Origin of the sequence: Clostridium senegalense (assembly GCF_018916625.1) — a bacterium.
Classification (GTDB): Bacteria; Bacillota; Clostridia; order Clostridiales; family Clostridiaceae; genus Clostridium_J; species Clostridium_J senegalense.
In genome coordinates, this window is record NZ_JAHLNC010000015.1 from 1 (window position 1) to 42,453 (window position 42,453).

Sequence of the window (42,453 nt, forward strand, 5' to 3'; positions counted from 1 at the left end):
TTGGAGTTTAGATGATATTCGCAATAATATAAATGATTTTGTTTATAGATATAACAATGAGAGAATACACTCTTCAATTGGATATGTTACACCACACGAATATTATCTTAAGAATTTAACGTGTGTTTAAAAATTTAAGCATATATTAGTATAAGTTAAGTTTGTCCAATTAGAGGGGAGCCGTCCGATAGTTCTTAACTAAATATATTTACACTTATTTTTCTCAACTGATAACAAAAATTTGATGAATAAATTTAAATTTCACATTAGTTTTCTATAAATTGTTATAATCTGTTACAAATTCCTTTCCTAAAGTCATGTTTTTTACCTTTACTTCATTTTTTATTTTCTCTTCTTCACCAATTAAAATTACATTTTCTATACCTAATTTATTGGCATAATTCATTTTCTTTTTTAAAGAATCTTCTTCAAAATATATAGTAACTCCATAACCCTTTTTCTCTAGGCTTTTCATAACAGTTCCACAATATTCTAATGTATCACCTATTGGTATTATTAAATAATTCAACTTTCCTTTCACATTATAATTTTCTATAAATCCTATTTCTTTTAAAACAAAGAATAATCTTGTCATACCTATAGAAATTCCTACCCCTGGTAATATCTTATCTGTATAATTTTCTGCCAAATTATCATATCTTCCCCCTGAACATATTGAACCATAAGTTTCATTTCCTATTAGCAAAGTTTCAAAAACTGTTCCTGTATAATAATCTAACCCCCTAATAATTTTTAAATTAATTTCAAATTCATTCTCCTCAACACCTAAAACTTTTAGAATTTCATTTACTTTCTTAATCTCACTTACGCCTTCTATAAAATAATCTTCTTTAATATTTAGTCTTTCAAGAGACTCTAATATCTCTTTATTACTTCCCTTAATATCTAAAATATCGCTTAAATATAAAGTTTTTTCATTTCCTATTAAAAATGTAAGTTCTTCAATAAACTTTCCTTTGCCAATTTTGTCGTATTTATCTATCAACATCATAACTTCATTTGAGTTTTCTATGTTTAGACTCTTTAAGATTCCTTTTAATATTTTTCTATTACTAATTTGAAATTTGTAATTCTTAAGTTTTATTTCCTTAAATGCTTTTGACGCTAAACTTATAACCCAAGCATCATTTTCTATAGCTAATTTATCTTTGCCTATAACATCTATATCACATTGATAAAACTCTCTATATCTCCCCTTTTGATTTCTCTCACCTCTATACACTTTTCCTAGTTGATATCTTCTAAATGGGAAAGTTAATTCATTATAGTGTTGAGCTACGTATCTAGCAAAAGGTACTGTTAAATCAAATCTTAGTGTTAAATCATTCTTTCCTTTTGTAAAACTATAAACTTGCTTTTCCGTTTCACCACCAGTCTTTGCAAGAAGCACATTAGCTTTTTCTATTATAGGAGTGTCTATAGCTAAACAACCGTTCTTTTCATATACATTTAAAATTTTATTTACTATGTCATTAAATTTTTCTTGCTCATTTGGTAATAGTTCCATAAATCCTGGTAATATACTTGGTTTGATTATTTCTTTTTTCATTTTTACTCTCTCCTTAAATTAAACTTATTTCTTTTCATATGCCTTATACGACAAAAAACCGTGTAGGCATATACCTACACGGTTTAAATAAATTATGTTTACACTTAATTTATCATCACCTAGAGATACAAGCCTACGGCAATAGACTTGTATCTACAATTAAGCAGACCAAGTCTCTAGTGATGATGATGCATAAAATATACTTTGTTTCTATTAAGTGTACTCATAATTTTCCTCCTAAAATTTTATATAATATAAATTATTATTCTAAATATTTTACTTTTTATGTTACTTTTTTTATTTATATTTCAATTTTATTTTAACTTATAAATAATTAAATCCTATTATACATCCATAAATTTCTTCTGTAAAGTCTAAATTTATTTCTTTACTATATTTTAACTCAACGTTCAAATTTGATACATTTTTTTAATAAGCCAGAGGTTCATATTCTAGCAATACAACCTATAATTATATAAAGTAACTTATTTCAAAGAAGAAAATTTATATTCATTTTATTGTATATATTGGTATAAATGTTATAATTATCATAGTTCTATTTTATTATTTTCCAAATAACTATAACTTGTAAAAAATAGATATAAGTCGAACCTCTAATTTAAATTGATTTTATAATTAGATAACATATATAAAATATTACGTGAATTCTTTGTACTTTGAGGAGGATTAAATATGAACAGAATTGAAATTTTAAGAAAATATATTGATGAAATAATCTTAAATATGACAGATGTTGAAGAACGAAGATGTGCTTATATGCATTTATATGGAGTTGCTCAATCTTGTACATTAATTGCATTAAAGCGTAAAGAAAATGCTGAACTTGCAACTATGGCAGGCATGCTTCATGATATTTACTCCTATGCTAAAATGGACACAAAAGAACATGCACATAAAGGTTCTATTTTAGCAAGAGAAATATTGCAAAAATTACGTATCACAAATGATAATGAAACTAAAATTATTTGTGATGCTATTTATAATCATAGTGAAAAAGAACTAATACATTCTCAATTTGATGAAATCTTAAAAGATGCAGATGTTTTTCAACATTGTTTATACAATCCTATGTTTGAAATCAAACCACATGAAAAAAACAGGTATGAAAAACTTAAACTTGAATTTGGTATTGCATAGAATTAAAAGTTATAATTATTAATTTTATAATTTAAAATATATTATTTCTAAACTTTTTTATATGATTTTCCTCAAAGAGCAGTTAACCGTTCTTTGAGGTTTTTATCTTTTCTTCAAGTTCTTTAATTTTTTATACTTAATTATAATAATGATATCTTTTGATTTTTATGTTTTATTATATTAAATTTATTTTATACAACATAACATTAATTACAATTTGACATTATATATTCTAAAAACCCTGAATCTTCATTTGTTTGCTCTTTTATAATTTTAAAATTTTTACTTATATAAAAATTCACTGCACCTTCGTTTTCTTTATAAACTGCTAAGCTTAAAAGTTCATATCTTTCAACTGCAAAATCTATCAATTTACTTCCTATTCCTAGGTTCTGAAAATTAGTGTCAACAAACAATGCACCTATAAAATTATTGTCTATTACACTAATAAATCCTCTTATATCTATACCATCATCATATACAAACGTTTCTGCCATAGGAATATATATATCTTTAACTTTATTATAATTTTCTTTCCAATAACTCTCTTCTATAAAGTTATGGGCTTTAATAGTACTTTCCTCCCATATTTTCATAACTTTATCTATCTCATTATCATTTATCTCTCTTATCATAAATAAAACTCCCTTCATAAATTCAAATGTCAGCTTGTTTTTCTATATTAACCATAATTGTTTAATTTATTTTACATGATTTTAATATGTTTGTAAAAGTAAATAAAGCAACCTAATAATAGGTTACTTTATTTGTTTAACAGTTTTTTTCAAGTATTGAGTTTTTATATTTTGTATTTACTATGATGTAACCTATAATTTCAATTACTAAGAAAATTATAGAACATCCAACTCCAGCTTTAATATATGATCCACTAAAGTTAGCAGATAAAATTAACATTACAATAAAAGTTATAATTGTTGAAATTATAAACGGTACAAACATTAGTATAAAATTTTGTGTAGATATTATTTTAGAAAGTTCCTTTTTAGAAAGGCCAAGCTTAATTATACCTTTAAACTTAATTCGCTCTCTTTCAATATCTGTAATAAGTCTAAAATAAACTATACTTAATGCTGCAATAATAAAAATTATGCTTATAAAAAATCCTATATATAGTGTAAGATTTTTAACCATCTTTTCTGTATTTAAAATATCATTAGCACTAAAGAATCCAAATTTATAAACATCTCCCCTTACTAGTTTGCTTTTAAGATCCTTTGAAACTACTGAGTCATTCTGCCAATTATCAATATTATAAGAATAATCTTTTATAATATTAAAATTTTCTCTTTCATTAAGAGTATTTAATGTTTTATCATTTACAACTACAACTGTATTAAAATAACTGTCTGGAAATATGTTCTTTTCTCCCAAACCTACTATAGTATAATTATTTCCTCCTAAAAGAGATGTATTTTGTTTAGACGATTCCTCTTTTATACTTAAACTTGAATTTACTTTTACCAAATAAACTTCATTATCTTTAAGTGAAACTTTCTCTCCACCAACACCTTCTATAAGATTATTATAATCACTTTCACTTATTAATCCATTTCTGAAATCTTCATCTTTATATAATATTTCAGCCTTAAATTTTTTATATCCAACTTTATCTTTTAAAGAATTCCCTATTAATTCTATATGTTCTTGCTCATTGTCATTATTTCCAAGAGACATATATGTATAACTATAAGGTTGTACATTTTTTGTATTCTTTTCTACATCTGCACTTGAAGCATATAAAATATCAATAGCTAAAAATGCTCCTATAAATAAAACTGTAACAAGATACATCATCTTTATATTAGAATTAAGTTTTGATTTTATATCTGATATTGTTAGCATATTTGTCTTTTTTAAATAAAGTTTTTTACTCTTTAATTTTGAAACTAGTAAAATAGAACCTTGAGAATATATAACATATAATACAACTAAAGCCCCTACAAACATTGCTGTAGTTCCTAGTTGACTATTTACAAATTCTCTTATTCCTTCATATTTTTTATAAAATGCAATTAAGAGAATTAAAATAGAGGCTATAAATACACCTATAGTCATTAATAATGGTGATATTTTACTTTCTTTTTCAGAAATTTTATCTGATTTTAATAATTTTATAACTTTATCTTTACGAATAAATTTTGGTGTTATAAATGCTATTATTAGAAATAGAATAAAAAACATAACAAATGTTAACCCTATTGCTTTAATAGGAAAATATATTTTAAATCCATTAACACCCATTATATTTCGAGAAATCATTAAGAAAAATGGTGAACATATTAGTCCAAGTATAATAGCTGTTATTATTGAAGCAATTCCTATAAACATATTTTCTTTAAATATGATGTTATTAAGTTGCTTTTTTGATGCCCCCATAATTATAAAAGTTCCTAAAGTTTTCTTTCTAGAATGCATAAATGATTTAATAGAATATGCAATAAAAATAAATGAGAAAATATATACTATAATATTTCCTGCTTCCATTACAAGTGAAAGTGTAGCTCCATCTCCAATAACACCTAAATCAGGGTGAAACATAGAAATTGAGAAAGAAAAAAATATAAAAACTGAAAATACACTGCTTAAAAAATAAGCCAAATATGTTAGCTTATCTCTTAATACATTGTTAATTGCTAATTTATTTAAATTCATTTCTTCCACCTCCTAAGAAACTTAAAGTGTCCATGATTTTTCCATAAAACTCATTTTGATTATTTTGTGAATGGATTTCATTGTATAAATTACCGTCTTTAATAAAAATTACTCTACTACAAAAGCTAGCTACATATGGATCATGAGTAACCATTAAAATAGTTGTATTTAAATTTTTATTTATGGAAACAAAAAGCTCCATTACATCTTTTACGGCTTTTGAATCTAAGTTACCAGTAGGCTCATCTGCTAAAAGTAATGCTGGTTCATTAATTATTGCTCTAGCAATAGCTACCCTTTGAGCTTGTCCTCCTGAAATTTCAAAAGTACGCTTCTTTAATAATGCTTCTATACCTAATAATTTTGTTGCACGACTTAATCTTTCTGCCATAATTGATTCTTTAACATTGTCCAATGTAAGAGGAAGAATTATATTTTCTTCTACAGTTAAAGTATTTACTAAATTAAAATCCTGAAAAACAAAACCTAGTTCTTGTCTTCTAAATTTTGAAAGATTATCATCATCTAATTCATGAGGTTTTTTATCATTTATTATAATCTCTCCACCAGTAAAATTATCAATTGTAGAGATACAATTAAGTAAAGTAGTTTTTCCACTTCCTGAAGGTCCCATTATTGCAACGAACTCTCCTTTATTTAAATCAAAACTTACACCATTTAAAGCTCTATATTTTATTTTTCCATCATAAATTTTTTCAATTTCTTTTACTTTTAATATACTCATATAAATCATTTCTCCTTACGTATAAAATATTTTTGATACTCTAATTTTACTTAAAGAAATGAATATAAACCATTTGTTAAGCTTTCAACTTTATTACACTTTTGTAATAAAAAAAGCCCTGAACTCTCAAGACTTAAAAATATTAGAAACTTTTAAAATTTATTATTTATTTTAATAACTCTACAAATATTTTCTGTTGTTCTTTCTACATTTTCTTTTCCATTTTTTAAAGCTTCATCCAATGTTTCAACTCCTGGTAAGATTCCAAATACAGCATTTATCCCTAACTCATATAGTTTTTCTATATTAGAATCAACTCTGCCACCTAATGCTATTACAGGTATATTATATCTCTTTGCTAAACTAGAAACCCCAATAGGTGTTTTACCAAAAGTTGTCTGAATATCTATACTCCCTTCACCTGTAAATATGAAATCAGCATCTTGCAATTTATCCTCTAATCTTGAATAATTTATTACAAGTTCTATCCCAATTACTAATTTTCCATTGCAAAATCCAATTAGTGCTGCACCTAATCCTCCTGCTGCACCTGCACCTTCTAATTTATCAATTTCTTTATTAAACTGATGCTTTACAATATTAGAAAAATGCTTTAAACCTTCATCTAATACTATAACCATATTTTTAGTTGCACCTTTTTGTGGTCCAAAAACAAAACTTGCTCCTTTATTACCAGTTAAAGGATTCTTTACATCACAGGCAACTTCTATATTTATATTTGCGATTCTCTTGTCAAATCCTGATAAATCTATTCTAGATAATTTTTTTAAATTTCCACCGCCAAAACCTATGTCATCGTTATTTATATCTAAAAACTTTGCACCTAAAGCTTGAAGCATACCTACTCCGCCATCATTAGTAGCACTTCCTCCTAGCCCTATAAGAATTTTGTTGCATCCTTTATCCAACACTTCTTTTATAAGTTCTCCTATACCAAAGGTTGTTGTGATTAATGGATTTCTCTTTTCTCTTGGAACCAAAGTTAATCCACTAGCCTCTGCAATCTCTATGATTGCTGTTTTGCCATCATTTAAAACACCAAACTTTGCATTAACATTGTTTCCAAGAGGGCCTGTTACTTCTTTTACATATACTTGTCCTTTAGTTGAATCTACTAAAGATTGTACTGTACCTTCTCCACCATCTGCCATAGGAACATGAATACACTCTGCATCTTTAAATACTTTTTTTATTCCTTTTTCCATAGCTATGCATACTTCTTTTGATGTCATACTTTCCTTAAAAGAATCTGGAGCTAATACAAATTTCATACTATCACCTCTATGTTTTATCTTAGAAAAGTAAACTTTACATTTTAACAATCCTATAAGCCATTATTAATTTCATTTTCAGTGATTTTTTCAAGTACAAGAGTACCAATATTTTCACCATTAAGTATATCTTCTAATTCATATACCTCTTTAAATTTCAAATATATCTCATCTTCAATTTGAATAGTATGTCCAGCTATTATCTTTGCTCCACTTTCATATTGGTAATTAAATATGTTTTCAAACATTTCATATACTTCTTCTGTTTCTTCAAATGTTCCATAATATGCATATTCACAAATACCATATAAGTTATTTCCTTTTGTAACAAACCAAACCCCATCATTATGAGGAATCTTTACAAAATTTCTCCATACCATCATTGCTGGAGTGTTTGCTAAACTTCTTCCACCATTTTCTTCTCCCATAGCTTGTATTAAAGACGGAATCAATCCATTCCAACTATATCCGTTTATTAGTCCTAATAGATTATGTTCTAAAAAACCATAGGCTAACTTAAAATATGTATTAAAAATATGGTTCATATCAATACTTTTACCTTCATAAAAAGCAATGATATGATAATTATGTTTTTTCATATTATCTAATTCATCCTTATTTCCATATGAACAATTGATTGTATAATCACATATATCCTTTGGAAGCTTAGAATCTATTCCAACTACTCTAAACTTATCTTCATTAATTGTTATATTAAAATATAAACCATTTTTCCCATCTAAATCATACATCATATCAAAGTTAACCACAGAGTTATCTATGCTATTTATCCTTTTAGTTATTTTTTCCTTGTCTAGTACAAAAGAGCTAGGGAATATCATATATAAAGCAAAACTTTCTTTTTCCTTTTTATCACCTCCTAGAATTTCTTTTTCTTTACTTTTCTTCTTTAAAAAATTAAACATATAAACCTCCATTATGTATATATTTCCAAGTTAAAATTTAAATTTATTTCAGTTTCATCATAACTTTTTAACTAACTATAATTGTAATTATTTTTTAGTTTAAAACACTAATGATTTCTGAAATACAAATAATCATATATATAATAAATGCTATTATTTCTACTGAAATTGTACCTATATAATTGTTTTTACTTATTTCTCCATTATTAAAACGTTTTCTTGATGTGTATATTAAACTTAACATTAAAATACTTATTAAAAAAGGAATTAAACCTGGTATTATAACTTTCTTTAAAAAATAAGCTACAACTGTAAATATTGTAACAATATAAATAATCCATTTTATTACACTAATAACTTTACTTTTCATTTTAATTATCCCCTGTCTAAGTTTATGGTTTTTTAGGGACTGGCTAACCTTTTCTTACTTATGACAACTAAATTTTAAGAGCTTCTTTTTATTTTATGGAGCTACATTGGTCGTGCCTGTCCCATTTGTTACGGTGCTACATTTAGATACTAATATTATCTTACTTTATAAAATTAATAATTTGTTCAATACATACTACAATATTAAATATAGCTGCTAATAAGCATGTGCAAAGTATTAATATCCAGTATTTTTTATTTATTTTTCCACTATTTAATTGTTGTTTTGATGTATATATTAAACTTAACATCAAGACACTCATTAATCCTGGTATTAGACCTGGTACTTTAATATCTCTTGTAAAATATATAATTCCTACTAATATTGAAAAAATAGAAATAATACATTGTATTATAACCGCTGTTTTATATTTCATCTTATGCCTCCTAAGTAAAATATTTCCTGATTAAATAATATCATTTTTCAAGTATGTTATCCATAATTATAAGGAAACAAGCTCAAATTTAAATTTATTCAATAACTTTAAAATATTTTTATATAAGATATAGCGTTAAATTCTAAGTGATTCAGAGCATGTCTCACTATTTGAGGTATGCAGGTTTTGGAATGAATAATTTTAAAAGTCAACTTGGAACCCTATAGTTAATTTTTAATTACTCTATTATTTCCAAAACAAAAAGCCATAAATAAATTATGACTTTTAAAATTAATATAAATTTATATGTTTTAAATATTCCCCTGTTGTTTTGCTAGTAAATTATGTATATAAAATCCAACCATATCCGAAACATACCCTAGTACTGCTCCACATAATAAAGCTGGTATTACAGCCTTCCAATTTCCCGATGTAGCAAAAGTACAACAACATCCACAAAAGGCTCCTGGTATAAACTCTAATTTTTTAGATTTTGCTTGTATACACATTACAAAAGAAAAGAATCCAGTAAAGAAATATCCCCAATATGAACTAACAAAATAAGATGAACATATCATAATTGCCATTGCCCAAAGTACTCCACTAAGATTTGCAAAAATAGATTTTTTAAATCCATTAAAATTTCCACCAGATGCAAAATAGCTTGTACATCCTATAAACCCAATCCAACCTATTAGCCCCATAGAATCGCTTATCCATGCCCATAAGCCTGAAAATATCCCTACACTAATAGCTGTAATAGTTGATCTGCTCATTAACTATCTTTCTCCTCTCAGATAATAGAAATTAATTTCTAAATTATCTTTTTATCTTATGTATAATATAATTATAAAAAAACAAAGCTCCTTTTACATAAAAAGGAGTAATAAAAATAAAATTATATCATTAAACATATAGGTAAACAAGCCTACCTTTAAAAATTATTCAATAACCTTTTAAAAATATTTTTATATACTTTAAAGCCATAAAAACACTAAAAATACCGTTAAATAATTAGAAGTTATAACGGTATTTTTACTAACTTAGCTTTATTTTTAATTAATTTTTCCACTCTCTTTTTAAAATCGAATAAACAGCTAAACTAGAATATCTATTATTTCTAATTTGAACTTCTCTTAATGTTCCCTCATAAGTCATTCCACATTTTTGCATTACTTTTCCTGATGCCACATTATCTATATCATGTTTGGCACAAATTCTATTCATTCCAACTTCTTCAAATAGATATTTTATTATTGCTTTAAAGGCTTCTGTTGTAATACCCCTATTCCAATATTGACTTGAAATGCAATAACCAATTTCACACGCCTCGTTCGTATCTTCTAATTTAACAATTGATATATTTCCAATTGCCTCATTAATGTCCTTTAGTTCTATTACCCAATTATAATCACTTATATCTTCATATTTAGATATCCATAAATTAACAATTTCTTCTGAATCTTTAATATCCCTATGGGTTTGCCAAGATAAATACTTTGTTACCTTATCATCACTTCCCCAATTTTTGAACATATCAATTGAATCCCTATATTCAAATTTTCTTAAAATAAGTCTATCAGTTTCTAGTAAAACAGTACCTTTATGTTTCATCGCCATTCCCCCTTTATTATTTTCATATCCACCATGTTTTTTGAATATTTCTATTTATTATACATAAATATTGTCAAATAGCAATAAATTTTTTAAATAATAATTATATAAATAGATTTAAAATTGAATAATTATAACCAAAAATAAGGTTGCAGTTTTATTCTGCAACCCTATCTTAATATTTTAAAGTTAAAGTAAATATATCTGTAGCAATTTTTTACTATAACCTTATATTTTTTTAGCTACAAGAAGAAATCTATGTTCTGTTCCTTCTATATATCCAACTTCCTTTATTTCTTTATCTATCTTACATAAGTTTTCAAAGCAATTATCAACAGAAAAATTTGGGAACTCCCATTCTATTATCTTTGCAAAATATACTAATGCACCTGTATCGTAAAAACGTATTGGTGTAAATGATTCTTCTGATTGAATAATCTCAAATCCTTTATTTTCAAAAGCTTTAATATTATTTTTCAAATTATTATTAGGATATAATGGTTTAAAATTATTAATCACTTTTTCTGATAAATCAACATCATTTTTTGCCCCCACTTGTTGAGTAATAAAATATCCACCTACCTTTAATATTCGTTTAATTTCACCAACATCAAAGGATTCATGTCTGTTAATTATTATATCGAAAGAAGAATCCTCAAATGGCAATTTACAATCATCAACCACCTGTTTAACTGTTATTCCAAGTGGTTGTAATTTTTCCTTACAAATTGCAACATTAGGTGGGTATGACTCCGTTATAGCTGTATTACTAAATGGATGATTTAAAGTAAGTAGGAATTCTCCGCCACCTGTTCCCATATCTAAAAGTTTATATTCTTCTTTTAAATAGGATAATAAAATTTTTTCATAATCCCATGGTATACACTCTCCATCCCATCTACCATTGATATATGAAAAATCCCATCCTTGAAATACTTGATTTTCCTCATTTTTTAAATAGTTTTTTAATTGTTCTCTATTCATTTAACTACTCCTTTTCATATATAATAATTTAATTAGAAAAGCAGTGCAGTTAACTGATAACAAATATATTATTCTCTCGGCACAATCTGCTATCAGATTATATTAACTGCACCGAGTATTTACTTAATTTGTGTATCATAATAAAATTCACCTCTTTCAAAGATTTTAAAAAATCTCTTCCTTACTATGATTTAAACCCTATAAATTAATTTTAATATTTCATCAGTTACATCATCTAATTCATATTCTTTTGGTATAAGATTTAATGTATCTTTAATTAAATTAAAACAATTTTCCAAACTAGTTTTACTTTCATTTATACATATAATTGAATCTATTCTTTTCTCTAAATTTTCCGGTTTAATTTTTAAGTCTTCCACTATATGTTTTATCCACTTCCAATCTGGTTCCCACTGATTGTTTACTGCATACAGCACCCTTAGAATTCTTTGAATGTCTGGTATCATCCTTTGCAAAAATGGTATTTTATCATCTCGCTTTGCTAGCATTTTTCTAGATTCTATAGCTAATCCTACTGTCCATGGTTTTATAGTTTCTAATATAATGTCTTTTGCAAGTTTAATTGGATAATTTTCTAATTTTTCTTGTAAAAATTTCAGATTATTATTATCTCTTATAAAAATTGCATTTTTAAATGTTGATGCTAGTAATAATTTTTCATGACTATTTACTTTTTCATCAAGTATCAGTTCTAAATTTGTTTTCATATTTTCTATCTTCTGCCATCCAGCCTCAATCCAATATCCATTATATTTAAATATTATCCATATAGAACCATCCCAAAGTGGCATTCCATAGGGATATAAATCTGTTCCTCCAAGTTCTTTAATCCAATTTATTATAGTTTCTTCTTCTATCTTTTCATCAGTTAAAAATTCTATCTCAACATCAGAATCCTCATCAGCAAGGTTTCTAGACACAGACCCTATAATAACTATTTCTTTTCCATATTTTATTGGACACTTGCTTGCTACTTCTTTTGCCAACTTAATTCTTTTCTCACAATTATCATTAAACAATTTTTTACTCATAACTCCCCCTATATTCCTATAAAATTTTATACCTTAAATACTTTTAAACTATGAAAATATATTTCTTAACATTATATTTTCACATATTCATACCTTTATATTAATCCTAAATTTTATAAATTTAAAGTAATTTTTTTAAAAATTCAATATTTTCTGCATAATATCCATTTGCTTTAACAAATGACCAACTGCAATGATCGATAGCCATAGCTATTAAGAAATATTTTATATTCTTATAAAAATCTTCTTTTATATTCATATATGATTTATACCCATCAATAAAACATTTTTCATATTCCTTATTTTTAATAAAATACTTAAAATAAAGATTAGCTAAATCATTTTCGTAGTTATCAGGATAGCTATGTTCAAAATCTATTAAAGCATTAATTTTATACTCACCATCTATATTTTCAACTAATATATTTCTTCCTTCAAAATCATTATGAGTAAATCTAAATTCATTTTTATTAATTATTTTATTATAATTGCCTTTAAGGATTTTTATAGCTTTATATAAAACATCTTTATCAGGTAAATTCTGACTTTCTATTTCTATTATATTTTTGTTTAACTTTTTAAATTTATAATCTTCAAATTCTTGGGATGTTATTGTTTTATCCCATGTGACAGCATAATCAAAAATTTTAAATGAATGTATTTTCCCTAATGTTTCACCCATCTCTTTAAATATAAGTTTTTTATTTTCATCACTAATTTTCATAATGACATTATCTAAAGTTTCTCCACTTATATACTCCATGATAACCCAATCATAACCATGATAATTTCCTGTTTTTATTAATTTAGGTACTTTAACATTACTATCTTTTAGTATTTGTAATGAGTTTATTTCTCTTATACTTTTTCCATGATTAAAATACATTTTAAATACATATTTCTTATCATTTTCATGAATTATATAAACTAAGTTTCTTTTTATTTCATGATTTCCAATGGGATTAATTTTAATATTTTTATTTTCAACAATATTACTTATTAAACTTTTCATTTCATTCTCATCATAAATCATAACACCCTCACATAACCACTTTATAATATTTTTATTATTTCATTAACTTTTCTTTTTCCTTATCTATTATCTTTTTATCAAGTCTTTCAAATAATATGTGAAAATCTTTAATTTCTTTACCTGATATAAGTTCAATACTTTGCCACTTATCTCCTTCAACATCTAACCATTTTTTAATCTTTTGCGATGATTCAGGTAAAAATGGATTTAGTAAGTTAGCTATGTTTATTATTGAATATAAGCAATTATATATTGTTGTTTTACATTCTTCTAAATTAGAATTAATAGTAATCCATGGTGTTTTCTCATCAAAATATTTGTTGATACTTCTTATAAAACTAAAAATTTCTTCAACTACTATTTTAAAATTTCCATTTTCTATATGGTTTCCAACTGAATGGTATAAATATTTAATTTTTTTATTTATATTGTAATCCACATTTCCCTTAGGAATAGTATTATTAAAATATTTTTTTACGAAAACTAAAGTTCTATTTACTAAGTTACCATATGCACCTAATAATTCACCATTGTTACTATTTACAAATTCTTGCCACGAAAAATCAGTGTCTCTTTTTTCTGGTGAATTTATTAAGAAAAAGTACCTTAATGCATCTGAATTATAATTTTCTACTAAATCAGGTACCCACACAGCCCAGTTATTGCTTGTAGATATTTTTTTACCTTCTAGTGTTAAATATTCACTTGATACTATTTTATCTGGTAATTTATCATAACCTAAGCCCTTTATTAAAGCTGGTAATATTATAGAATGAAATGGTATATTATCTTTTCCATGTACATAATAAGAAATAGCATCTTCATTCCAAAAATCCTCATAAGATTTGTTCTTCTCTATTGCCCACTTTTTACTTAAAGTGAAATATCCAAGTACTGCATCAATCCAAACATAAACCTTTTTATCTTCAAACCCTTTTATAGGAATATCAATACCTAAAGATAAATCTCTTGATATTGCCCTATCACACAGTCCCTCTTTTAAATATCTTTCTGTATTATTTACAGCATTTAATCTCCAATCATTTCTTACTTTTTCTAAGTGAGTTTCAATTTCACTTTGAAATGTTGATAATGAAAAATATAATTGTTTATTTTCCTTAACTTTAGGTTCACTTCCGCACAATTTGCACTTTCTATCTAATAATTCAAGTGGTTCTAATAAACTTCCACAATTATCACATTGATCCCCTCTTGCTATAGAATTACATTTTGGACAAACTCCTTCCACATACCTATCTGGTAAAAATTGATTACAGTTTTCACAATAAATCTGCTCAACTTCCTTCTCATAAATTAATCCCTTTTCATGCAATAAACTTATTATATCTTGAACTTGTTTTTTATGAAATTCATCATCAGTTCTAGAATAATAATCATAAGAAAAATTAAGTTTTTTAAAACAGTTTTTAAATTCCTCATGATATTTATTAGCTATAAATGATGGAGAAACACCTTCACTTTTAGCTCTAATTGATATTGGTGTTCCGTGACAGTCACTTCCTGATATATATAAAACATTTTCTCCCTTCGCTCTAAAATATCTTGCTAATACATCTCCTGGTAATAATGATGAAATATGTCCTATGTGTAGTGACCCATTAGCATAAGGCCAAGCTCCTCCTATTAATATGTTCATTTTATCTCCTCCTATTAATTTAAATTTAAAATAAAAAAACTCTCGTTTCTAAGAAATTAATCTTAGGAACGAGAGTAATACTTCGTGTTACCATCCTAATTCACATATATCTCACAATATATGCCTTTTCAAGTACGTCATACAATGATTATACTCTATCACTATAACGGGTGAACCCGTTGCAGCCTTAACTTAAAAATTAAATCTCGGTGCACTACTCCAAGGCCATTTTCACTTTAATATCCTTTGCTTTTTCTCACCAACTTAAAGCTCTCTGTATAAGTATTCTTAAAGGTACTTTCCTTTTCATCGCATTTATTTTTCGATATATTGTTTTTTATTATACCTTTTTTAATAATATTGTCAATATTAATATTAAAATAAAAAGCAAATAAAGATTTTTTAAGATTTCAACTTAAAAAAGAAAAAATATCTTTTTTTTACATCAATTATTACTTTTTATTTCCATATACCCCTAAATATATCATCAGCATTCTCTGGCATTACTGATGAACCACCTATTAATGTTGTGCTCCTCATTGTGTGAAGAATTTTTGTTGTTACTTTATTGCAAAATATTTTTCCGTCTTCTGGTGTTATCGGATAATCTATTTTTATAGTTTCTAATTCTGCATCATTTTTAAATTCGTCCCATTTACTCCATCCTTTATGTACAGTTGTACCAAAAACTATTGGTGAGCTCATTTTAGCTGCTAATGGTGCAACGGTTAAACTATCAGCAAAATCATCTCCACGAGTTAAAAATACATTTTCTCCAACACTATATGGAAGAATTCTCTGATATTGATGATTAAGTATAGCAAAAGAATTAACATATTTATTTTCACCAGTTGCTTCTGAATTCTTATATCCTCCATCACTTCCAATTGGTTGTGGTATAATTTTTCTAAGTATTTCAGGAGTTGTTTCTTTTTTATATTCACCATATGAATAAACACGGTCAAGATTTAAATTATTTCTTTCTAATAAAGCTTTATATTTAGGAAGTATTGGATTATCTGATATTGGAACTAAAAGCATTGGTATATCCTTTATAGCCGCTGTTGGTGAAGCTATCATAGCATCATGCCAATCCATTCCACTTACAATTGTTGCACCTTTTAGTTTCTTTCCTTCTGCAACCTTTTCTGCTATTACATATGAAGTTTCATATCTATCTATTCCGCCAAGCCTAATAACATTTATTCCCATAGACTTTAATTGGTTAGTAACACTTTCACTTACAGCAGTTTCTCCACCAACTATTGTTACATTTTTAATTTTCATTTTTTCTATTTGCTTTTTTGTTGAATCTGTTAAATTATCTTGATGCGTTAATAATATTGGTGCATTTAATGTCCTACTTAACGGAGTTGCACATAAAGCATCAGGGTAATTAAATCCATTAGCTAGAATTACTGTATCTACTGATGTAGTTGCACAATCAGGATAAAAATATTCTCCATATTCTAAAGTTAATCCTAACTCCTCATTAGTTTTACAAAATTCATCTGCTATTTTATTAGCAGTTTCAAATCTATCTGAACCGCATAATCTATACTTAGTCCAGTTTCCATTTTCATCTGCATATACATTTTTAATTGACATACTTGATAATATAGTAAATGCACACGCTATTGCCATAGTTTTTAATATTTTTTTACTTCTCATAAATAATTCCCCTCAAATCCATTTCACTTTTTTCTATTTATATAACTACCAATATATTATTATCTTCTATTCCCATATACCTCTAAATATATCATCAGCATTTTCAGGCATAACAGATTGACCACCTATTAATGTTGTACTTCTCATTGTATGAAGAATTTTTGTTGTTGCTTTATTACAGAAGTTTCTCGCATCTTCTGGTGTCTTATTATAATCTATTTTTATCGTTTCTAATTCTGCATTATTTTTAAATTCATCCCATTTACTCCATCCTTTATGCACAGTTGTTCCAAAAACTATTGGTGAACTCATTTTAGCTGCTAATGGCGCAACAGTTAAACTATCAGCAAAATCATCTCCACGAGTTAAAAATACATTTTCACCAACACTATATGGAAGAATTCTCTGATATTGATGATTAAGTATAGCAAAACAATTAACATATTTATTTTCAAATGTTCCAGTTGTATTTCTAAATCCTCCATCATCTACAATAGGCTGTGGTATAATCTTTCTAAGTATTTCTGGTTTAGTTTCTTTATTATACTCTCCATAAGAATACACATCATAAAGACTTAAGCCATTTCTTTCTAATAAATCTTTATATTTAGGAAGTATTGGATTATCTGATATTGGAACTAAAAACATTGGTATATCCTTTATAGCTGCTGTTGGTGAGGCTATCATTGCATCATGCCAATCCATTCCACTTACAATTGTTGCACCTTTTATTTTTCTTCCTTCTGAAACCTTTTCTGCTATTATATATGATGTATCATATCTATCTATTCCACCAAGTCTACTAACGTTTATTTTCATAGATTTTAATTGATTTTCTACATTTTCACTTATAGCTGATGTTCCACCAACCAGTGTTATATTTTTAATTTTTATTTTTTCTATTTGTTTCTTAGTTGAATCTGTTAAATTATCTTGATGAGTTAATAATATTGGTGCATTTAGTGTTCTACTTAACGGAGTTGCACATAAAGCATCAGGATAATTAAATCCATTTGCTAGAATTACTGTATCTACTGATGTAGTTGCACAATCAGGATAAAAATATTCTCCATATTCTAAAGTTAATCCTAACTCCTCATTAGTTTTACAGAATTCATCTGCTATCTTATTCGCAGTTTCAAACCTATCTGAACCCCATAATCTATTTTTAGTCCAATTTCCGTTTTCATCTGCATATACATTTTTAATTATTGACCCACTTGACAATATTGCAAATGTACAAACTATTACTATAGTTTTTAATAATTTCTTACTTCTCATAAATAATTCCCCTCAAATCCATTTCACTTTTTTCTATTTATATAACTACCAATATATTATTATCTTCTATTCCCATATACCTCTAAATATATCATCAGCATTCTCTGGCATCACTGATGAACCACCTATTAATGTTGTGCTCCTCATTGTATTAAGAATTTTTGTTGTTACTTTATTACAAAATATCTCTCCATCTTCAGGTTTCATCTGATAATTTAATCTTATAGTTTCTAATTTTGCATCTTCAACAAATTCATCCCATTTACTCCATCCTTTATGAACTGGTGTTCCAAAAGCTATTGGTGAAGCTTTTTTAGCTGCTAAAGGTGCAACTGCTAAGCTATCTGCAAAATCATCACCTCGTGTTAAAAATACATTTTCGCCAACTTCATATGGTAAATCACGTGTATATGCTTGATTTAATATTGCAAAACAATTAACATACTTATTTTCTGCTGGTGCTTCAGTATTTTTATATAAAAATCCACTATTTTCTTTATCTATATATAAATTATTTGGTATCATCTTGCTCAAAATTTCTGTCTTTAATTCTTTTTCACTACCATAATCATTAACATTTACTATATTTATATTATTTTTTTCTAATAAAGATTTATATTTAGGTAATACTTCGTTGTCAGAAGTTGGTACTAATAATAGTGGAGCGTCTTTTATAGCCGCCGCTGATGAAGCTATCATTGCATCATGCCAATCCATTCCACTTACAGCTGTAGCCTGTTTTATTTTTTTATCTTCTGTAACCTTTTCAGCTATTAGATATGATGTATCATATCTATCTATTCCACCAAGTCTACTAACGTTTATTTTCATAGATTTTAATTGATTTTCTACATTTTCACTTATAGCTGATGTTCCACCAACCAGTGTTATATTTTTAATTTTTATTTTTTCTATTTGTTTCTTAGTTGAATCTGTTAAATTATCTTGATGAGTTAATAATATTGGTGCATTTAGTGTTCTACTTAACGGAGTTGCACATAAAGCATCAGGATAATTAAATCCATTTGCTAGAATTACTGTATCTACTGATGTAGTTGCACAATCAGGATAAAAATATTCTCCATATTCTAAAGTTAATCCTAGCTCCTCATTAGTTTTACAGAATTCATCTGCTATTTTATTAGCAGTTTCAAACCTATCTGAACCCCATATTCTATCTTTAGTCCAATTTCCGTTTTCATCTGCATATGTATTTTTAATCATTGACCCACTTGACAATATTGCAAATATACAAACCATTGCTATAGTTTTTAATAATTTCTTACTTCTCATAAATAATTCCCCTCAAATCCATTTCACTTTTTTCTATTTGTATAACTACCAATGTATTTTTTATTTCTATTCCCATATACCTTCAAATATATCATCAGCATTCTCTGGCATAACAGATGACCCACCTATTAATGTTGTACTTCTCATTGTATTAAGTATTTTTATCGTTACTCTATTACAAAATTTTTTTGCATCTTCTGGTGTTTTTTTATAGTTTAGTTTTATAGTTTCTAATTCTGCATTATTCTTAAATTCATCCCATTTAGTATGGCCCTTATGAACAGTTGTTCCAAAAACTATTGGAGAACTCATTTTAGCTGCTAACGGTGCAACCGTTAAACTATCAGCAAAATCATCTCCACGGGTTATAAATACATTTTCACCAACACTATATGGAAGAATATTTGAATATTGATGTTCTAATATATCAAAACAATTAACATACTTATTCATAGATACACCAACAAAATTTTTATATCCTCCATCATCTCCAATAGGCTGTGGTATAATCTTTCTAAGTATTTCAGGAGTTGTTTCTTTTGTATAATCTCCATAGGAATAGACACGGTCTAGATTTAAATTATTTCTTTCTAATAATTCCTTATATTTTGGCAAAATTGGGTTGTCTGATATTGGAACTAAAAGCATTGGTATATCCTTTATAGCCGCTGTTGGTGAAGCTATCATAGCATCATGCCAATCCATTCCACTTACAATTGTTGCGCCTTTTAGTTTCTTTCCTTCTGCAACTTTTTCTGCTATTACATATGAAGTTTCATATCTATCTATTCCACTAAGTCTGTTAACGTTCATTCTCATAGATTTTAATTGATTCTCTACACTTTCACTTATAGCAGCTTGTCCACCTACTATTGTTACATTTTTAATTTTCATTTTTTCTATTTGTTTTTTTGTTGAATCTGTTAAATTATTTTGATGAGTTAATAATATTGGTGCATTTAATGTTCTACTTAATGGAGTTGCACATAAAGCATCAGGATAATTAAACCCATTAGCTAGAATTATTGTATCTACTGATGTGGTTGCACAATCAGGATAAAAATATTCTCCATATTCTAAAGTTAATCCAAGTTCCTCATTAGTTTTACAAAATTCATCTGCTATCTTATTCGCAGTTTCAAACCTATCTGAACCCCATAATCTATTTTTAGTCCAGTTCCCATTCTCATCTGCATATGTATTTTTAATCATTGACCCACTTGACAATATTGCAAATGTACAAACTATTGCTATAGTTTTTAATAATTTCTTACTTCTCATAAATAATTCCCCTTAAATTCATCTCATTTTTTTATAGTTATATAACTACCAATATATACTTTATACAATTTTAGTTATTTTTTCAAACTTTTCAAATTCATACCTTATTATATTCGTACTCAATTTTATTTTTTGTACTATACATTTCTAGTAATGAATTAAATACTTCTCTTATAAATAAATAAATTTTTCCAAAACTAAAGAAACCCCTAAAAGGAGTTTCTTTAATTCATACTTTAAAATATTCTATAGTTTTTGTATAAACATTTTATAAATCAAAACTAATTTTTAACAAATTCCCTTAATCTAAAACTACCTGCTGTAAAAAATACTATTGCCATTAAAATTATAATAAAGCTTGGCATTATAATTTCACCTGTATCTAATATTTTAATTAACCATGTAAATGGAGAAAATGCACTTATTCTTGTTAACATTATAGGAACATTTTCTAAAGATTCCATATGTGAACTAACGATTCCTATTCCAAATGATATTAGTCCGAAAATAACTAAAAATAAGCTTGCTAAAGTTTTATTTTTAATCCACCTTGTTACAGCTAATATTATAGATGTTGTAATTAAACTGCCTAAGAATATAACAAAAATTCCTTGAATTACATTATAGTTTGAAATTCTTAATAAAAATATTAATATTGAAAATGCTATACTACTTAACAGACCTTGAATTATAAATGTTGATAAAAATAAACTTCCAAGTATTATTCTATCTGAGTTACCTGTTGATACCGCTCTTTTTAATACATTTTGATCTTTAAGGTTAATAATTTCTTCTGTAATAATAGAACCACCAATCATCATAAAATAACATAGCATTGATATAATCATCCTATATTCTGATTTATCCGTTATATCATTTTCTTTAATAATGGTTTCAATGGCATTGGTACTTAATCCTTTACTAATATCTTCTTGTAAAATACTGTTTATATAATCAGTTATAATATTTTCTGACATTATTGTTCCATTAGTTTTTTCTTTAACATAAAACTTAATTTTGGGAACGCTACCACCTTCTAATATCTCTTTAAAATCTTTTTCTATAACATAAATTCCACCTAATTTATTATCACGAATTAAATTAATATTATCTGACACTTCTCCATTTAATATATCAACACTATATTTTTCATTTAATTTTTCAATAATATTACTAGAATACTCTGAATTACTTTTATCTATAACTCCTATATTTCCTCTAACTTCATTATCATCTGTATTTGTAAAAACCATTCCATATATAGACATAATTATAAAAATAGGAGCTATTGCCGTCATTACTACCATAAAAGGATTTTTAAGTTGTCTTTTAATATTAATTAATACTAATCTTATTAACTGCATCTCTTTTTCCTCCCATGAAAAATTATCTTTACTATAGCAATTAAAATCATAATAATTGAGCCTATCAATATAACTGCTAACCATTTACCACATCCTTGCAAATTTCCATTAAAATTATATAAAGAAAATGCATTGTTTAAATAGTGTGTTGGTGCAACAATCCCAGCTTTATTTGCTTTTATTCCAAATAATTCTCCTCCAATTATCGGTAACATAAATATCACTGTTCCTACTATTTTTCCATATTTGGCACCAAATAAAGTTGATATACATTTAGATATTGATGCTGATAATATAGTTCCAACTAGTATTAATATAATAAGATGTGCAAAATTCCCTAAAAAACTTATACGTAATATTCTAAAGAACATAACATATATGATAAGTATAATAAATACATATACTAATGACGCTACATATTCAATAAAAAAATATTCTATTTCAGTTATTGGTGTTGCACCTATTCTTTTTCCTAAATTAATACTTACATCTGCATACCCACTTTGGATTAATGTATATGTCTGCATAATTATTACAAATCCAATCATAGATGCTGCCATTTTTTTATAGGAATTGTTTTCATTAGGTGTATCTATTATTATGCTTTCTATTATTGATTCATCTATTATCTTATTTAAACTTTCCTTGTCTTTACCTGATAATTCTACATATAAATTTTGATGATATTTATCTAGGATAGACTTTAACGTATTTGTAACTAAACCTTTTTCTTCTACTTTTTTATTTATAGTTATACTTCCTTTATTTAAAGATAAAATATTATTTTCATAACCTTTATCTATTATTATTTCAACCTCTGGTTTTGTTTCTACAATACTTACAATATCTTTCATTTCCTTGCTATTTAATAATTCTATAAGCCCTTTTGACATATCACTATTATCTTTATCAATTATTTGGGCATCTACAGGTTTTAACTTTAACGGATTATCATTGTCAGTATTTTGTACAAACCCCATAAAAGTTGCAAGAATAATAGGAAACAATATAAAATATAATATTGTTACACTTCCATTTGCAATCATACTTTTTAGTGTAGTTTTTATATAATAAAATAGCTTCATCTAATTAACACCTCTAATCCCTTAATGTTTTACCTGTTAATGATAAAAATACATCTTCAAGCTTTACTTCTTCATAACTAATTTTCTTTATATTTATATTTTGTTTTTCTAATAATGCAAGTACATTTGCAAGTTTAAAATCTAAATTAATAACTAAAGTAATAATTCCATCTTTATCAGATACCTTTATAACTCCATCTACTTTGTTTAATTTCATAATTATTTCGCCACTTACATTTTCTGCATCAATCATAACTTTGTTATTAGAAAATACAGCTGCTTTAATCTCATTCTTACATCCATACGCTATTTCTTTTCCTAAATCAATTATGAATACATTCTTGCAAAGTTCCTCAATCTCTTCCATATAGTGTGAAGTATATATTACAGTTGTTCCCCATTCCTTACATATATTTTTTATAAAAGAAAATATATGATTTCTCGATTGTGGATCTACTCCAACTGTAGGTTCATCTAAAATTAAAACCTTAGGATGGTGTAAAATAGACACTGCTAGATTTAATCTCCTTTTCATACCACCTGAATATTTTTTTACTTTTTGTTTTTTCTTTTCTTCTAAACCTGTTATTTTAAGAACTTCTTCTATTCTTTCTTTTAAAAGTTTGCCTTTAAGACCATATAATGCTCCAAAAAACTCTAAATTGGTTAAAGCATTAAGCTCCTCCATCAAAGCTAATTCTTGCGGAACATACCCTATACACTTTTTAGCCTTAATTGGCTCCTTTAAAATATCATATCCACACACTTCAATAGTTCCACTATCTGGAGTTAATAGTCCAGTCATTATATTTATTAATGTTGACTTTCCTGCACCATTTGGACCGATAAAACCAAATATCTCTCCTTCTTTTACTTCATAATTGATATTATCTAAAACTAATTTATCATTAAATCTTTTTGTTACGTTTTTTACTTTTATAATGCTCATAAAAAAACCCCCTTAAGTAATTCCTTAATCCTATAATAAGGCATTACTAAGGGGACAACTATAACTTAAAGTCACTAAAACACATGACTTAAGTCACTATTCCATTTTTAAAAGCGAAAATAGCAATTTGAGTTCTATCTCTAAGATCTAATTTAGAAAGTATGTTTGTAATATTATTTTTTATTGTTCCTTCTGATAAAAATAATTCTTCTGCAATTTCTTTATTACTTAATCCACCAGCAATTGCTTTAATTATTTTTATCTCTTTTTCTATAAGATTATATTTATGTATATCTTTTTTAATTACTGTATTAATTCCTATCATTTCTATTGCTACGTCAGGATGAACTACCATATTACCCTTATATGCTGTCTTTATTCCATTATAAATAACATCATGTGAACTATCCTTAAGCATATATCCAAAAGCACCATATTTTAATGCTTCTTGAATATACTCTTTATCTTTAAATGTTGTCAGAATTATTATCTTTATTTTTGCAAACTGCTCTTTAATAAGCCTTGTTCCCATAACGCCATCGCACTCTTTCATCCTTATATCCATAAGGACAACGTCTACATCTGTGTTTTTACAAATTTCTAAAGCTTTATAACCGTTTTCAGCCATACCAACAACTTCAATATCATCAAATGTAGAAAGCATTACTTTTAAACCTTCTCTTATTAATTTTTCATCATCCACAATTAAAAGTTTAATTTTGTCCATTTTTACCTCTCCTCTTCTCTTGGAACTGTAATTTTAACAAAAAAACCATTTCCATAACTTGATTTTATATCTACAACTCCTTCTATTTCTTCAGCTCTTTCTCTAATACTTTTAAGACCAACTCCACTTTCTTCAATATTTGATGTTCCTATTCCATTGTCCTTAAATGATATTATAAATTCATCTTTAGTAAAATTCATAATAACTTTCACCATTTTTGCCTTACCATGTCTTAATGAATTTGATAATACCTCTTGAGTTACCCTATATAAATGATTAGCTTGTTTTGTAGACAGATTCCAGTCCCCTTTTGATATAAATGTTTTAACTTGAATACCTGACATTTTCTCAAAGTTATTGCATACCTCTTTAATTCTTAAAATACCTTGATAATCATCATATTCATCTGGCTTAAGCTCATTTACTGCCCTTTTAACATCTTTAAAACTTTCGTTAATAAATAATCTTAAATTCTTTGCCATATCTTTCACTTTACTATTTTCTTTTTGAGATACAGCTTCCATTGCAGATAATTGAATCATAGCTGTAGATAATGCATGTCCAACACTATCATGAATTTCTCTTGATATTCTGTTTCTTTCTTTTAATAAAGTAAGTTCTTCAATAGAATATACACACGCTTCTAATTCATTATTAGCTTTTATAAGCTTTTCTTCTGAAATTCTAAGCTTATCATAAAGATGTTGAGCTTCTATTTTTGTGCTATAAATTTTTGATATATAATTTAAAAGTATCAAAAATGTACTAAATAAAATAAAATATATGATAATCTGTTCAATATTTTTATTATCATTTATCAAAATTTCCATTAATAAAACTATTGTACCTAAAATGTATTTAAACACTTTATTTTTTAAAGTAAATAAATCTATAGATACTCCAACCAAATAAAAAGCAATAATTCCTCCAAATTTCATTTGAGCAATAGGTATAACTAATAATTCTACTATTATTGAAATAATAACACTATACTCTTTTTCTAAATAAAACATCCTTAAATGATTGTTTATAATAAACATTAAAATAAAAACTAGGCATATAATACTTCTATTTTCTCCCTTTATAAATAACTGAAACATTAATATAAAAATCGTTATATACCTTATTAACAATAAATCTCTACTTTTTTTCATACTATTCTCCAACTTTAATTTTTCTTGTATCATTTACCATATTTATATTAACATAAGTGTCATAATAAATTAAATTATTTTAAAATTAATTTATAAATTTTAAAGAAACTAGATTTTATCCAGTTTCCTCCTGAAATTTTAACTATTAACTATCTAAAACTCCTAAATGATCAATATCCTATAGTTCTTCCTCCATTACAAAAGGGACAGACACGTAATTGGCTACTTTACTATACTTTGGGCTAGATGCTTTTGTTTATTTTAGTTTTTCTCCAATATTACTCAAAGTCGGTCCCGAACATCTACGCAGCAAAGCTACTATTTTAGGACCGGCTTTGATTTCTTTAGATTTTATTGATAATCTTTCGATTTCACTGAAAAAATAACTTACGGAAAATATCCTTCAGTACGCCTGTCCTTCTTGTTACGGCTGTAGACTTTGAACATTGCTTTTGTTTGGTTTTATATCTTAAACTGAAATTTACTCCCTTAAATTTAAAGAAACTGGTAGCCCAGTTTCCTCCTTAATTCATAATTATTAATTCCTAATTCTTAATTTTTTAAATTATCTTTTGTCCATTGGTAATTTCTAAGGAGCTATCTAAAACTCCTAAATAATCAATATTCTATAGTTTTTCTAAAAAAATCCAAGCGAGCAATTGCTCAAAGTTCTACTTCCATAACAAGAGGGACAGGTTCATTTTAGGCTAGTTTCTTTGTTTAAATTGCAGATTCCACAAATACTATATTCCCATAACTTAATAATCAAAGAACCAGTACCTAATATCTAATGCTCTCCTAATTTTATATTTTTTAACTAATAAATCAAAGCCATTCCCTAACAACTACGCTACTTTGTAGATCAAGTACTGGTTCTTTGCTTGCTATTTTATTTTATCTAGCCTATTTTATTGAGTATTAAAATTTTTTATGGTGGTAAAACCTAAGTGAACCTGTCCTTCTTGTTACGGTGCTACATTTAAATAATAATCTTAGCTTAATTTTATATCCTAAATTTAGATTTTACTCTATTAAATTAAAAAGAAACTGGATTTAATCCAGTTTTTACCTCAACTTTTAACTATTACTTATTAACTCTTAACTGCTTTAGGGACTGGCTAACTTTTTTTATTTATGGTAACTAAATTTAAAGAGCTGATTTTTATTTTATGGAGCTACCTTTGTCGTGCCTGTCCCATTTGTTACGGTGCCACACTTTATTACTAACTTCTGCTTAGATTTTCTCTCAAACCGAAGTTTACTCCACTTTAATTTAAAAGAAACTGGACTGACCCAATTTTTCCCCTTATTATGATGTCTAACTTATTTTCTATAACTTATTCAAATACACTTTAATTACAATGCATGAACATTTTGTATTTATATTCCATAAACTTAAAATATATGTACTTTTAATTTAAAGGAGGTGGTGTTATGGGTTATCACTTTAAAAACCTTGTTTTTGAGGGTGGTGGTATTAAAGGCATTGCATATGTAGGTGCCTTAGAAGTATTAGAAAGTGAAGGGATACTTAAAAATATTAAGCGAGTTGGTGGAACATCTGCTGGAGCTATTATTGCCCTTTTAGTGGGTTTAGGATACACAGTTACTGAAATTAGAGATGAATTAGCTAACTTGGATTTTAAAGATTTTTTAGATAATGATATTGGAATAATTAGAAATCTTTATAGATTATTTTTCAACGGTTATGGATGGTTTAAAGGTAATGCTTTTCTTAAATGGATAGAATCAATAATTTATAAAAAAACTAACAATAAAAATTCTACCTTTAAAGATATTAAAAGTAATCCTGAATTTAAAGACATGTTTTTTCAAGGAACAAATTTATCAACCCATTTAGTAGCAACATTCTCTACGGAAGATAAGTTCTGTGAAAATATGCCTATTAAAGATGCTATTCGTATTTCCATGTCAATCCCTCTAATTTTTAAATCTATAAAAAAAGACCATTATTATTATGTAGATGGAGGCGTTCTGTCTAATTATCCAATAAGGTTATTTGATAGCATAAAATATGTACATGATGCTCAACATTATTTAATTCCAAGTTATTATAAAAAATTTAAAAAACAAAAAGAAAATATTATATACGTGTATAACAAGGAAACTTTAGGATTCAGACTAGTTAATAAAGAAAAGCTAGATATATTTACAGATACAGCTATACCAAAAAATCATAAAATTAGTTCATTTTTTAATTTTTCTTGGAACCTTATTGCAACTCTTATGGAAAATCAAGAAAATACCTATCTAACTCAACAAGACAAAGATAGGACAATTTTTATAGATTCATTTAATGTATCAACTGTAGATTTTTATATAGACTCAGATACTAAACAAAATTTAATTAGCTCTGGAAAAATAAGCACAGAAATGTATATTAAAAATTACAACAATGATAAAAATACTCTACTCAGATATAATAAAGAAACTTTAAGAAGTAACATTATAATCAACTAATAAACACTCAAAATTTGAAAGGTTTTGACATTTAATATTTTAATGTTGAAACCTTTTTTTATAAAAATTTTGTGTAATATTTGAATTTTTATTTTATATTATTATAAAATAATATTTAATTTTTTTTATATTAATTTCATTTTAATTTAATTTATTACATTTTTAACCATAATGGATACATATGAATATTATTTAAACAAACTTAGTTTATTAGGGGTTTTTCATCAAAAAATATTGATTTATTGAAATTTTCAGTCTTTTAATTTCCTATTTTTTAAAAAACTTTAAACAGAAAAAATTGAATTTAACTACAAAAGACGGAAAGTATATATTTTTTTATTTCTTATATAATTATATTTTTTTAATATATTTTCCTATTATTTAATGGAAAAACTGTTATTAAAAGTGATTCTACACCATGACACAGCTACAATTGAATGAATAATTGCATTATTTTAAGAAAATGAAATATATATGTTAAAACAATGCTTATTTATGTATTTTCATGTATAAGTTTACACGTTTAAAATTTAAAAAATAATGTATATGTTCATAAAAATGCAATTTTTTACTTGTAAAATATCAAAATTGCTGATAAAATTACAATAACAGAAAATAAACTGTACAAAAAATAAATGAAAGAAGTGGTTAATTATGGAACTTAGACAATCAAACGAAGACATGATCAACGAAGTTTCAAATAACAAAACTGGCAAGATGAAACACCCACCAGGATTATATTTGTTATTTTTTACTGAGATGTGGGAAAGATTTAGTTACTATGGTATGAGAGCTTTACTTGTAATGTATCTAACTACTGAATTTATAAGAGGCGGTCTTGGCGTTGATAAAGCATCAGCATTAAATATGTATGGTACTTTTACAGCACTTGTATACCTTACTCCAATAATCGGTGGATATATTTCAGATAGATATATTGGTCAAAGAAAAGCTATTACCATTGGTGGAATTATAATAGCTATTGGTCAATTAACTTTATTTTCACATCAAAGTATGATGGCATTATATACAGGATTATTTTTACTTATAGTTGGTAATGGTTTCTTTAAACCAAATATTTCAACATTAGTTGGACAATTGTATCCAGAAGGAGATAAAAGAAAAGATGCAGCGTTTACTATTTTCTACATGGGAATAAACGTAGGATCATTTTTAGCTCCTCTTATATGCGGTACTTTAGCTGAGAATTTAATGGCAACAAAACAAGCAGGTGAAATTATACATTATGGATTTAGATATGGTTTCTTAGCTGCTGGTCTTGGTATGATTTTAGGACAAATCATATTCACATTATTATCACAAAAATACCTTGGAGATATTGGTAAAAAATCAGTAAATAAGGCTAAAAACAATACAGATAAAAAAGAAGCAAACAAGCCTTTAACTAAACAAGAAAAGAATAGAACTATTGTTATATGTATATTAACAGCTTTCGTTGTTGTTTTCTGGACAGGCTTTGAGCAAGCAGGAAGTTCACTTACTATTTATACTCAAGATTATGTAAATAGAAGAATTGGTGGATGGGAAATGCCAGTTTCATGGTTCCAATCACTAAACCCACTATTTATAGTATTATTTGGAATACCTGTATCAAAATTATGGCTTAAGCTAGCTAGTAGAGAAAAAGGTGATTTAAGTATCCCTACAAAGATGGCTATTGGTATGATAATGTTAGGTATTGGTTTCTTATTAATGGTAGGAGCTGTTATGCAAAGAGGCGGAAACGTAGAAGATACTGCAATAAAAGCTAACATGTTATGGTTAGTAGGAGCTTACTATCTTCATACTATGGGAGAACTTTGTTTATCACCAGTAGGACTTTCAATGGTAAGTTCATTAGCACCAGCTAAACTTGCATCATTCTTAATGGGTGTATGGTTATTAAGTAGTTTCGTTGCTAATAAACTAGCAGGCGTTATCGCAGCATATACTGAAACTTTAGGCCACTTAGAAATATTCGGTGGAATAGCTGTAGTTTCAATTGTAATAGGATTAATCCTATTAGCTTTAAACAAAAAACTAGTTGCTATGATGGAATAATATTAGTTAAACAATACAGAGCTGAATAAAATAATTATTCAGCTCTTTTTATTTGTCTATTCTAATTTTCTTTTTTAATCATTATATATTAAAAAAATAATGACTAAAAGTGACCCTTGATTAATACAAAAGTCACTTTTAAAATATTCTTAATAATACTTCCTTATATTAAAGACTCTATACCCTATCATACATAAATTTTTCCTTTGTATAATTTAATAAGATTTTTTAGCAAACTTACTTAATCGGGTATTATTTTCTTTGTTAAAAAGGTCTTGTGGACTCCCCTCTTCAACAATATTTCCATTTTCCATAAATATTATTTTATCTGAAACTTCTCTAGCAAAATTCATTTCATGTGTGACTATAATCATAGTTACATGTTCTTTTGCTAAGGATTTTATAACTTCTAAAACCTCATATACAAGTTCTGGATCAAGAGCTGATGTAGGCTCATCCATAAGTATTATCTCTGGCTGAACAGCAAGTGCTCTACCGATAGCTATTCTTTGTTGTTGACCACCAGACAATTTAGATGGGTAAGCATCTTTTTTATCATAAAGGCCCACCTTCTTTAAAGTATTAATTGCAATTTCTTTTGCTTCTACCTTACTTATTTTCCTTACTGTTGTAAGTGGTTCCATAATGTTTTCTATAGCTGTTTTATTCTTAAACAAATTATAACTTTGAAAAACCATAGCAGTTCTTTTTCTTATATCTAATATCTGACTTTTATTTGGTGATTCAAAATCTATCTTTGAATCTTTAAAGGTCATTTTTCCACTTTCTGCTCTTTCCAAAAAATTTATACATCTAAGAAGCGTTGACTTTCCTGTGCCTGAAGGGCCAACAATTGTTACTACTTCACCCTTTTTTATATTCAAATTTACGTTTTTTAATACTTTATTTTCTCCAAAACTTTTATTTAAATTATTTATCTGTAACATAAAAAACTCCTCATTAAGCTTTACTGAATACCTTTTCAAGTTTACTTTGTATAATAGAAATAATTCCACTTAATGCCCAGTAAACTAATATTACACAAGTAAACGCCTCCAAAAATTTATATTGAGCTGCAGCCTCTGATTGAGCCGTTGCCATAATTTCCGTGACGCCTATAGTAAATGCTAATGATGAACCTTTTACTATATCTGCAAATACATTTACTAAGGTAGGTATTGCAACCTTTATAGCTTGTGGTAATACAATTCTTATCATACCTTGATAATACGTCATACCAAAGGCATAAGCTGCCTCCATCTGTCCCTTGTCTATAGAACTTATTGCGCCTCGTAGGCTTTCTGAGCAATAGGCTGCTGCATTTAAACTAAGAGCAATTACCGCTGATGTAAAAGCTGATAATCCTTTTAACATAGGTATAATCTGTATCAATCCAAAGTATATAAAAAATAACTGAGCAACTAGCGGAGTTCCTCTAAAAAAGGAAACATACACTTTCGCTATAAATGAAAGCATTGGAACCTTTGCATCTACGATTATTGCTAATATAACCCCTAAAATCAAAGCAAATATTAAAGATAAAAAAGATAATTTTAAAGTTACCATTAAGTATTTCAACATTAATGGTATTAGGTTTAATGCAAAGTCTAAATCAAATATAACCATATTTTCACCTTAGTTGCTTTCTTTAGTAGTGTCTAACCTAAACCATTTCTCAGATATTTCTGTAAGTTTTCCATCTTCATGCATCTTATTTATCGCTTCATTAACTTTTTCTATAATTTCTTTATTTTTTTCTTCTTTTCTAAAGGGATATTGATTTATTTCATAAACTCCAGTATCTATATCTGATATTTTTAAATTTAAATTACCTTGTTCTATAGTTGTTTTTGCTTTAACTTCTGATAACCATGCTGCATCAAGTCTTCCATTCTCTACGTCTTTTTCCATTGGCACTCCATCAAAAGTTATAATCTCTAATTGTAGATTTTCCTTTTCGTTTATTTCATTTAATGTTTTTTCTCCATTTCCCCCTAATACACAGCCTACTTTTTTACCCTTTAACTGCTCCATCTTAGTTATGCTACCGTCTTTTGGAACTATAAATTTATACTTACTATATGCATATGTATCTGAAAAATCATACTTTGCTTTTCTCTCCTCTGTAGTAGACATTTGATGTGCAACAGTATCAACTTTTCCAGCGTCTAACATACCCATAAGTCCGCTAAACTTAGCAGTCTGAAATTCTATTTCATACCCAGTTCTTTTACCTATTTCATTCCAAACATCAACTTCAAATCCCTTCGATGTATCATTTTCTTTAAAGCACCATGGAAAATATTCTGTAGATACTCCAACTACAAGTTTTTCTTTACTTTCAACATTAGTAGTTGTAGCTTCCTTTGTCTTATTGGAACATCCCATTAAAACACTTGTCCCTACAATAACTGTAGCTAAAATTGCTATCAACTTTCTTTTTCTTAAATTCATAATAAATTCCCCCTTGATTATTATATATTTATAACAATTCTACGAAGAGTATAGCAATTTTTTCCTACTTATTCACCAACTATTACTTATTCAGATTGTTAGTCATCTAACTATTAATTTATCCTATAATACAAGTGTCTTTTAATTGTAATTTTGCGATTTAATATTATAATCATAGAATAATACTACCAACCTAAATAATCTCTGTAAACAAATAGACTTTCTACTTTTATTATAAAATAAGAGTTATTTCACAAAATTCTTATTTTATAACACTAAAAGGCCATAAAATTAATTATGACCTTTATATATTATAGGGTTTCAAATCAAATCTTAAATTTATTTATCAAATGAGAAAACCTAAATTAATATTTTATCAATAACTAACAGACTTTTTTAGTTAAGAGTGAATAGTTTAAGTTTAAAATATTTTCATATAAAATGTAGTGTTAAATTCTAAATGATTCAAAGCATGTCTCACTATTTTAGGTGTCCAAGTTTTGGAATGAATAAATTTAAGAGTCAACTTGGAACCCTATATAACTCCCAATGCTTTAAATATAGCATCTTCTGCTGTGCTATAAAACATTATTTGAAATTTAGCAAACAATTCTGGTGGGACTGTTCCTATGTCTGCTGCATTTACCATTGGTAGTAAAATTTTCTTTGCCCCTGCATCAAAACAAACTTGTAATGTATTTGCAAAATCTTCTACCTTATTTACTGTTCCACCTATACTTACAGAACCTAATACTACTAATTGGCTTTGCACTGGTTTCATAAGTGCCCCTGAACACATTGCTATTATCGTTGCTAATGACAAACTTGAAGTCATTCCAACTCCATTTACATCTTGTACATGCATTAAATAATCTTTTTGAGTAGTTGATATAGATGCACTTATATTTTTGCTATTGGCTTTAAAATATCTAAATGCTGTTTCAATGCTTTCCTTTGCCTCTCTATAAGAACCTACTCCTGTTTTTTCAAACTTACCATTCCCTGATACTACTTCCGTTTCAAGTTTATAAACACCTATCATTCCAGAATCACCTATACCAATAGTATAGACATGACCTGCCTTTGATGCTCCTTCTGGTATTAATGAACCTGATCCTTGTTCTGGAACTGAGGTAAAATTTTCTTCCATGGTTTCATTATCTATGTAAGAAAAATGAACATCATAAAATTCCATTCCACCAATTTTCTTTAATTGCTCTTTTACTCTTCTTCTTCCAACTAAAGCATATTTTAATACTTCTTCTACATCTTCTTTTTCATATTCTCCGTGAGGATATAAAAGTTTAACAAGACCTGATACTGTTTTTCTAACTGCTATAACATCCCTTTGATTTAAATTGTTGCCTAATTTAAAGTATTTATCAATAGTGTCTCCATAAGTTCTTTTTCGCATATCTCTTAAGTATTCTGAAAGATAATCCGTTATAAATCCAAAACTATTTGTTATAAGCTCTGGTCTCATTTTTGGTATTTCCCATCCTGGTAAGTAAAAATGCATTCTATCAAAGAAAGCTGAATCATAAGCCATAGCCTCTGGGAATGGTTCAAATAAATGAGATGTTTTCAAAAGCACATCTACACTTTGATTTATATTTCCCACAAACACCACAAATGCAGAGGCTGCCTTCTCTTCTTTACCTCTCGCAAATGAACCAGAAGCCATATAATCTTTCATTATTTGAATACCATCTTTATCTTTAAATGTTATTCTTGCCACTTCATTAAAAGCTACAGTATCCCACATGCCTACAAGTCCAATTTTTCTTTGAGACATATTATAAAAAAAGATTTGCAACAGTTGTTTGACCAACTGATACTAATATTGAGTTAGGAGATATTTCTTTTACATATTTTCTTCTCTTATCTGGTAATCTACTTAAAAAACAGAAAATATATTATAACTTTTATATACTTTAATCCCTACTTTACTTATCATAGATTTTTATAAATTTCTATTCCATCTCTCTCTATTTGTAATTTTATTTCTTCATTCATACTATCTAAAAAAACAATATCTAGAGAATATACTCCTACAATTTCATCTAAATCCTGTGCTATAGTACCTTTATACTTTTTATCACATAAAATTCCAAGGTCTATATCAGAGTTATAATTATATGTGCCCTTTGCTCTTGACCCAAATAACACAATTTTTTTTATATACTTATTGTTCTCAAAATATGAAGTTAACTTTTTATATACTTTTTCTTCTATACCATACATATTATAACTTCTCCATTAATATTTTATTTAAAAGGTTTTCTATAGCTCCTATATATTTCTCTATTATGTCATTTTTTATTGCTTCATAATCACTTTCATCATATATATGGGCAGTTGAATTTCTTGCAAGTAATATATCATTCCAAACAATCATATCTTCTATTAATCCCTCTTTGAAAGCATGTTTATAGCAACCTCTTGGACTATTTATTTCAAGCCCATCAGCCTTAAAAATTTTAGATAACAACTTCCATGTTAAATCCTCTAAAGTTTCATATTTTTTTATTATAGAATCCCTATACACTTCTAATGTTATCTCATCTGCATTTTTCAAATCTCTATAGTTATCTCTTATATTTTTTAAATGTGTAAGCATCCTATATGTGTAATTATAAGTTAAATTAATTGATTCATCATATTTATCTAATATTCCATTCATCTTAATCGCTCCTAGAATTTTTTATTTAAAATCAAACTTATGATAGTATCTTTCTCTAATTCTTCCTTTAACTTTCTTCTTAAACTTTCCACAACAGCATCTATATCCTCATTATTCTTTATAGTTTTTTGTCCTTTTACAAACTCTCTCATACTTAACATTTTAGTTTTAATGACAACCTCTGGTACAGGATCTACCTTTTCTGAAAGGTCTGACATTGAGGAAAGTATAGCAAAACTGTTTGCACTTTCAACTCTATTATAAAGGTTATCAAACTCTTCAATTATATTTTTCTTAATTTTTTCTTTAAAATCATATACATCTAAAGTTTCAAAAACTTCTAGATAAAATAATATTTTTAAAAGGTGTGATTTGCCACTACCAAAAAACCTTGAAGCCAAACACCCATATTATTTATATTACTTATTACCCCTTTTTTATATGCTTCAAAAAATTCATCTATATGTCCTCTTAGTTCATTAGTAACCACATACTCCTCTAGTTCTTGTTTTATATTTTCATCATCAACTTGTCCTATTTTAATAACACCGTTAATATCTATATCAATATTCTTTTCAAATAAATCCTTTTACTTTATTTTCATCCTAAATTTCTCCTACTGTTAATACATGTCTATTAACTGAAATACTCTATAATAATTATCATTTTTTATAATAATCATCGCCTTTAAATTTGAACTATTCCTATTTTTTATTATTATAACACAATTTCAATTTTGAATACTATTTTACATAATATTATTAAATCCATTTTAACAATGGTTTTGATTTGATAAGTTTTAAGAGTATAAGCTTAATGGTAGTTTATTTATATTAGTATTTCGTTCTAATAAAAACTCTTTAACCGTTCCATTGTAATTAGATATTTCTTTTATATACTTCATTAATTTTCGACCAAACAAATTCAATCCAATGATTATTAATAAATTCCATTCCAATTGAAAATGGAATATTTTCTTAATATCTTCAACTTCATATTCTGACAAAGTTAAGTTAGCCTCTTCCCTGACAAATTCAATATCTGATTGTGTTGAAAGTGTAAATATAAACAGAAAAGTTATAGTAGGTGACATCCAATCTTCTTTTTCATTAACCCCTAAGTCCCATAGTGCTTTATATTTGTCTTTTTTGAAATGTGTATACCATTTTTCTTGTTTTTTCTGATTTTCTTATGATAATTTTTTTGACAACTACCTCATAATCTAACTATAAATCCTGTGTTACTAAAAACACTATTAATTCTCTTTTATCAATAAAATTATTTTTCAAATTGCTACTACCTTTTTACTAATTGTAAGTTTAACAATTTTTTCAATTATTTTTAATTGTAATTACATCTAATAATAATAATTTTTTAAACAATATAATTATATTTTAACTTATGGTAATATAAATTCAAAATTTAACCTATATATTTTTCCTACCGAACTTATAAAAGCAATATCTAATATTAAATTCATAATCAATTTATCATATTTTTTCATTATTTTATTGTCATAAAAAGGCCATAAATTTAATTATGACCTTTTTTATGATGATATAGAACTTTTTTTATTCTTAATCTAATAATCTGTATTATAGTTTATTGATTAAATATAAAAATACTCTTCCCTACTTAGATATTATACTTAAATGTACTTATTTCAACGATTCCACAAATTTATTTAAAAGTTTAAAATCTATATAATCAAGCATAATATATCTTTTTCTTTTTATTATTGAATCCTCTATATTTAAATATACATAACTTTCACTAAAATACATGGAACCTACAATTCCATCATTAATTCTAAAATTAATGTTATAAGTTTCTACTTTATCTAATTTTTTAGTAAGAACTACATCTCGAACACATTTATAATTAGATATTAAATCTATAAATTTATTAATGTCACTTTGATTAGATATAATCGTTACATCTCCACCTTCTAATATATTATTTCTATGAATAAATTCTAGCTTAAAATTATCTGTCTGAGATAATTTTTCTAAATCAATTTTAGATGATAGAGTATCTGGATAGAATAAATAAATCAAAATTATTGCTACTGAAATTATTATAAATACTTTTTTCTTCATAATTGCTACCTCATTTTATAAAACTAATTTAATTCTCCTTTTAAGTTAATATTTACTTTTGCTAATTTTAATTTCATAAATAACTTCAATTTTTCTATATATTTATAAATTATTTAAGAGGATTCTTCAAATGTTCTTTTTCCCAATAAGTATAATAATCATTACTCCACTTACTTCCATCATAATATTCAACAGTTTTTACACATGCAATTATCTGCTTTACAGTACCATAATCTGTATATATATTCCATGCTCTATCATATCCAAATGTTTGTCCAGCTTGTATATTTGCCGAATCCGACTTACCATTAAATAAGTGACTTCCACCAGCAAGTACACCTGATTTAATAGGATATCCATTTTCATCATACATAAGAATACCTATGGTAAATTTTTTGACAACCTTATCAGTATTGTTTTTAACAATAACTCTAGCCTCATCATTAACTTCAAAGTAATCTGGTATAACCATGCAATCAATTATACTTAACTCTTGATTACTTTGTAATTCCGTTATCAGTTTCTCTTCTTTTATTTTCTTATAATCTTCACTTTTAGCGATTAATTCTGAATTCTCTGGAATTATTTCTATAGCCTCAGCTAAAACCTATATTGCTTCATCATATTTTTGATTTTCTTCACATTCTTGAGATTTTTTCAAAACCTCTTTCCTATATTGTTCTGTATTTTTTTTTATTTCGTCTTGAGCTTTTGAGTAATTTTTATCATCTTTTAAAACCTTATTATATTCTTTTATACTACTAACTATGTCACCTTGTTTTACAAATTCTTCAGCTTTTTTAAAAGCTTCTCTTGAATTATGAATATTAGTTATATCTATTACTGAAATATTAATTTTATCAGATAGGTTATCTATACTTTTTATTATATCTACTTTTTTTTGTGCATCTTCATAACTTATTTTTTCTGCTTTAAATAATTCTTTATTTTTAGTAGCTTCATCTTGTAAAATAATCTTAGCTTTATTTTCTTTATCTGGATGACCTTTTATCTTATTGCTAAATACTTTTATTGCTTCAGATTTGTTATTATTTTTGATTTGGCTCTTAAATTTAAGAATTGCTCCATTTTTATAAGTTATTCCACCTATTATACCTAAAGCACTTATTATAATTAAACTTATTATAACTACCGCTACTGCTTTTTTTGATACTATTTTTTTAGGACTTTTGTTTAAATTTTTTTCAATCACGTCTTCTTTTTCTAAAATTTCTTCTTTTTCTTCTAACAAAAATTTATTTCCGCATTGATTACAAAATAAACTCCCATTTTCATTTTCTTTTCCACAATTAGGACAATTCACCTTTATATCCTCCTTTAACACATATAAATTTATTATTTCCGTATATAATTTTAACAACTATTATTCTTATTGTAAATGTTTTCTTTATATGTAAATAATTTTACTATAATATCAATATATGTAAAACCAAACTAATAAAATAGATAAATTACTGTTCCTTTATATCAATGCTCTGAACCACCCTCACCACCACTACCTTTAGCAGCTTTGTTACTACCTATACAGGTACATCCGGTGCTTTTGGTGGATTTATTTACCCATAGAAAAAGGAACTCTTTCAAGAGCTCCTACCTTACATATCTAAAGCCATTGATTTTACTGAATTTAGACTAAAAAAAACTTATACCTAGATTATTCTCTAAGCACAAGGCTAATTTTTTCATGCACTACTTGACCATAAATGGTTTTGTATTTGATTTCTATTCAGAACTTTGTTATTTCATTCAAAAGTTATTTTTGATGAACATATATGATATATACAATTATATATATCACATAATTTACGTTATTTATCTATTAGTCAAATCTTTTATTATTTCATTATAAATCCTCTGTAAATATATTTTTTCATCAATATCAATAGTTATTTTATCTACTTTATCAAAAACTTGTAATAATGTCATTGAATTATTAATTAAATTCTTATCATATATGTTTTTAAAATTTTCTTTTGTTTCTGAAATAAGTATTCTAGATTGAGTTATTTTTAACATTAAGTTATATAATACATTTTCAGATAATACTTTTATATCTTTTATAGCTTTTATATATTTTAGCATACTATTTTCAATATTTATTAATTCATCAATTTTTTGAACTTTAGTAATTAACCAATCTACTCTTAATGTATGATTTATACTAAATATTGAATCTTTTAATTCTGGAATTGCCGTAAATGATAAATTTTCATCTTCTATTCTGTAATATACTTCAAGAGAAAATTGGCTGTTTCTAATTTCTCCATTTGTTAATAATACACCAAAATATACATTACCAACGCCATCAACTTTCTTATAGTTATCTTGCTCAAAGAACACCTTAATATCTGAATCACTTATATATGCAGATTTTACACTTATCCCTATATTCCTATCTATAGATAATTTACTTAAAAGCAACATTGTAATATATATGGCAATATTATTATCATAATTATTATATTTGATAGATGTTATTCCTCTTAAATACCATTTTTCATTTTGTTCTATTAATCTATATTGCTTTTTTGTTTCTTTGAATTTTTCAAACAATTTAACTATATTTTCATTAATTACATCTTGTAAATTATTTTCGAAACAAAACTTTTCATATTTTCCCATATCAAATAGCTCTTCAAAAAATTGATATGTAAAATTATAAACCCCACTAGCTACCAAGTCGTCATTAACAAAGTTTAATATAATTTCATTCTCCTCTGTAACTCCATTAAAATTTATATTCTCAATCACTTCAGGTATGTCTATTTTTTTAGCATCTATTTTTTCAAATAAATCTATCAACTCCTTCGAACCATTTATTGGTAAATCATTATCTATTTTGCCTAATAATTCTAAAGGTAATTTTTTAAATATAGTTTCATCTAATTCATAATCTCTTATAAAGTACTTTAAATCCTTTATTTTTGCCTTTGAAAAGTTTCCATCACTATTTACTATTTTACCATTCATTATAAAATTTGACATTATACCCCTCCTTACTATAATTATATTATATACTTATATTTATTTATATACTATATTAAACTCAAGTATCCTTTTTTCTAAACACTCTATTAACACTTCTAATTTTTCATAACTTCTTTTACATTCTCTCATCCTTTTGTATTTACATCAAAATATTTATCTATTTCATTTATCATATTATTTGATAAATGAAATTTTGTTTTATAATACATAGTAAAAATTTCTTTTTCATCAATAACAAACTGATTTCTACTCATATTTTTATAGCTCTATATTTTTCTATCTTGCTATAAATTTCATTAAATATTTAATAATTTCTATCTATTCTTGTATGGTTTTCATTAGATATATTTAAGTCATAGAAATCATACTATTCTTCTATTTCCCTATCTTCTATTCTGAATATTCTTATCTTAATATTTGTTCATATTTTAATAATATCCTATGTTTAATATCAGTATAATTATCTGGATACCATGTATGTTTAACTGTGAGTTTTTCTTTACTCCCACATTGTTCACATGAATCTTTTAATACCTATCTCTTAACTCCTTCCACTCTTTTGTATGCCAAGACCTTATTTCTTTATATTCCAATATTTAAAATTTTACTTCTTCTAAATCTACTTCATCGTTATCAATCCACATTTTTAACTCTTGTAACTTATTAATATTAATCCCCCTATAATTAACTCTTTACCTGTATTTTAACATAATTATACTTTTGTTTTTTGGTACTATACTTATCAACCCCTTACTACTACTGCCTTTAACAACTTTGCCACTACCTATACATGCACCTGCGGTGCTTTGGTTGGATTTATTTACTTATAGAAAAAGGGCTCTTTCGAGAGCTCCTACCTTACATACTCCAAACGATTGATTTTACTGGATTTAGACTAGATAAAAAAAACTTATACCTAGATTACTCTCTAAGTACAAGGCTAATTCATTCATATCAATACTTGACCATAAATGGTTTTATATTTGGTTTCTATTCAGAAGTTTATTAGTTTATTTTTGATGAACACTTACTGTTTATTTTTCTTTATTTACAATTAAATTTAAAAGTAATATAAAACTGAATAAACTTGCTAATTTCTTTTAAAAAACATAAAAAAGAGTCGGAACTCTCTCCTCTTAATGCATATATGAATAGTGAGAGCTTAATTTTAGGAGGGTTTATTTATGTTATATGAATTAAATTTTAATGAAGTTGAGGCTATTAAAGCAAAGGTTAGTTTTGATGATATTTTAATTTTAGATTATATATTTAAAAATCATAATAAATTTATATCTAAAGTTTTTAATGGAGAAAAATACTACTGGCTAGATTATGATGAAATGTTAGAAAA

General features: G+C 26.3%; 38 protein-coding genes, 2 pseudogenes and 1 other annotated feature. Of the genes and pseudogenes, 4 read left to right on the top strand and 36 right to left on the bottom strand.

Annotated elements, in window-relative coordinates; translation table 11 throughout:
- Positions 1-16: 16 nt before the first annotated feature.
- The gene (locus KQI36_RS17970; RefSeq protein WP_425321733.1) at positions 17-130 is read left to right on the top strand and encodes an integrase core domain-containing protein; all 114 of its coding nucleotides are present in this window, start codon (positions 17-19) and stop codon (positions 128-130) included.
- A gap of 144 nt (positions 131-274) precedes the next feature.
- Here KQI36_RS17970 and hisS read toward each other — a convergent pair whose 3' ends face one another.
- A complete protein-coding gene (hisS, locus tag KQI36_RS16485; protein ID WP_216451856.1) occupies positions 275-1,570 on the bottom strand; it encodes a histidine--tRNA ligase in 1,296 nt (431 codons plus the stop codon).
- Positions 1,571-2,263: 693 nt separating this feature from the next.
- Here hisS and KQI36_RS16490 point away from each other — a divergent pair.
- A complete protein-coding gene (locus tag KQI36_RS16490; RefSeq protein WP_216451857.1) occupies positions 2,264-2,728 on the top strand; it encodes an HD domain-containing protein in 465 nt (154 codons plus the stop codon).
- A gap of 206 nt (positions 2,729-2,934) precedes the next feature.
- On the opposite strand, the gene KQI36_RS16495 is transcribed toward KQI36_RS16490, so the two are convergent.
- The 22 genes from KQI36_RS16495 to KQI36_RS16600 form a co-directional block, all read right to left on the bottom strand.
- Positions 2,935-3,363: an N-acetyltransferase gene (locus tag KQI36_RS16495; RefSeq protein ID WP_216451858.1), complete on the bottom strand. Its 429-nt coding sequence runs from the start codon at positions 3,361-3,363 to the stop codon at positions 2,935-2,937.
- A 136-nt stretch (positions 3,364-3,499) separates the two neighbouring features.
- The gene (locus KQI36_RS16500) at positions 3,500-5,401 is read right to left on the bottom strand and encodes an ABC transporter permease (protein ID WP_216451859.1); all 1,902 of its coding nucleotides are present in this window, start codon (positions 5,399-5,401) and stop codon (positions 3,500-3,502) included.
- A complete protein-coding gene (locus KQI36_RS16505) occupies positions 5,388-6,146 on the bottom strand; it encodes an ABC transporter ATP-binding protein (protein ID WP_216451860.1) in 759 nt (252 codons plus the stop codon). Before KQI36_RS16505 ends, KQI36_RS16500 begins: the two co-directional genes overlap by 14 nt.
- Positions 6,147-6,298: 152 nt before the next feature.
- On the bottom strand, positions 6,299-7,438 hold the full coding sequence (locus tag KQI36_RS16510) for a glycerate kinase (protein WP_216451861.1): 1,140 nt from the start codon (positions 7,436-7,438) through the stop codon (positions 6,299-6,301).
- A 53-nt stretch (positions 7,439-7,491) separates the two neighbouring features.
- Positions 7,492-8,364, bottom strand: a complete 873-nt coding sequence (locus KQI36_RS16515; protein WP_244991635.1) for a DUF4261 domain-containing protein — start codon at positions 8,362-8,364, stop codon at positions 7,492-7,494.
- A 94-nt stretch (positions 8,365-8,458) separates the two neighbouring features.
- Entirely contained in the window at positions 8,459-8,734 is a 276-nt protein-coding gene (locus tag KQI36_RS16520; RefSeq protein ID WP_216451862.1) for a hypothetical protein, read from the bottom strand.
- 160 nt (positions 8,735-8,894) lie between these two features.
- Positions 8,895-9,170 (bottom strand): hypothetical protein, encoded by a 276-nt coding sequence (locus KQI36_RS16525; RefSeq protein WP_216451863.1) that lies wholly within the window; start codon positions 9,168-9,170, stop codon positions 8,895-8,897.
- Between the two features lie 311 nt (positions 9,171-9,481).
- On the bottom strand, positions 9,482-9,946 hold the full coding sequence (locus KQI36_RS16530) for a DUF1097 domain-containing protein (protein WP_061994574.1): 465 nt from the start codon (positions 9,944-9,946) through the stop codon (positions 9,482-9,484).
- A 283-nt stretch (positions 9,947-10,229) separates the two neighbouring features.
- Entirely contained in the window at positions 10,230-10,784 is a 555-nt protein-coding gene (locus KQI36_RS16535) for a GNAT family N-acetyltransferase (protein WP_216451864.1), read from the bottom strand.
- A 228-nt stretch (positions 10,785-11,012) separates the two neighbouring features.
- Positions 11,013-11,768: a class I SAM-dependent methyltransferase gene (locus tag KQI36_RS16540; protein ID WP_216451865.1), complete on the bottom strand. Its 756-nt coding sequence runs from the start codon at positions 11,766-11,768 to the stop codon at positions 11,013-11,015.
- Positions 11,769-11,959: 191 nt separating this feature from the next.
- Complete coding sequence (locus KQI36_RS16545) at positions 11,960-12,820, bottom strand: DUF4037 domain-containing protein (RefSeq protein ID WP_216451866.1); 861 nt, start codon at positions 12,818-12,820, stop codon at positions 11,960-11,962.
- Between the two features lie 121 nt (positions 12,821-12,941).
- Positions 12,942-13,853: a phosphotransferase gene (locus KQI36_RS16550; RefSeq protein WP_216451867.1), complete on the bottom strand. Its 912-nt coding sequence runs from the start codon at positions 13,851-13,853 to the stop codon at positions 12,942-12,944.
- 34 nt (positions 13,854-13,887) lie between these two features.
- Positions 13,888-15,510, bottom strand: a complete 1,623-nt coding sequence (metG, locus tag KQI36_RS16555) for a methionine--tRNA ligase (protein WP_216451868.1) — start codon at positions 15,508-15,510, stop codon at positions 13,888-13,890.
- Between the two features lie 61 nt (positions 15,511-15,571).
- Positions 15,572-15,829, bottom strand: a binding site (T-box leader).
- A 140-nt stretch (positions 15,830-15,969) separates the two neighbouring features.
- On the bottom strand, positions 15,970-17,181 hold the full coding sequence (locus KQI36_RS16560; protein WP_216451869.1) for a cell wall-binding repeat-containing protein: 1,212 nt from the start codon (positions 17,179-17,181) through the stop codon (positions 15,970-15,972).
- A gap of 66 nt (positions 17,182-17,247) precedes the next feature.
- A complete protein-coding gene (locus KQI36_RS16565; protein WP_216451870.1) occupies positions 17,248-18,462 on the bottom strand; it encodes a cell wall-binding repeat-containing protein in 1,215 nt (404 codons plus the stop codon).
- Between the two features lie 66 nt (positions 18,463-18,528).
- The gene (locus tag KQI36_RS16570) at positions 18,529-19,755 is read right to left on the bottom strand and encodes a cell wall-binding repeat-containing protein (protein ID WP_216451871.1); all 1,227 of its coding nucleotides are present in this window, start codon (positions 19,753-19,755) and stop codon (positions 18,529-18,531) included.
- 66 nt (positions 19,756-19,821) lie between these two features.
- Positions 19,822-21,036, bottom strand: a complete 1,215-nt coding sequence (locus KQI36_RS16575; RefSeq protein WP_216451872.1) for a cell wall-binding repeat-containing protein — start codon at positions 21,034-21,036, stop codon at positions 19,822-19,824.
- 281 nt (positions 21,037-21,317) lie between these two features.
- Entirely contained in the window at positions 21,318-22,400 is a 1,083-nt protein-coding gene (locus KQI36_RS16580; RefSeq protein WP_216451873.1) for an ABC transporter permease, read from the bottom strand.
- A complete protein-coding gene (locus KQI36_RS16585; protein WP_216451874.1) occupies positions 22,391-23,485 on the bottom strand; it encodes an ABC transporter permease in 1,095 nt (364 codons plus the stop codon). Before KQI36_RS16585 ends, KQI36_RS16580 begins: the two co-directional genes overlap by 10 nt.
- Before the next feature lie 13 nt (positions 23,486-23,498).
- Positions 23,499-24,434 carry an ABC transporter ATP-binding protein gene (locus tag KQI36_RS16590; RefSeq protein ID WP_216451875.1) on the bottom strand — a complete coding sequence of 312 codons (936 nt, stop codon included), beginning with the start codon at positions 24,432-24,434 and terminating at the stop codon, positions 23,499-23,501.
- A gap of 88 nt (positions 24,435-24,522) precedes the next feature.
- Positions 24,523-25,161, bottom strand: a complete 639-nt coding sequence (locus KQI36_RS16595; protein WP_216451876.1) for a response regulator transcription factor — start codon at positions 25,159-25,161, stop codon at positions 24,523-24,525.
- Between the two features lie 2 nt (positions 25,162-25,163).
- Entirely contained in the window at positions 25,164-26,315 is a 1,152-nt protein-coding gene (locus KQI36_RS16600; protein ID WP_216451877.1) for a sensor histidine kinase, read from the bottom strand.
- 1,434 nt (positions 26,316-27,749) lie between these two features.
- Between KQI36_RS16600 and KQI36_RS16605 the strand changes: the two genes are divergently transcribed.
- A complete protein-coding gene (locus KQI36_RS16605) occupies positions 27,750-28,796 on the top strand; it encodes a patatin-like phospholipase family protein (protein WP_216451878.1) in 1,047 nt (348 codons plus the stop codon).
- A gap of 654 nt (positions 28,797-29,450) precedes the next feature.
- Positions 29,451-30,857, top strand: a complete 1,407-nt coding sequence (locus KQI36_RS16610) for a peptide MFS transporter (protein ID WP_216451879.1) — start codon at positions 29,451-29,453, stop codon at positions 30,855-30,857.
- Between the two features lie 215 nt (positions 30,858-31,072).
- Here KQI36_RS16610 and KQI36_RS16615 read toward each other — a convergent pair whose 3' ends face one another.
- The 13 genes and pseudogenes from KQI36_RS16615 to KQI36_RS17895 all read right to left on the bottom strand — a co-directional run bounded on the left by KQI36_RS16615 (position 31,073) and on the right by KQI36_RS17895 (position 41,356).
- Positions 31,073-31,804 (bottom strand): amino acid ABC transporter ATP-binding protein, encoded by a 732-nt coding sequence (locus KQI36_RS16615; protein ID WP_216451880.1) that lies wholly within the window; start codon positions 31,802-31,804, stop codon positions 31,073-31,075.
- A gap of 13 nt (positions 31,805-31,817) precedes the next feature.
- Complete coding sequence (locus tag KQI36_RS16620) at positions 31,818-32,483, bottom strand: amino acid ABC transporter permease (protein WP_216451881.1); 666 nt, start codon at positions 32,481-32,483, stop codon at positions 31,818-31,820.
- Positions 32,484-32,492: 9 nt separating this feature from the next.
- Positions 32,493-33,311, bottom strand: coding sequence for a transporter substrate-binding domain-containing protein (locus KQI36_RS16625; protein ID WP_216451882.1), 819 nt, complete (start codon positions 33,309-33,311; stop codon positions 32,493-32,495).
- Positions 33,312-33,846: 535 nt separating this feature from the next.
- Positions 33,847-35,179: pseudogene (gene brxL / locus KQI36_RS16630) on the bottom strand (protease Lon-related BREX system protein BrxL); the annotation flags it as partial.
- Positions 35,180-35,264: 85 nt separating this feature from the next.
- Positions 35,265-35,555, bottom strand: a complete 291-nt coding sequence (locus KQI36_RS16635) for a nucleotidyltransferase domain-containing protein (protein ID WP_061997002.1) — start codon at positions 35,553-35,555, stop codon at positions 35,265-35,267.
- Between the two features lies 1 nt (position 35,556).
- Complete coding sequence (locus KQI36_RS16640) at positions 35,557-35,994, bottom strand: HI0074 family nucleotidyltransferase substrate-binding subunit (RefSeq protein WP_216451883.1); 438 nt, start codon at positions 35,992-35,994, stop codon at positions 35,557-35,559.
- Between the two features lie 341 nt (positions 35,995-36,335).
- A pseudogene (locus tag KQI36_RS18005) lies at positions 36,336-36,562 on the bottom strand (hypothetical protein); the annotation flags it as partial.
- Between the two features lie 231 nt (positions 36,563-36,793).
- Entirely contained in the window at positions 36,794-37,087 is a 294-nt protein-coding gene (locus tag KQI36_RS16650) for a hypothetical protein (protein WP_216451885.1), read from the bottom strand.
- A gap of 565 nt (positions 37,088-37,652) precedes the next feature.
- Positions 37,653-38,093 carry a hypothetical protein gene (locus KQI36_RS16655; RefSeq protein ID WP_216451886.1) on the bottom strand — a complete coding sequence of 147 codons (441 nt, stop codon included), beginning with the start codon at positions 38,091-38,093 and terminating at the stop codon, positions 37,653-37,655.
- 109 nt (positions 38,094-38,202) lie between these two features.
- Complete coding sequence (locus KQI36_RS16660; RefSeq protein ID WP_216451887.1) at positions 38,203-38,565, bottom strand: DUF5780 domain-containing protein; 363 nt, start codon at positions 38,563-38,565, stop codon at positions 38,203-38,205.
- Between the two features lie 135 nt (positions 38,566-38,700).
- On the bottom strand, positions 38,701-39,417 hold the full coding sequence (locus KQI36_RS16665) for a zinc ribbon domain-containing protein (RefSeq protein WP_216451888.1): 717 nt from the start codon (positions 39,415-39,417) through the stop codon (positions 38,701-38,703).
- A 509-nt stretch (positions 39,418-39,926) separates the two neighbouring features.
- On the bottom strand, positions 39,927-41,099 hold the full coding sequence (locus KQI36_RS16670) for a hypothetical protein (protein ID WP_216451889.1): 1,173 nt from the start codon (positions 41,097-41,099) through the stop codon (positions 39,927-39,929).
- A gap of 128 nt (positions 41,100-41,227) precedes the next feature.
- Complete coding sequence (locus KQI36_RS17895; RefSeq protein ID WP_280527046.1) at positions 41,228-41,356, bottom strand: hypothetical protein; 129 nt, start codon at positions 41,354-41,356, stop codon at positions 41,228-41,230.
- Positions 41,357-42,453 lie beyond the last annotated feature (1,097 nt).

Coding starts and splice junctions, on each gene's coding strand:
- KQI36_RS16585 (WP_216451874.1), bottom strand. CDS start 23,485: ATGAAGCTATTTTATTATATAAAAACTACACTAAAAAGTATGATTGCA.
- KQI36_RS16520 (WP_216451862.1), bottom strand. CDS start 8,734: ATGAAAAGTAAAGTTATTAGTGTAATAAAATGGATTATTTATATTGTT.
- KQI36_RS16620 (WP_216451881.1), bottom strand. CDS start 32,483: ATGGTTATATTTGATTTAGACTTTGCATTAAACCTAATACCATTAATG.
- hisS (WP_216451856.1), bottom strand. CDS start 1,570: ATGAAAAAAGAAATAATCAAACCAAGTATATTACCAGGATTTATGGAA.
- KQI36_RS16640 (WP_216451883.1), bottom strand. CDS start 35,994: ATGAATGGAATATTAGATAAATATGATGAATCAATTAATTTAACTTAT.
- KQI36_RS16550 (WP_216451867.1), bottom strand. CDS start 13,853: ATGATTTATGATGAGAATGAAATGAAAAGTTTAATAAGTAATATTGTT.
- KQI36_RS16505 (WP_216451860.1), bottom strand. CDS start 6,146: ATGAGTATATTAAAAGTAAAAGAAATTGAAAAAATTTATGATGGAAAA.
- metG (WP_216451868.1), bottom strand. CDS start 15,510: ATGAACATATTAATAGGAGGAGCTTGGCCTTATGCTAATGGGTCACTA.
- KQI36_RS16625 (WP_216451882.1), bottom strand. CDS start 33,311: ATGAATTTAAGAAAAAGAAAGTTGATAGCAATTTTAGCTACAGTTATT.
- KQI36_RS16595 (WP_216451876.1), bottom strand. CDS start 25,161: ATGGACAAAATTAAACTTTTAATTGTGGATGATGAAAAATTAATAAGA.
- KQI36_RS16495 (WP_216451858.1), bottom strand. CDS start 3,363: ATGATAAGAGAGATAAATGATAATGAGATAGATAAAGTTATGAAAATA.
- KQI36_RS16660 (WP_216451887.1), bottom strand. CDS start 38,565: ATGGTTATACCAGATTACTTTGAAGTTAATGATGAGGCTAGAGTTATT.
- KQI36_RS16570 (WP_216451871.1), bottom strand. CDS start 19,755: ATGAGAAGTAAGAAATTATTAAAAACTATAGCAATGGTTTGTATATTT.
- KQI36_RS16670 (WP_216451889.1), bottom strand. CDS start 41,099: ATGTCAAATTTTATAATGAATGGTAAAATAGTAAATAGTGATGGAAAC.
- KQI36_RS16635 (WP_061997002.1), bottom strand. CDS start 35,555: ATGTATGGTATAGAAGAAAAAGTATATAAAAAGTTAACTTCATATTTT.
- KQI36_RS16560 (WP_216451869.1), bottom strand. CDS start 17,181: ATGAGAAGTAAAAAAATATTAAAAACTATGGCAATAGCGTGTGCATTT.
- KQI36_RS16580 (WP_216451873.1), bottom strand. CDS start 22,400: ATGCAGTTAATAAGATTAGTATTAATTAATATTAAAAGACAACTTAAA.
- KQI36_RS16650 (WP_216451885.1), bottom strand. CDS start 37,087: ATGTCACCTACTATAACTTTTCTGTTTATATTTACACTTTCAACACAA.
- KQI36_RS16610 (WP_216451879.1), top strand. CDS start 29,451: ATGGAACTTAGACAATCAAACGAAGACATGATCAACGAAGTTTCAAAT.
- KQI36_RS16605 (WP_216451878.1), top strand. CDS start 27,750: ATGGGTTATCACTTTAAAAACCTTGTTTTTGAGGGTGGTGGTATTAAA.
- KQI36_RS16540 (WP_216451865.1), bottom strand. CDS start 11,768: ATGAATAGAGAACAATTAAAAAACTATTTAAAAAATGAGGAAAATCAA.
- KQI36_RS16515 (WP_244991635.1), bottom strand. CDS start 8,364: ATGTTTAATTTTTTAAAGAAGAAAAGTAAAGAAAAAGAAATTCTAGGA.
- KQI36_RS16590 (WP_216451875.1), bottom strand. CDS start 24,434: ATGAGCATTATAAAAGTAAAAAACGTAACAAAAAGATTTAATGATAAA.
- KQI36_RS16600 (WP_216451877.1), bottom strand. CDS start 26,315: ATGAAAAAAAGTAGAGATTTATTGTTAATAAGGTATATAACGATTTTT.
- KQI36_RS17895 (WP_280527046.1), bottom strand. CDS start 41,356: ATGAGTAGAAATCAGTTTGTTATTGATGAAAAAGAAATTTTTACTATG.
- KQI36_RS16510 (WP_216451861.1), bottom strand. CDS start 7,438: ATGAAATTTGTATTAGCTCCAGATTCTTTTAAGGAAAGTATGACATCA.
- KQI36_RS16615 (WP_216451880.1), bottom strand. CDS start 31,804: ATGTTACAGATAAATAATTTAAATAAAAGTTTTGGAGAAAATAAAGTA.
- KQI36_RS16490 (WP_216451857.1), top strand. CDS start 2,264: ATGAACAGAATTGAAATTTTAAGAAAATATATTGATGAAATAATCTTA.
- KQI36_RS16545 (WP_216451866.1), bottom strand. CDS start 12,820: ATGAGTAAAAAATTGTTTAATGATAATTGTGAGAAAAGAATTAAGTTG.
- KQI36_RS16575 (WP_216451872.1), bottom strand. CDS start 21,036: ATGAGAAGTAAGAAATTATTAAAAACTATAGCAATAGTTTGTACATTT.
- KQI36_RS16535 (WP_216451864.1), bottom strand. CDS start 10,784: ATGAAACATAAAGGTACTGTTTTACTAGAAACTGATAGACTTATTTTA.
- KQI36_RS16655 (WP_216451886.1), bottom strand. CDS start 38,093: ATGAAGAAAAAAGTATTTATAATAATTTCAGTAGCAATAATTTTGATT.
- KQI36_RS16530 (WP_061994574.1), bottom strand. CDS start 9,946: ATGAGCAGATCAACTATTACAGCTATTAGTGTAGGGATATTTTCAGGC.
- KQI36_RS16525 (WP_216451863.1), bottom strand. CDS start 9,170: ATGAAATATAAAACAGCGGTTATAATACAATGTATTATTTCTATTTTT.
- KQI36_RS16500 (WP_216451859.1), bottom strand. CDS start 5,401: ATGAATTTAAATAAATTAGCAATTAACAATGTATTAAGAGATAAGCTA.
- KQI36_RS16565 (WP_216451870.1), bottom strand. CDS start 18,462: ATGAGAAGTAAGAAATTATTAAAAACTATAGTAATAGTTTGTACATTT.